This window comes from Actinomadura gamaensis, from assembly GCF_042652125.1.
In the GTDB taxonomy this organism is placed as follows: domain Bacteria; phylum Actinomycetota; class Actinomycetes; order Streptosporangiales; family Streptosporangiaceae; genus Spirillospora; species Spirillospora gamaensis.
Window position 1 is genome coordinate 281,858 of record NZ_JBHSIT010000004.1, and the last position, 57,671, is coordinate 339,528.

The 57,671-nt window shown below is 70.8% G+C and carries 45 protein-coding genes and 2 tRNA genes (2 of these 47 running past the window's edge); 21 read left to right on the plus strand and 26 right to left on the minus strand.

What is annotated here, in order from left to right:
- Positions 1–559 carry the 3' portion of an alpha/beta hydrolase gene (locus tag ACFPCY_RS15435; protein WP_378255622.1) on the plus strand. It extends 353 nt beyond the left edge of the window, so the window shows 559 of its 912 coding nt (coding positions 354–912); the start codon falls outside the window, past its left edge; it ends in the stop codon at positions 557–559.
- A gap of 33 nt (positions 560–592) precedes the next feature.
- Here ACFPCY_RS15435 and ACFPCY_RS15440 read toward each other — a convergent pair whose 3' ends face one another.
- Positions 593–1,366 carry a methyltransferase domain-containing protein gene (locus tag ACFPCY_RS15440; RefSeq protein ID WP_378255624.1) on the minus strand — a complete coding sequence of 258 codons (774 nt, stop codon included), beginning with the start codon at positions 1,364–1,366 and terminating at the stop codon, positions 593–595.
- A gap of 38 nt (positions 1,367–1,404) precedes the next feature.
- On the opposite strand from ACFPCY_RS15440, the gene ACFPCY_RS15445 reads away from it, so the two are divergent.
- Positions 1,405–1,842 carry a MerR family transcriptional regulator gene (locus ACFPCY_RS15445; RefSeq protein ID WP_378255626.1) on the plus strand — a complete coding sequence of 146 codons (438 nt, stop codon included), beginning with the start codon at positions 1,405–1,407 and terminating at the stop codon, positions 1,840–1,842.
- Positions 1,843–2,165: 323 nt separating this feature from the next.
- Here ACFPCY_RS15445 and ACFPCY_RS15450 read toward each other — a convergent pair.
- A tRNA-Ala gene (locus ACFPCY_RS15450) sits at positions 2,166–2,238 on the minus strand.
- A gap of 148 nt (positions 2,239–2,386) precedes the next feature.
- Positions 2,387–2,506 carry a DLW-39 family protein gene (locus ACFPCY_RS15455; protein ID WP_211245696.1) on the minus strand — a complete coding sequence of 40 codons (120 nt, stop codon included), beginning with the start codon at positions 2,504–2,506 and terminating at the stop codon, positions 2,387–2,389.
- A gap of 232 nt (positions 2,507–2,738) precedes the next feature.
- Here ACFPCY_RS15455 and ACFPCY_RS15460 point away from each other — a divergent pair, with 232 nt between their 5' ends.
- Positions 2,739–2,954, plus strand: coding sequence for a hypothetical protein (locus ACFPCY_RS15460; protein ID WP_378255628.1), 216 nt, complete (start codon positions 2,739–2,741; stop codon positions 2,952–2,954).
- Between the two features lie 924 nt (positions 2,955–3,878).
- Here the strand turns inward: ACFPCY_RS15460 and ACFPCY_RS15465 are convergent.
- On the minus strand, positions 3,879–4,361 hold the full coding sequence (locus ACFPCY_RS15465) for an adenylyltransferase/cytidyltransferase family protein (RefSeq protein WP_378255630.1): 483 nt from the start codon (positions 4,359–4,361) through the stop codon (positions 3,879–3,881).
- Positions 4,362–4,540: 179 nt separating this feature from the next.
- Here ACFPCY_RS15465 and ACFPCY_RS15470 point away from each other — a divergent pair, with 179 nt between their 5' ends.
- The gene (locus ACFPCY_RS15470) at positions 4,541–5,512 is read left to right on the plus strand and encodes an AurF N-oxygenase family protein (protein ID WP_378256436.1); all 972 of its coding nucleotides are present in this window, start codon (positions 4,541–4,543) and stop codon (positions 5,510–5,512) included.
- Between the two features lie 128 nt (positions 5,513–5,640).
- A complete protein-coding gene (locus ACFPCY_RS15475) occupies positions 5,641–6,237 on the plus strand; it encodes a TetR/AcrR family transcriptional regulator (protein ID WP_378255632.1) in 597 nt (198 codons plus the stop codon).
- A gap of 90 nt (positions 6,238–6,327) precedes the next feature.
- Here ACFPCY_RS15475 and ACFPCY_RS15480 read toward each other — a convergent pair whose 3' ends face one another.
- The 5 genes from ACFPCY_RS15480 to ACFPCY_RS15500 form a co-directional block, all read right to left on the minus strand.
- Positions 6,328–6,972 (minus strand): hypothetical protein, encoded by a 645-nt coding sequence (locus tag ACFPCY_RS15480; protein WP_378255634.1) that lies wholly within the window; start codon positions 6,970–6,972, stop codon positions 6,328–6,330.
- Between the two features lie 183 nt (positions 6,973–7,155).
- The gene (locus ACFPCY_RS15485) at positions 7,156–7,464 is read right to left on the minus strand and encodes a winged helix-turn-helix domain-containing protein (RefSeq protein WP_378255636.1); all 309 of its coding nucleotides are present in this window, start codon (positions 7,462–7,464) and stop codon (positions 7,156–7,158) included.
- A complete protein-coding gene (locus ACFPCY_RS15490; protein WP_378255638.1) occupies positions 7,461–7,922 on the minus strand; it encodes a hypothetical protein in 462 nt (153 codons plus the stop codon). The genes ACFPCY_RS15485 and ACFPCY_RS15490 overlap by 4 nt, the downstream gene beginning before the upstream one ends.
- Before the next feature lie 134 nt (positions 7,923–8,056).
- Entirely contained in the window at positions 8,057–8,707 is a 651-nt protein-coding gene (locus tag ACFPCY_RS15495) for a response regulator (protein WP_378255640.1), read from the minus strand.
- The gene (locus ACFPCY_RS15500) at positions 8,697–14,024 is read right to left on the minus strand and encodes a HAMP domain-containing protein (protein ID WP_378255642.1); all 5,328 of its coding nucleotides are present in this window, start codon (positions 14,022–14,024) and stop codon (positions 8,697–8,699) included. Before ACFPCY_RS15500 ends, ACFPCY_RS15495 begins: the two co-directional genes overlap by 11 nt.
- A 214-nt stretch (positions 14,025–14,238) precedes the next feature.
- On the opposite strand from ACFPCY_RS15500, the gene ACFPCY_RS15505 reads away from it, so the two are divergent.
- On the plus strand, positions 14,239–16,446 hold the full coding sequence (locus tag ACFPCY_RS15505; protein WP_378255644.1) for a SpoIIE family protein phosphatase: 2,208 nt from the start codon (positions 14,239–14,241) through the stop codon (positions 16,444–16,446).
- Here the strand turns inward: ACFPCY_RS15505 and ACFPCY_RS15510 are convergent.
- A complete protein-coding gene (locus ACFPCY_RS15510) occupies positions 16,443–17,087 on the minus strand; it encodes a transglycosylase SLT domain-containing protein (protein ID WP_378255646.1) in 645 nt (214 codons plus the stop codon). The genes ACFPCY_RS15505 and ACFPCY_RS15510 overlap by 4 nt on opposite strands.
- A 172-nt stretch (positions 17,088–17,259) precedes the next feature.
- Here ACFPCY_RS15510 and ACFPCY_RS15515 point away from each other — a divergent pair, with 172 nt between their 5' ends.
- The 3 genes from ACFPCY_RS15515 to ACFPCY_RS15525 all read left to right on the plus strand — a co-directional run bounded on the left by ACFPCY_RS15515 (position 17,260) and on the right by ACFPCY_RS15525 (position 21,664).
- A complete protein-coding gene (locus ACFPCY_RS15515) occupies positions 17,260–18,072 on the plus strand; it encodes a 3-hydroxybutyrate dehydrogenase (RefSeq protein WP_378255648.1) in 813 nt (270 codons plus the stop codon).
- 171 nt (positions 18,073–18,243) lie between these two features.
- Positions 18,244–19,608: an MFS transporter gene (locus ACFPCY_RS15520; protein ID WP_378255650.1), complete on the plus strand. Its 1,365-nt coding sequence runs from the start codon at positions 18,244–18,246 to the stop codon at positions 19,606–19,608.
- A 157-nt stretch (positions 19,609–19,765) separates the two neighbouring features.
- On the plus strand, positions 19,766–21,664 hold the full coding sequence (locus ACFPCY_RS15525; protein ID WP_378255652.1) for a helix-turn-helix domain-containing protein: 1,899 nt from the start codon (positions 19,766–19,768) through the stop codon (positions 21,662–21,664).
- A 17-nt stretch (positions 21,665–21,681) separates the two neighbouring features.
- On the opposite strand, the gene ACFPCY_RS15530 is transcribed toward ACFPCY_RS15525, so the two are convergent.
- Entirely contained in the window at positions 21,682–22,134 is a 453-nt protein-coding gene (locus ACFPCY_RS15530) for a ribonuclease domain-containing protein (protein WP_378255654.1), read from the minus strand.
- Positions 22,135–22,485: 351 nt separating this feature from the next.
- On the opposite strand from ACFPCY_RS15530, the gene ACFPCY_RS15535 reads away from it, so the two are divergent.
- On the plus strand, positions 22,486–23,955 hold the full coding sequence (locus tag ACFPCY_RS15535; RefSeq protein ID WP_378256438.1) for a beta-N-acetylhexosaminidase: 1,470 nt from the start codon (positions 22,486–22,488) through the stop codon (positions 23,953–23,955).
- Between the two features lie 23 nt (positions 23,956–23,978).
- On the opposite strand, the gene ACFPCY_RS15540 is transcribed toward ACFPCY_RS15535, so the two are convergent.
- A complete protein-coding gene (locus tag ACFPCY_RS15540) occupies positions 23,979–25,331 on the minus strand; it encodes a carboxypeptidase-like regulatory domain-containing protein (RefSeq protein WP_378255656.1) in 1,353 nt (450 codons plus the stop codon).
- Between the two features lie 356 nt (positions 25,332–25,687).
- Between ACFPCY_RS15540 and ACFPCY_RS15545 the strand changes: the two genes are divergently transcribed.
- Together ACFPCY_RS15545 and ACFPCY_RS15550 are read left to right on the plus strand one after the other, a co-directional pair.
- The gene (locus ACFPCY_RS15545; RefSeq protein ID WP_378255658.1) at positions 25,688–26,455 is read left to right on the plus strand and encodes a DUF6585 family protein; all 768 of its coding nucleotides are present in this window, start codon (positions 25,688–25,690) and stop codon (positions 26,453–26,455) included.
- Positions 26,456–26,607: 152 nt separating this feature from the next.
- Entirely contained in the window at positions 26,608–27,996 is a 1,389-nt protein-coding gene (locus tag ACFPCY_RS15550; RefSeq protein WP_378255660.1) for an APC family permease, read from the plus strand.
- A 42-nt stretch (positions 27,997–28,038) separates the two neighbouring features.
- Here the strand turns inward: ACFPCY_RS15550 and ACFPCY_RS15555 are convergent, their stop codons facing one another.
- Positions 28,039–28,686: a hypothetical protein gene (locus tag ACFPCY_RS15555; protein WP_378255662.1), complete on the minus strand. Its 648-nt coding sequence runs from the start codon at positions 28,684–28,686 to the stop codon at positions 28,039–28,041.
- Positions 28,687–28,819: 133 nt separating this feature from the next.
- Between ACFPCY_RS15555 and ACFPCY_RS15560 the strand changes: the two genes are divergently transcribed.
- Together ACFPCY_RS15560 and ACFPCY_RS15565 are read left to right on the plus strand one after the other, a co-directional pair.
- The gene (locus ACFPCY_RS15560) at positions 28,820–29,725 is read left to right on the plus strand and encodes a LysR family transcriptional regulator (RefSeq protein WP_378255664.1); all 906 of its coding nucleotides are present in this window, start codon (positions 28,820–28,822) and stop codon (positions 29,723–29,725) included.
- 205 nt (positions 29,726–29,930) lie between these two features.
- Positions 29,931–31,316 carry an MFS transporter gene (locus ACFPCY_RS15565; protein ID WP_378255666.1) on the plus strand — a complete coding sequence of 462 codons (1,386 nt, stop codon included), beginning with the start codon at positions 29,931–29,933 and terminating at the stop codon, positions 31,314–31,316.
- 734 nt (positions 31,317–32,050) lie between these two features.
- Here the strand turns inward: ACFPCY_RS15565 and ACFPCY_RS15570 are convergent.
- Positions 32,051–32,977 (minus strand): LysR family transcriptional regulator, encoded by a 927-nt coding sequence (locus ACFPCY_RS15570; protein WP_378255668.1) that lies wholly within the window; start codon positions 32,975–32,977, stop codon positions 32,051–32,053.
- An 89-nt stretch (positions 32,978–33,066) separates the two neighbouring features.
- On the opposite strand from ACFPCY_RS15570, the gene ACFPCY_RS15575 reads away from it, so the two are divergent.
- Positions 33,067–33,948, plus strand: coding sequence for an NmrA family NAD(P)-binding protein (locus tag ACFPCY_RS15575; protein WP_378255670.1), 882 nt, complete (start codon positions 33,067–33,069; stop codon positions 33,946–33,948).
- An 82-nt stretch (positions 33,949–34,030) separates the two neighbouring features.
- The gene (locus ACFPCY_RS15580) at positions 34,031–34,348 is read left to right on the plus strand and encodes a DUF6191 domain-containing protein (protein WP_378255672.1); all 318 of its coding nucleotides are present in this window, start codon (positions 34,031–34,033) and stop codon (positions 34,346–34,348) included.
- A 114-nt stretch (positions 34,349–34,462) separates the two neighbouring features.
- On the opposite strand, the gene ACFPCY_RS15585 is transcribed toward ACFPCY_RS15580, so the two are convergent.
- The 3 genes from ACFPCY_RS15585 to ACFPCY_RS15595 all read right to left on the minus strand — a co-directional run bounded on the left by ACFPCY_RS15585 (position 34,463) and on the right by ACFPCY_RS15595 (position 37,265).
- A complete protein-coding gene (locus tag ACFPCY_RS15585) occupies positions 34,463–35,788 on the minus strand; it encodes an RNA polymerase sigma factor (RefSeq protein WP_378255674.1) in 1,326 nt (441 codons plus the stop codon).
- 1 nt (position 35,789) lies between these two features.
- The gene (locus ACFPCY_RS15590) at positions 35,790–36,209 is read right to left on the minus strand and encodes a YciI family protein (protein WP_378255675.1); all 420 of its coding nucleotides are present in this window, start codon (positions 36,207–36,209) and stop codon (positions 35,790–35,792) included.
- A gap of 255 nt (positions 36,210–36,464) precedes the next feature.
- Positions 36,465–37,265, minus strand: a complete 801-nt coding sequence (locus tag ACFPCY_RS15595) for a TetR/AcrR family transcriptional regulator (RefSeq protein ID WP_378255677.1) — start codon at positions 37,263–37,265, stop codon at positions 36,465–36,467.
- A gap of 159 nt (positions 37,266–37,424) precedes the next feature.
- On the opposite strand from ACFPCY_RS15595, the gene ACFPCY_RS15600 reads away from it, so the two are divergent.
- The 4 genes from ACFPCY_RS15600 to ACFPCY_RS15615 all read left to right on the plus strand — a co-directional run bounded on the left by ACFPCY_RS15600 (position 37,425) and on the right by ACFPCY_RS15615 (position 44,149).
- A complete protein-coding gene (locus ACFPCY_RS15600) occupies positions 37,425–38,900 on the plus strand; it encodes an MFS transporter (RefSeq protein WP_378255679.1) in 1,476 nt (491 codons plus the stop codon).
- A gap of 332 nt (positions 38,901–39,232) precedes the next feature.
- Positions 39,233–39,754 carry a hypothetical protein gene (locus tag ACFPCY_RS15605; RefSeq protein ID WP_378255681.1) on the plus strand — a complete coding sequence of 174 codons (522 nt, stop codon included), beginning with the start codon at positions 39,233–39,235 and terminating at the stop codon, positions 39,752–39,754.
- Positions 39,755–40,623: 869 nt separating this feature from the next.
- Positions 40,624–42,114, plus strand: coding sequence for a DUF2201 family putative metallopeptidase (locus ACFPCY_RS15610; RefSeq protein WP_378255683.1), 1,491 nt, complete (start codon positions 40,624–40,626; stop codon positions 42,112–42,114).
- A gap of 145 nt (positions 42,115–42,259) precedes the next feature.
- Entirely contained in the window at positions 42,260–44,149 is a 1,890-nt protein-coding gene (locus ACFPCY_RS15615; RefSeq protein ID WP_378255685.1) for an AAA family ATPase, read from the plus strand.
- Here ACFPCY_RS15615 and ACFPCY_RS15620 read toward each other — a convergent pair.
- Together ACFPCY_RS15620 and ACFPCY_RS15625 are read right to left on the minus strand one after the other, a co-directional pair.
- Complete coding sequence (locus tag ACFPCY_RS15620; RefSeq protein ID WP_378255687.1) at positions 44,146–45,966, minus strand: hypothetical protein; 1,821 nt, start codon at positions 45,964–45,966, stop codon at positions 44,146–44,148. The two genes, ACFPCY_RS15615 and ACFPCY_RS15620, sit on opposite strands and share 4 nt — an antisense overlap.
- 185 nt (positions 45,967–46,151) lie before the next feature.
- Complete coding sequence (locus tag ACFPCY_RS15625) at positions 46,152–47,069, minus strand: leucine-rich repeat domain-containing protein (protein ID WP_378255689.1); 918 nt, start codon at positions 47,067–47,069, stop codon at positions 46,152–46,154.
- Between the two features lie 315 nt (positions 47,070–47,384).
- Here ACFPCY_RS15625 and ACFPCY_RS15630 point away from each other — a divergent pair, with 315 nt between their 5' ends.
- Complete coding sequence (locus ACFPCY_RS15630) at positions 47,385–49,199, plus strand: serine/threonine-protein kinase (protein ID WP_378255691.1); 1,815 nt, start codon at positions 47,385–47,387, stop codon at positions 49,197–49,199.
- Positions 49,200–49,401: 202 nt separating this feature from the next.
- On the opposite strand, the gene ACFPCY_RS15635 is transcribed toward ACFPCY_RS15630, so the two are convergent.
- The 7 genes from ACFPCY_RS15635 to gnd all read right to left on the minus strand — a co-directional run.
- A tRNA-Ile gene (locus tag ACFPCY_RS15635) sits at positions 49,402–49,478 on the minus strand.
- Between the two features lie 72 nt (positions 49,479–49,550).
- Positions 49,551–50,417 (minus strand): DUF3566 domain-containing protein, encoded by an 867-nt coding sequence (locus ACFPCY_RS15640; RefSeq protein WP_378255693.1) that lies wholly within the window; start codon positions 50,415–50,417, stop codon positions 49,551–49,553.
- Between the two features lie 46 nt (positions 50,418–50,463).
- On the minus strand, positions 50,464–52,980 hold the full coding sequence (gyrA, locus tag ACFPCY_RS15645; protein ID WP_378255695.1) for a DNA gyrase subunit A: 2,517 nt from the start codon (positions 52,978–52,980) through the stop codon (positions 50,464–50,466).
- Positions 52,981–53,018: 38 nt separating this feature from the next.
- Positions 53,019–54,962 carry a DNA topoisomerase (ATP-hydrolyzing) subunit B gene (gene gyrB / locus ACFPCY_RS15650; RefSeq protein ID WP_378255697.1) on the minus strand — a complete coding sequence of 648 codons (1,944 nt, stop codon included), beginning with the start codon at positions 54,960–54,962 and terminating at the stop codon, positions 53,019–53,021.
- 609 nt (positions 54,963–55,571) lie between these two features.
- Positions 55,572–56,117 (minus strand): DciA family protein, encoded by a 546-nt coding sequence (locus ACFPCY_RS15655; protein WP_378255699.1) that lies wholly within the window; start codon positions 56,115–56,117, stop codon positions 55,572–55,574.
- 40 nt (positions 56,118–56,157) lie between these two features.
- Positions 56,158–57,399 (minus strand): DNA replication/repair protein RecF, encoded by a 1,242-nt coding sequence (gene recF, locus ACFPCY_RS15660; RefSeq protein ID WP_378255701.1) that lies wholly within the window; start codon positions 57,397–57,399, stop codon positions 56,158–56,160.
- A 237-nt stretch (positions 57,400–57,636) separates the two neighbouring features.
- Positions 57,637–57,671, minus strand: partial view of a phosphogluconate dehydrogenase (NAD(+)-dependent, decarboxylating) gene (gnd, locus tag ACFPCY_RS15665; protein ID WP_378255703.1) — the final stretch only. The gene runs 886 nt beyond the window's last position; 35 of the gene's 921 nt are visible here — the last part of the coding sequence; the start codon falls outside the window, past its right edge; it ends in the stop codon at positions 57,637–57,639.

Genomic DNA, 57,671 nt, shown 5'->3' on the forward strand with positions numbered 1-57,671 from the left:
CGCGATCGAGGACGCGGTGAGTGCCTACCGCGCCCTGCTCAACGACGGCGTGGCCCCGTCGACCATCGCGTTCGCCGGCGACTCCGCAGGTGGCGGCCTCACCACCACGACCTGTCTCGCCGCCCGCGAGGCGGGCCTGCCGATGCCCGCCGCGATCGTCGCGTTCTCCCCGGGCCTCGACGTCACCCGAACCGGCGAGAGCATGGACGCCAAGGAGGGCATCGACCCGTTCTTCACTCGCGAATCCCTCGAACGCACCAGCGCCCTTTACCTTGCGGGCCAGGATCCCCGGCATCCCCTGCTCAGCCCAGCGGTCCTGGCCGACCTGACCGCTTTCCCACCGACGCTTCTGCAGGTGGGAACGAACGAGGTCCTGTTGGACGACTCCACGCGCCTGGCCGCGCGCGCGAGAGCCGCAGGGGTGGACGTCGTTCTGGACGTCACCGCCGACGTTCCGCACGTGTTCCAGGCATACGCCGGCGTCCTGGACGAAGCCGACCAGGCCCTAGACCGCGCGGCACTCTTCCTCACCCAACACGTCCAGTGGGCGAGCGAGTAAAGGCCACGCCAACCGCTTCGCGTTTCCCAGGGTTCACTGCCGAGTCGCTGCAGTGACAAAGAACGGGAGCGCGAGAAAGAGACGTCCGCGTTGACCCCGTTCACGCTGGTCGGATAGCCACGCCTCGTACTGCGCGTCGCTGATGGCCCCGGCCGAGCGCGCTCCTTTGGCGAGGTCGGCCAGGACGGGAATCATCGTCGCGTCGTTGGAAATCGCGGTGTGCACCTCGACGGTGACGTCGCCGAAGCCCGCGTCGAGAAGAAGGTTGCGGGAGCGCCGCACGACGCGCGGGCTTCGGACGAGGTCCGCCCGAGCATGCACAATCGTCCGGGTTAGGGCGGGATCGTCCGAGTCGATGATGAAGGTGTCCCAATCCTGGCCGATGAGCACGATTCGTCCGCCAGGGGCGAGGACGCGTCGCGCCTCCCGGACCGCTCGTCCGGGATCGTCCAGGACGTGGAACACCTTTTCGGCCCGGTATCCCTGCAACGCGCCGTCGGCAAAGGGCAGCTTGTAGGCGTCGGCCAGCCGAAACCCACCAGCGGGCCATCGCTGTCCAGCCACCGTGATCATTCGCTGGTCGGAATCGACGCCCACGGCCCGCGCGCCTCGCTCGGCCATCTCCGCCACCGCCCGACCGGATCCGCATCCGACATCGACCACCGCCGCGTCCGGCTCGATTCCGAGCAGCTGGTAGGAACGCGCGCGCAGTTCGCTCGCCCCGGGGAGGTTGTCCCCGATGTCGAGAAGCCGGATGAGCGCGTCGGTCTCGTCGCTGGTGCGACCCGTCGTCGTTTTCTGATCCATGCCGGGGATCCTGTGCCTTCAAGTACGCTTGAAGTCAAATGGATGAGCAGCTCACGATCGGCGAGTTGGCGCGCCGAACCGGCGTGGCCACGTCCGCGCTGCGGTACTGGGAAGACCTCGGCCTGCTACCGCCCCCGGCCCGCGTCTCGGGCCAGCGCCGCTATCCGCCGTCGGCGGTCGAGATGGTCGGCCTGGTCATCTTGCTGCGCAATGTCGGTTTCACCTTGCGAGAGATCAAGGCGTTCACCGCGTCCCGCTCGCTGACGGGCGACGGCTGGCGAGAGCTGTGCCAGCGCAAACTAGCGGAACTGGATCAGCAAATCGCCCAGGCCCAGGCCGCTCGCACCGCCATCACCCACGGCCTGGCCTGCCCGCACGAAGACCTCTTCGACTGCCCCAACTTCACCCGCGGAGTCACCGAACTCCTGGCCGGTTCCACTCTCGAAGAGGCCCACGCGACCGTCCATTCGGACTGACCTCGCGCCTCTCCCACGCCGAGCTGGGCCGCCAGTTCATCCCGCCGCGCCGCCTTCCATGCCCAAAGACGGGCGCGGAGCAGGCTCAAGGTCAGCACTCCCCAGAAGGTGCCGCCCACGCACCGACAATGCCAGCGCTCACTGGAATCTTTGTGGCGACCGTGGCAAGAAACCGCCGGTTCTGACAGGACGCCCAGGGTGGCCGATGGCCGCGTCTGTGGCCCAGCCGGACGTGCGTAGGCGAGCAAACGATATCCACCATTTCCCCACTGTCGGGGGCGGGGAGGAGGGTGGTCGGAGCCCGTTAGGGCTCTGACCTGGGGTGGAGCCTAGGGGATTCGAACCCCTGACACCCGGCTTGCAAAGCCGGTGCTCTACCAACTGAGCTAAGGCCCCTCGGCGGGTCAAAGCTTACCGGGGGTCGGGCGTCGAGCGCGCCGGGATTTCGGTGTGGCGCGCTCGGCCGTGTGCCGCCCTGGTCCCGGCGGGATCGGAACGGTGGTCCGTCCCGGTCACGCCGGGGCCATGCACGGCGAATATCGGTTCAGCTGTCGGTGGACGTGGCCTCGGTCCACAGGTCCAGCTCGGCGCGGTCCTGCTGCAGACGACGCCAGACGACGAACCCGCCGAGAGCTACAACGGCGAGAACAAGCAGCTTCTTCACGGTGGGGACCCCTTCACCTCGACTATGAAGCCAAGCCCGAGGGACACAGGTATCCAGAGACTCTTCCCCCAGGCTCTCCGCAGCCTAGCAACCCGGGCGAAGCGATCCGCACCCCCTGTGCCGTTATCGGACCGCGTGTCCAAAGGTGGTGCGGGTGCTGTGGCGGACGCGCCATCTCGTTTCGGGCGACGATCGGTCGGATAATCCGGGCAACGACGTCAGGGGAGTCCCGATGGGCGCACAGGACGACTTCGGTCTCTGGGAGCGGGAGTTGCGGTCCGGGCCGTCCGACCGCCCGGAATCCTCGGGCCTGCGCGGACTGCTGCTGGTCGCGGCCGCGACGGCCGCGGGATGCACCGTGCTGATCACTTTGGGGGCCGCGCCGCTGGGCGCGGCGGGCCTGGTTCTGTCGTCGGTGATCCTGCTCTTGTGGCGGGCCGGAATGTGAGGCCGGACGAGGTCCTTGATCGCTTTCAGCGAACCGTGCGGCGTGCTGGAAGGTGGCGGTCGGCACGTCCGCAATCAGGGGGTCGGGCCGGCGAGCCGGCTGCCCGGGCGTGACCGTGGACGGAACGTCCAACAGGGCCGTTCATCCACAGCCTGGAGACGGCGATTTGCACAGCCTCTCAGCTGCGCCGGCGGTGCTTTCGGGCGTCTTTCTCCACACGAGAATCCCCAGTTGGCCGGGGCTTTGCGTGCCAGGCGCCGCCTCTGGACAACGGTGGGGACGAGCTGTGCGCGACACTCGCCGCGATCCACACTTTCCACAACCTGTGGATAACTTCGGTGCACAACCTGTGGGGAGTCGGCGGACTCGGATGTCCACCTCGCGTCCCCAGGTCACCCCCAGGCGGGCATTCGGTTATCCACGTGGTGGATAACGTCCTGACCAGCGCTGAAAGCGTGATGGGGACGGGCAGGCACGGACTCGTGCACAGGCTGTGGGCGCCGGGCCTCCACAGTGTGCCGCATCCGGTGGAAACCGTCCGCCCACCGGAAATCCCCAGCCGGGTCCCCAGATCATCTTCCTGTGCACCACACTCTGCGCGGCATCCACAGGCCACTCCATCCGACACGCGGTGGCCGCACAACGTGAGCGAACCCAGACCATGTCGTCGCTTTAGGCTGAGCTAGCGGTGCGTAGGCAGAAGGCTCCTGTCCGCAAGTTATCCACAGTCTGTGGACGCGCTTTGACGGTGCGCACACTGCGAGGAGACTGAAGGACGGAAGCGGGGCGGACGTCCCGTCCCCAGGTGGGAGCGGTGATCAACGGCGCTCTGCCGCATTCCGCGGCGAGCTCAGCCGTCCAAGGGGGGCGGCGCCTCGATGGACGGTGAGAACGGGCAGCGCGAAGGGCGTCGCTGCGTAGTGATCAGCCGAGGGAGGTGATGGCCTCCAGCATGGCGCTGGTGGAATGGGCTTCGGTGAGGCCGAATTCCCATGCCTGCGCGCCCATGGCCTCCGCGCCGACGCGCTTGGCCTCGGTGTGCGGGTCGCCCGCCGTGTAGGCCAGTGCCACCGGCTCCAGGGACGCGAGCAGTTCCGAATAGTCCTGCCAGTCGGACACCTCGGGCGGCCCGGAGATGACGAAGACGCCCGCCACCGAGCGCAGCGCGGCCAGCACTTCGGCCCGTTCGGCGGCGGGGTTGACCGGACGGCCCGGACCTTTCCACGCGCGCACCCGGTCGTCGTCCTCGACGCCGACCACCAGCGGGAACCCGCGCTCCGCCGCGTCCCGAAGGAAGCGGACGTGCCCGATGTGCAGGACATCGAACACGCCTGTGACGACGACGGGCCGTCCGTCCGGACGCGGGCCCGCCCAGGCCGCCGTCAGCCGCTGACCTCCCACAGCCATCCGTCCTCCGCAGGTCGTTTCCTCTGCAACACAAGTGAACACGACGCGAGAGCCGGTCCCGTCACGCACCCCACCTTCGGACCGGCGACGCGACGCACGTCACACCTCCGCGGCCCTTGCGGCGCACATAAAAGTAATGCCTACTATTTTTCACGGCCCACCCCCCAGGAGGCGTGACGATGATGGCGACGACGCTGGTGCGATGCGCGGACGGCGACCACACGGTGGAACTCCGCGACCGGGAACGGGTGGCGGAACGGCTGATCAAGGCGTCCGCCAAGAAGTCCTACAACCCCGAGGTGGACGTGGACTGGGACGCGCCGCTCGATCCGGACCTCTTCTACCTCCCGCCCGAGACGCTCTCGCTCTACGAGACGCCGCTGTGGGACCGGATGAGCCATGCGGAACGTGTCGATCTGTCGCGGCATGAGCTGGCGAGCATGCTGTCGTTCGGCATCTGGTCGGAGATCATGCTGATGAAGGGCCTGCTCAGCCACGTCTACCGGGGCGACCCGACCTCTCGGCACATCGCGTACGCGCTCACCGAGACCGCCGACGAGTGCCGGCACTCCGCCATGTTCGGGCGCTTCATCGGGAAGATCGGCCTGCGTCCGTACCGGATGGCATGGCCCGAGTTCCAGCTCGGCAAGCTCGCCGGGCTCCTCGACCCGCCGATGGCGATGTTCGCCGCCGTACTCCTCGTCGAGGAGGTCACCGACGCCTTCCAGCGCGCGGCCATGTCGGACGACCGGGTGCAGCCACTCGTCCGGACGATCAGCCGGATCCATGTCACCGAGGAGGCCCGGCACATCTCGTACGCGCGCGAGGAGCTCAAGCACCAGGTCGCACGGACGCCGCGTCCGCTGCGGCGCGTCCAGGCGTCCGGCGTCGCGGGCGTCGCGATCCGGATGGCGCCGCGCCTCACCCGTCCCGCCGTCTACCGGTCGGTCGGCCTCGATCCGCGGGTCGCTTACCGGACCACGAAGGCCAGCCCGCACCGGCAGGCCACCCTCCGGTGGGCGTTCCGCCGCGCCACCGGCTTCCTCACCGAGATCGGCATGATCGAAGGTCCGAGCGCCCGCGTCTGGAACCGCACCGGCATGCTCTCCACTCCGGAATCCCCTTTGCCCGCCGGTCTTCCGCGCCGCTGATCAGGCTGCCGGGAGTGCTCGCACCGGTCGGCCCATCCGCGCCGCTCGGCCGACGCGAGCGGCTTCTACCGGGCCAGGCTGCTCGAACGCTCCGCGTCAACGGCGCGTGGGCGCTTTAGGGTGAGGGCATGGGGAGAGTGGCTGGGCTGACGAGCGAGGAGGCGCGCCAGCGGTTGCTGGCAGCGGCTGCCGAGGTGTTCGTCGAGCGCGGTTACGCGGGGACGGCCACCAGCGAGATCGCTCGGCGGGCCGGGTTGTCCACAGGGGCGATCTACTCGCGGTACGCGTCCAAGGCCGAGCTGCTCGCGGACGCCATCAAGGCGCACATGCCCGCTGAGCTGGCGCGACTGCTCAGCGGCGGAGCATGGGGCGTGCCGGTGCCGGATGTCGTCCAGCACCTGGGCGAGGAGCTTCCGCATCGTCCTCCGCAGATCAGCGCCATGCTGGTCGAGGGGGCGGCCGCGGCGCGGCGCGATCCGCGGGTGGCCGAGGTCTTCGCGGCTGAGCTGGCGGCTCATCTGGAGAGCGTGGAGAGCCTGGTCACGGCGGCTCAGGAGGAGGGATCGGTGGATTCGTCCCTGCCATCCGGGGCGCTGGCCCGGTTTCTGCTCGCGGTCGCGCTGGGCACGCTGTTCACCAACATGCTGGACGTCGCCCCGGTGGACGATTCGGACTGGTCAACGGTCATCAACCGCTTCATCACCGCTGCGTCCCCCAGGGAGTAGCTTCCGCTGTGGCTCGTCCTTCGGGCGGGGACTTCGCCGGGGAGCGCGCGGTGCGTCGGCCGGTTTGTTGTCGGCCATCTGGGCCGCGGGTTATGACGTCAAACGGGACGCCAAAGCTTTTCGTCCTTGCTGGATCAGTCGGTCGGGGGCCGTGGGGTCGTAGTAGGCGGCGAACGGGTGGCGTGCCGCCGCCAACTCGGACAGGACGAAGAGCGGGCAGAGGGCTCGGGACAGGTCTCGGCAGGATGAGCTGATGCTTCGCACGGCCAGGGCGGCCTTGAATTTGGCCTCGGCTTCCGTCACTTGGGACGCGATGTACGACGGGTTGTCCGCCAGGCCCGGGTCGTCGAGGACGGCAGCGGTGTTCGGAGACGCGAAGGTCGTCACCGAGGGCGCGTCAGAGTTCGGGGCTGTTCGGTCGTCCGGGGCGAACCGATCGGGCTGGGAGGGCCGGGCGCGCTGGATGCGGGCCTGGAGAGCGTGCATCGCGACGACCGGGGACCAGACGTTGTAGTCGCCGCTCGATCTGGGAATCGCGGTGGTGATCGAGTCCAGGATGTCGAGGGCTTCCGGTTCGCGGTCCAGGGCCCAGAGGTAGGTCGCCAGGTCGAGTTCCTGGTAGAGCTCGCGCATCCGCGTGTGAGACCAGCGCTTGACCAGCGACGCCTTGAAACCGATCAGGTACGGGTTCGTCTCGGCGGTCGGCTGCGCCGCCGCCGGAGGACTGAGGGGCATAGCGGCATCAAACCGTAAAGCGGCGTGCGGACGGCCGTGGGCGTGCAGACGGCAGTGGGCGTGCACACGTCCTGCGTCCTGCTGGTGGCACGAGCGACCGGGGCCACGCGGACGTTGGTCGCGGCGGTCGGCGAGGTAAGGGCGTTCGGCTGCGGCGCTTGGGCTGTGGGGTGGGGCTCTGGGTCAGCTGGCCTCCTGGGTGGTGTCGGTCAGGGGTTGGCCGACGATCCGTTGGAGCGTCGCGACGTACTCGGCGAAGGCGGTGCGGCCCTGGTCGGTGAGTTTCAGCCAGGTGCGGGGGCGCTTGCCGACGTGGCCCTTCCGGATTTCGACGTATCCGGCGGTCTCCAGCGCGCCGGCCTGCTTCGACAGGACCGAGTCGCTGATCTCCACGCTGTCGCGGACGAACGAGAACTCGGCCTCGGTCGAGGCGGCGAGCAGGGACACGATCTGGAGGCGCACCGGGGCGTGGATCACCGGGTCGAGGTTCACGAGGCGACCTTCCCCTGCGTGTCGAGCATGATGTGGCGTTCGGCCCAGCGGACCGACATCGCACCGTAGAGCGCGACGACGACGCCGGAGATGATCCTCGGCCAGATCGCCGAGTCGGTGAAGAGCCAGACGATCGGCGGGGTGACGCCGAACAGGACGAAGACGGGAAGGATCCAGGCGATCGTCCAGGCGGCGGCGCGGGGCGTCCAGGGCTGGCGCCTGCGCTTGACCCGCACCCGATGGGCGAGCGCGGCTGTCATCGCGGCCAGGCCGATCGCGGTCGCGACGAGCAGGACGGCCCGCGTCGTGCCGTGGAGTTCGAAGGCGATCGACAAGACCGTGATCAGCGCGACCACGCCCGGCATCCACCAGAGCGGCAGCCGCTGCCCGGCGTACGCCTTCCGCTGGGCGCGTTCGATCTCGGCCAACGCCTCGGCGGGGCTCGGCATCCGGTCCATGGCAGCTCCCTGTCCGACCCATGAAGTACTTTCCAATAAAGAAAGTACTTTCCACTTGCCGGATCGTCAAGTACTTTCCGAGGTGTGGACGGAACGAAGCTGCCAGGACGTCCCGAGAGAGGTCCCGGCGGTGATCAGTCAGTGGATGGGGAGGAGGTGAAGAGCGCGTCATGAGCGGCGCGAAGGGCGGCGATCTCGCGGTCCAGCTGGACGACGGCCTGCTTGGCGGCCGTGTCCGTGACCGTGCCCACCGTCGAGGCGACCGACGCCTCCACGGCTTCGAGCCTGGCCGCGAGCGTTCTGACGAGGACGGACGCGGTGGACGGGTCGTCCGGAAGGCCGGCCAGCCCCGGCAGCAGCCGGGCCAACGCGGACGACCGGGCGTCCAGCCGGCGGCGCTCGCGGTGCAGGTCCAGCAGCGCCTCGACCTTGGACCGGAGCACCCACGGGTCGAACGGCTTGACGAGGTAGTCGACCGCGCCGACGGCGAAGCCGCGGAAGGCGAGCTCCGGCTCGCCGCGCGCCGCGGTCAGGAAGATGATCGGAATGTCGCGTGTCCGGTCCTTGCGCTTGATGTGATACGCGGTCTCGAACCCGTCCATACCGGGCATCAGGACGTCCATGAGGATGACCGCGTAATGGTCGGCCATCAGCGCCCGCAGCGCGTCCTCGCCCGAGCGCGCCGTCGCGACGCTCGCGTCCACGCTCTTCAGGACGGCCGCCAGCGCGAGCAGGTTCTCCTGCTGGTCGTCCACCACGAGGATGTTCGGCGTCTCACTGCCCATCGCCCGACTCCCTCACCTCCGCCGAGCGACCGTCTTCGGCCTTCCCCAGCTTCTTCGACTCCCCCGACTCCGCCGACTCCGCCGACTCCGGCGCCCCCGAGCCGCTCGCCGGCTTCGCTCCGGGCGGCGTGTCGAGCTTCATGGTTCGGCGTCTGGGTGGCTTCGGGGTCCTTCGGGGGCGTGCCGCCGTAGCCGACTGCGCATCGGTCGGTCTGGGGGCCTTTGCGGGCCGCGGTGAGGGGAGCGGAGGCGCTCCAGATGCGCCTGGCGAAGCAGTCGGTGAGGGGAGCGTCGTTGCAGATGTCGCCGGGCGTGGTGACGGGTCGGTTGACGAGGGAGGCTTGGCTGATGGCTCCGGATCAGAGGGTGAAAGGTCGGTGGGAGGGGGTGGGGCTTCGAGCCAGCGGCGCATGACCATGAAGAGGTGCTCGATCTCGACCGGCTTGGTGACGTAGTCGGACATGCCGGCGACCAGGCTCTTCTCCTGGTCGCCCTTCATGGCCTTGGCGGTGAGGGCGACGATGGGGAGGTCGGCGAAGCGGGGCATGGCGCGGATGGCGCGGGTGGTGGCGTAACCGTCCATCTCCGGCATCATCACGTCCATGAACACCAGGCAGATGTCGTCCTCGTGCTCCAGGGCCTCGATGCCGCGGCGGCCGTCGGCGGCGTAGCAGACCTTGAGGCCCGAGCGTTCCAGCACGGTGCTGAGCGCGAACACGTTGCGGATGTCGTCGTCCACGATCAGCACCTTGCGGCCGGCGAAGGCCGCGTCGCGCGCGACGACCGGGCCCGGTTCGGTCGGTTCCGGCAGGCCGGTGCGCGGGCGCCGTTCGGCGGCCGGGGTGAGCGCTTCGAGGCCCGGTGTGGACGCCGGCGACGGCGCGGGCAGGGCGGCGAGGGCGGCCGGTCCGGCCAGTTCCGGTTTGACGGTGCCGTCGGTGCCGACGGCGCCGACGGTGACCGCGTCCGGCTCGTCGCCCGAGATGTCGGCCGAGATGTCGTCCGAGCGTGTCCGGTACGGCGAGCATTCCGGCAGGTAGAGCGAGAACGTCGAGCCCTGGCCGGGGTCGCTGACCGCCCGGATCTCGCCGCCGAGGAGTTCGGCGATCTCCCGGCAGATGGACAGGCCGAGGCCGGTGCCGCCGTACTTGCGGCTGGTCGTGCCGTCCGCCTGCTGGAAGGCGTCGAAGATGACGGTGAGCTTCTCGTACGGGATGCCGACGCCGGTGTCGGTGACGGCGAAGCTGAGCACCCGCCCGGGCGAGTTCAGCGCGTTGTTCGCGAACACGACGTCCTCGGCGAGCGAGACGCGCAGCAGCACCGATCCCTGGCCGGTGAACTTCAGCGCGTTGGACAGCAGGTTCCGGACGATCTGCTGGAGCCGCTGCTCGTCGGTGCACAGCGTCTCCGGCACGTCCGGCGCGACCTCGACCTCGAAGCCGAGGCCCTGCTCGATCGCGATGTGCCGGAAGGTGACGTTGACGTAGTCGACGAGCTTGGCGAGCGGGATGTGCTCCGGGTGGATCTCCATCTTGCCCGCCTCGATCTTCGACAGGTCGAGGATGTCGTCGATGAGCTGGAGCAGGTCGTGCCCGGCGCCGTAGATCGTGCGGGCGAACCGGACCTGCTCGGGCGTGAGGTTGCCGTCCGGGTTGGCCCACAGCAGCTTGGCGAGCAGCAGCAGGCTGTTCAGCGGCGTGCGCAGCTCGTGCGACATGTTCGCCAGGAAGTTGGACTTGTACCGGGACGAGAGCGCGAGCTGCTCGGCGCGTTCCTCCAGCGCGCGCCGGGCCTGCTCGATCTCGGCGTTCTGCACCTCGATCTCGCGGTTCTGCTGGGCCAGCAGCGCGGCCTTCTCCTCCAACTCGGCGTTGGAGCGGCGCAGTTCCTCCTGCTGCCGCTGGAGTTCGGCGGAGCGTTCCTGGAGCTCGCGGGTGAGCCGCTGCGACTCGCCGAGCAACGACTCGGTCCGCGCGTTCGCGATGATCGTGTTGATCGCGACCCCGATCGTATGGACGAACTGGTCGAAGAACGCGAGATGGACGTCGGAGAAGGGGGAGAACGCGGCCAGCTCGATCACGCCGAGGACGGCGTCCTCGAACACGATCGGCAGCACGACCACGCAGGCCGGGGACGCCTCGCCCAGCCCGGAGGAGATCTTGATGTACTGCGGCGGCGCGTCCAGGATGATCAGCCGCTTGCGCTCGACGGCGGCCTGTCCGACCAGCCCGACGCCGAACGCGATCTCCTCGTTCAGCCGGTTGCCGCCCCGGTAGCCGTAGCCGGCGATCAGCTTCAGCGCCGGGTCGCTCTCGCCGTCCTCGCGCTGGGCGAGGAAGAACGCGCCGTAGTGCGCGGCGACCAGCGGGGTCAGCTCGGACAGGATCAGGCTCGCGACCTCGACCAGGTCGCGGTGGCCCTGCATCAGCCCGGCGATGCGGGCGAGGTTGGACTCCAGCCAGTCCTTCGCGCGGGTCGTCTCGCGCAGGTTCGCGACCATCAGGTTGACGTTGTCGGACAGCTCGGCGACCTCGCCGCGCGCCTCGACCGAGATCGCGCGGGTCAGGTCGCCGCGGGCGACCGCGCTGGCCACCTCGCCGATGGCGCGCACCTGCGTGGTCAGGTTGCTGGCCAGCAGGTTCACGTTGTCGGTGAGGTCCTTCCAGACGCCGGACGCGCCGGGCACCTGCGCCTGACCGCCGAGCTCGCCGCGGCTGCCGACCTCGCGCGCCACGCGGGTCACCTCGGAGGAGAACGCCGACAGCGTGTCCACCATCGTGTTGATCGTGGTCTTCAGTTCGAGGATCTCGCCCTGCGCGTCCACGTCGATCTTCTTGGTCAGGTCGCCGTTCGCGACGGCGGTGGTGACCTGCGCGATGTTCCGCACCTGGTAGGTGAGGTTGTTGGCCATCGCGTTGACGTTGTCGGTGAGGTCCTTCCAGACGCCGGACGCGCCGCGCACGCGCGCCTGACCGCCGAGCTCGCCCTCCGTGCCGACCTCGCGCGCCACCCGCGTCACCTCGTCGGCGAACGCGGAGAGCGTGTCGACCATCGTGTTGATCGTGGTCTTGAGCTGGAAGATCTCGCCGCGCGCGTCCACGGTGATCTTCTTGGTCAGGTCGCCGCCCGCGACGGCCGTCGCCACCTGGGCTATGTTCCGCACCTGGTTGGTGAGGTTGTTGGCCATCGAATTCACATTGTCGGTCAGGTCCTTCCACAGGCCCGACGCGCCGCGCACCTGGGCCTGGCCGCCGAGCCGTCCCTCCGTGCCGACCTCACGCGCGACCCGGGTGACCTCGGACGCGAAGCCGGAGAGCTGGTCGACCATCGTGTTGATGGTGTCCTTGAGCTCCAGGATCTCGCCCTGCGCATCGACCGTGATCTTCTTCGACAGGTCACCGTCGGCGACCGCCTTGGTGATCTGCGCGATGTTCCGCACCTGACTGGTCAGGTTGTTCGCCATCGAATTGACGTTGTCGGTCAGGTCCTTCCAGACTCCGGAGACACCGCGGACCTGCGCCTGACCGCCGAGTTCGCCTTCCGTGCCGACTTCTCGCGCTACTCGCGTCACCTCGTCGGCGAAGCCGGAGAGCTGGTCGACCATGGTGTTCAAGGTGTCCTTGAGCTCCAGGATCTCGCCTTGGGCGTCCACCGTGATCTTCTTCGACAGGTCGCCGTCGGCGACCGCCTTGGTGATCTGCGCGATGTTCCGCACCTGGCTGGTGAGGTTGTTCGCCATCGAATTGACGTTGTCGGTCAGGTCCTTCCAGACTCCGGAGACACCGCGGACCTGCGCCTGGCCGCCGAGGCGTCCTTGGGTGCCGACTTCTCGCGCTACTCGCGTCACCTCCCCGGCGAACGCGGAGAGCTGGTCGACCATCGTGTTGATGGTGTCTTTGAGCTCCAGGATCTCGCCTTGGGCGTCCACCGTGATCTTCTTCGACAGGTCACCGTCCGCGACCGCCTTGGTGATCTGCGCGATGTTCCGCACCTGACTGGTCAGGTTGTTGGCCATCGAATTGACGTTGTCGGTCAGGTCCTTCCAGGTGCCGCTCACACCGCGGACCTCGGCGCGTCCGCCCAGGTTGCCCTCGGTGCCGACCTCGCGGGCGACCCGGTTCACCTCACCGGCGAAGCCGGAGAGCTGGTCCACCATCGTGTTCATGGTGTCCTTGAGCTCCAGCAGCTCGCCCTTGACGTCCACGGTGATCTTCTGTCCCAGGTCGCCGCGCGCCACGGCCGTCGCGACCTGCGCGATGTTGCGCACCTGGTAGGTCAGGTTGGACGCCATGACGTTGACCGACTCGGTGAGGTCCTTCCAGGTGCCGCTGACGCCGCGGACCTGGGCCTGCCCGCCGAGCCGCCCCTCCGTGCCGACCTCGCGGGCGACGCGCGTGACCTCGTCGGCGAACGCGGAGAGCTGGTCGACCATCGTGTTGACGGTCAGCTTCAGCTCCAGCATCTCGCCGGTCGCCTCCACGCTGACCTTGCGGGTCAGGTCGCCGCGCGCGACCGCCGTGGTCACCGCCGCGATGTCGCGGACCTGGTAGGTCAGCCGCCCGGCCATGTCGTTGACGGCCTCGGTGACCTGCGCCCAGCGGCCGGTGAGGCCGCGCACCTTGGAGTGCCCGCCGAGCCGTCCCTCGGTGCCGAGCTCGCGCGCCACCCGCGTCACCTCGCTGGTGAACAGGGTGAGCTGGTCGATCATCCGGTTCGCGGCCAGGCCGGGACGGCGCAGGTCGCCGTGCAGCGGCCGGTTGCCGACCTCCAGGACGGCGCGCTGCGACAGGTCGCCCGCCGCGACCGCCTCCAGCACCCGCGCGGTGCCGGACAGCGGTGTGGTGATCAGGTCGAGCAGCGTGTTGACCTGCTCGACCGTGCTCGTCCAGCGGCCCTGGCCGGGGCTGGCGGCGAGCCGCTCGTCGAGCCGTCCCTCCCGGTTGACCTGCTGGCAGACGCGGTGCACCTCGTCGGCGAGGTGCCGGTTGCGGTCGGAGATCTGGCCGAGCACCTCGGCGATCTCGGCCATCGTGCCGCCGTCCGGGGCGGTGAAGCGGGGCCGGAAGTCGCCGTCCCGCATCGCGCGCAGCGCCTCCAGCAGCGACCGCAGCCCGGCCTCCTGGTCGGCCGCGCCGGGCACCGGACGCGATTCAGGCGAGTCGGAGAATTCCGGCACGCCCGGCGGGTCCGAGGTGCCGGCCCCGCCGGGCGTGCCGGGCGCGGCGGGCGTGCCGGGCGCGGCGGGCGTGCCGGGCGCGGCGGGGCGCTCCGGCCCGGGGTCGTCGGAAGGTGAGGTCAGAGGCGCTCTTGGAGTCATGGCGACGACCTTGCGAACTTGGCGTGTCTGAGCGTCTGCAGTCTGTCACCATGTCAGGAGCCTCACCCGTAAATCCGAGGGTTTGGTTTTGGGTGCCTGGTTCGCTGAAAGACCCAGGCCACCAGGGGGACAACGCATGCTCTCTCGGTCGTCGAGCATCGCCCTGGCGCCGGGAAGCGCCTCGGTGAGCGCCGCACGCCAGCATCTCCGTACCGTGCTCCTCGAATGGGGGCTGCCGCCCGCGGACGCGCACGAGGCGCTCCTCGCCGCGGACGAACTGGTGGCCGACGCCGTCCTGCGGAAGGCGGGCGACGTCGAGCTGACCTGCCGTCTCGACGGTGCGGGCGAGCGGCTCCGCGTCGAGGTCGGCGGCCCCGCGGGCGCCAGGCCCGCCGCGTCGGAGCCGGCCTCGTCCGAACGTCTCGGGCTGCGCCTCACGCACACCCTGGCCGAGCAGTGGGGCGTGACGTACACGCGCGAGAGCACGACGGCGTGGTTCGAGCTGGTCCTGCCGAACGTCGGCCGATCGCAGGCGTCGTCCGAACGGCTCGGCGGGGCGGACGCGTCGTCCGGTGACGTTCCGGAGGGGGCCAGGGTGCTCGACGGGGCGCTCGTGCTGGACGGCGTGCGCGAGCCGTCGCCGGGTTTCCCGCCCGCGCCGATGCCGCTGCCGTGGCCGTCCGGGCTGTCCACCGAGGCGATGTTCGACCAGGTCGTCCAGTGGACGCGGGCGATCACCCAGGCGGACGCGGCGTACGTGCTGGTCGGCGCGGCGGGTGAGGATCTGCGGGTGCGGTCCTCGACCGGCTTCGCGCAGCCGGCCGGCTCCCCGGACGAAACCGACGAAGCAGACGCCTGGATCGAGCAGGCCGCGCGGCTCCTCGCCGAGGCCCAGGACGACGGGCGCGAGCCGCCGCGGCTGCCGGACGGCGGCTGCCTGTCGGTGATCAGCGCGCCGATCCGGCGGGACGGCGAGCGGCTCGGCATGGTCGTCGCGGTCGCGGTCCCGGCGGACCGGTTCGGCACGCTGGACGTCACGCGCCTGCGCTTCGCCGCGGACGCGCTCACCCCGGTCGTCGCGGACGAGCGGCGGGCGCGTGCGCACCGCGACTACCGCACCTGGATCGGCTTCCTCGCCGAGGCGGGCGAGCTGCTCGCGGGGACGCTGGACGCGAACCTGGTGGTCGCGCTCGGCGCGCAGCTGATCGTGCCGAGGATCGGCGGGTGGTGCGCGGTGTACCTGGACGCGCCGGGCGAGAGCGGCGAACTGGCGCACGTCTGGCACGCCGACGAGCAGCGGATCGGCGCGCTGCGGGCGGCGCTCGGCATGGCCGACGTTCCGTCCGGCGGGCCGGCGAGGCGCGTGCGCGCGTGGCCCGGGCTGGACCGGCTGCCCGTGCCGGCGCGCCTCTCCTGCGGGCCCGAGGTGCTGGAGGTTCCGCTGGCCACGCGTGACCAGCGGGTCGGAACGGTCCTGCTCGGGGGCCCGGGCGCCGGCGGGTTCCACTCCGACCTCGTCCAGCTCGCCGAGGACCTGTGCGCGCGCATCGCGGCGGCGCTGCTGACCGCGCGCAGCTACACCGAGCAGGCCGCCGCGAGCCTCACGCTGCAACGCGGGCTGCTGCCGTCGCGGCTGCCGCCGATCCCGGGCCTGGACTACGACATCGTGTACGCGCCCGCCGGGCAGGACGCGGCGGCGGGAGGCGACTTCTACGACGTGTTCTCCGCGGCTCCGGGCCGCTGGCGGTTCACGCTCGGGGACGTCTGCGGCACGGGACCGGAGGCCGCGACCGTCACCGGCCTCGCCCGGCACACCCTCCGGGCGCTGTGCCGCGAGGGCCATGATCCCGCTTCGGCCCTGGAGCGCCTGAACGAGGCGATGCTCGACGACGGCGTGGAACGGCTGCTCACGGCCATGCACGGCGAACTCCGGCCGGACGGACGGGGCGTCGCGCTCTCCGTCGTCCTGGCGGGGCACATCCCGCCGCTGCTGCTTCGTCCGGACGGGGCCGTCCGGACGGTCGGGGAGTCGCAGATCCTGCTCGGCGCGATGCGGTCGCCGGGCTACGAGGCCGAGACCGCGCGGCTGGCTCCCGGCGAACTTCTCCTCTGCGTGACGGACGGCGTGACCGAGCGCCGCCGCGACGGACTTCTCCTGGACGACGGCGACGGCCTGGCCGAACTGCTGTCCACCTGCACGGGCCTCACCGCGCGGGCCGTCACGCGCCGCCTCCACACCGCCGTCCGCCAGTGGGGCGACGGTCCGCTGGACGACGACGTCGCGATCTTCGCGCTCCGCGCCATTCCGCTGGCGGACCTGAACATGGACGCGGACATGGACGCGGACATGGACGCGGACATGAACCTGAACACGGACCTGAACACGGACCTGAACATGGACGCCGAAAAGCGTGAGGGCTAGGCGCCCAAGGCCTTCTGGGCTTTGGGCCAGTTCTTGTGGATGCGCGCCAGATAGGAACTGGCCATCGCGCCCGGCCTGGTGCCCGTGGCGAACAGGCGCATGTTGCCCGCGCCCGCGTTGTAGCCGAGCGCCAGCAGGTCGGACTTGCTGAAGTCGGACGTCCGGTCGGACGGCAGTTGCCGCGCGAGGTCGTGCAGGAACCAGGCCGCCGCGCGGACGGCGAGCGCCGGGTCGTCGGGAAGCTCCTCCCAGCGGCGGTTCTCGAAGGGGCGCTCGTCCTTGGTGTCGTTGAACGCGGCCTTGTGCATGTTCGCGATCCCGAACGCGGCGTCCGGCTTGAAGCGCTGCCAGGCCCGTTCGAGCTCGGGATCGTGCGGTTTGTCGGACTCGTTGTAGAGGATCGCCATCAGCAGCACCGGATCGACGTGCGCCTCGCGCGCGTACTGCCGGACCTGCGACGCGAAGTGGTCGGGCGAGCGTTCCTTCGCCGACCGATCGTCCGCGCTGGTGGCGGACGGTTTGGCGGCCGGTCTCTCCGAGGCGTCCGGCTTGGTGGAGTGCCCGCCCCTGACGGTGAGCAGCGCGGCGACGACGGCCAGCGGCAGCACCAGCCAGATGAGGTTCCCGCGCCTGTTCTTCACTCGCGCCCCCGTCGCTCACGAGTCCGGCCTCCACACTGCCATATAGCAGGACAAGATGGCGCAGCCAGCTCCGCTGCGGGCTGCTCGCTGGTTCACATCACCACTCGGAACGGACAGAGTGTGTGGGTCGGCACCATGGGCAGCGCGTGTGACCCAACTTACAGTCCTGGCCATGACGAACTCTTGGCCTGGGGGAACGGGCCCGGACAGCGGCCCGCCGGCACAGGCGGGTGGCCAGCCCGCGCAGCTCGGCGGGCGGACGGCGCTGGTGACCGGTGGCGGGAGCGGGATCGGCCGGGCCTGCGCGGTCGCCCTCGCCGCCGCCGGGGCCGAGGTGCACGTGGTGGACGTGGACGGCGAGGCGGCGAAGGCGGTCGCCGAGCGGGTCGGCGGACGGCCGCACGTCGCCGACCTCGCCGATCCGTCCGCCGTGGACGGGCTGCCCGCCGACGCCGACATCCTCGTCAACAGCGCCGGGCTCCAGCACGTCGCGCCGATCCCCGAGTTCCCGGTCGAGCGGTTCGTCCGCATCCAGCAGGTGATGGTGACCGCGCCGTTCCTGCTGATGCGGCGGACTCTCCCCCACATGTACGCGCGCGGCTGGGGACGGATCGTCAACATCTCCAGCGTCCACGGCCTGCGCGCCAGCGCCTACAAGTCGGCCTACGTCGCGGCGAAGCACGGCCTGGAGGGGCTCAGCAAGGTCGCCGCGCTGGAGGGCGCGCCGCACGGCGTGACCAGCAACTGCGTCGATCCGGGTTACGTCCGGACGCCGCTCGTGGAGGGGCAGATCCGCGACCAGGCGGCCGTCCACGGCGTCCCGCCGGACGAGGTCGTCGACGACGTGCTGCTCGCCCGCACCCCCGTGAAGCGCCTGATCGAGCCGGACGAGGTCGCCGCCGCAGTGCTCTGGCTCTGCGGACCGCACGCGAGCTTCGTCACCGGCGCGTCCCTCTCCATGGACGGCGGCTGGACCGCCCAGTAAGCCCCGCACGCCAACCCCCGCACGCCAACCCCCGCACGCCCCCCGTACGCCCACCCCCGCACGCAGTCCCCGCCGGCGGCACCACCCCGGCAGCACCCGCCCGGCAGGTCCCGGCCGGTCACGCATCGCGAGTTTCCGAACCCCCATCCGCAGCCCAGGACGGAGCCCCCCATGTCCCACCCCGATACAGCCATGCCCGAAAGCGGGAGAGAGCGCTCGAAGGGCATCGCGCGGATCGTCGGCGCGAGCCTCATCGGCACCACGATCGAGTGGTACGACTTCTTCCTCTACGGCAGCGCCGCCGCGCTGGTGTTCAACAAGCTGTTCTTCCCCAAGGCGGACCCGCTGACCGGGACGCTCATCGCGTTCCTCACCTACGCCATCGGGTTCGCGGCGCGTCCGCTCGGCGGCGTCGTCTTCGGCCACTTCGGCGACCGCATCGGACGCAAGAGGCTGCTCGTCATCAGCCTGCTGATGATGGGCGGCGCGACGTTCGCGATGGGCCTGCTGCCGACGTACGCGACGCTCGGCGTCGGAGCGCCGCTGCTGCTGACCGCGCTCCGGCTCGTCCAGGGGTTCGCGCTCGGCGGCGAGTGGGGCGGCGCGGTGCTGATCGTGTCCGAGCACGGCGGCGACCGGAAGCGGGGGTTCTGGGCGTCGTGGCCGCAGTCCGGCGCGCCCGGCGGCAACCTGCTGGCGACCGGGGTGCTGGCGCTGCTGGCGTCCGTCCAGTCGGACGAGACGTTCCGCGCGTGGGGCTGGCGGGTGCCGTTCCTGCTGTCCGGCGTGCTGGTCGTGATCGGCCTGTGGATCCGCGTGTCGGTGAGCGAGTCGCCGCTGTTCCTGGAGGCGAAGCGGCGCAGGGGCGAGGACGCGCGCGTCCCGGTCGTCGAGGTCTTCCGGACGAGCTGGAAGCAGGTGCTCGTCGCGATCGGCGCGCGGTTCGGCGAGAACATCTCCTACTACATCCTCACCTCGTTCCTGCTGGTGTACGTGACCGAGCACCTGAAGCTGCCGAAGAGCACCGCGCTGGACGCCGTGCTGATCGGCTCGGCCGTGCACTTCCTGGTGATCCCCGCGTGGGGCGCGCTGTCGGACCGGATCGGCCGGCGGCCGGTGATGCTGCTCGGCGCGGGCGGGATGGCCCTGTGGACGATCCTGTTCTTCACGCTCGTCGACACCAGGTCGTTCGGGACGATCACGGTGACGGTGACGGTCGGGCTCGTCCTGCACGGCGCGATGTACGGGCCGCAGGCCGCGTACGTGTCCGAGCTGTTCGACACGCACGTCCGGTACTCGGGTGCGTCGATGGGGTCGCAGCTGTCCTCGATCATCGCCGGGGCGCTCGCGCCGATCATCGCGGTGGAGCTGCTGAAGGACTACGACTCGTCCGTCCCGATCGCGATCTACATGGGGCTCGCGGCCGTCGTCACCGCGCTCACGGTCGCGGTGGCCCGCGAGACGCGCGGCCGCGACCTCGCCCGCGTCGAGGCGGACGCCGCGACGTCCGCCGCCGTGACCGTCCGCACGACCTGACCCCGCCGGTCGAACGTCACCGGAGGAACCTCACCGGACGAACCTCGCCGGATGAACTCGCCGGAGGAACACCATCAGAGGAACACCGTCGGATGAACGTCGCCGGGCCGTCCGCGGAGGCGGGTGGCCCGGCGGGAAGGCTGCGACCATAACCCGCATGGACCATCCCGCCCTGTCCGCGCTGCGTGAGCTGCTCGGACTGCTCGTGGACGGCGCGCCCGCCGAGGACTTCGCGCGTCCGGCCGCCGGGACGCGCGCGGCCGGGGTCGTCCCGGACGAGCAGGCGCTCGTGGACGAGGCGACCCGCATGGCGCTCGACATCCGCCGGACGCTGGAGAAGCACCGCCGCCGCGAACGCGAGCTCGCGGCGCTGTTCGACAGCGCGGGCGACCTCGCCGCGCTCCGCGACCTGGACGCCGTGTTGCGCGCGATCGTGCATCGCGCGCGGACGCTGCTCGGCACCGACACCGCGTACCTGACGATGAACGATCCGGTCGCGGGCGACACGTTCATGCGCGTGACGGACGGCTCGGTCTCGGCGAAGTTCCAGCAGTTGCGGCTGGGCATGGGCGAGGGGCTCGGCGGGCTCGTCGCGCAGACCGCGCTTCCCTACGCGAGCCGCGACTACCGTGCCGACACGCGCTTCAACCACACGCATCCGATCGACGACGCGGTCGGCGAGGAGGGGCTGCGCGGGATCCTCGGCGTGCCGATGCGCGTCGGGACGCGGGTGATCGGCGTGCTGTACGCGGCGGACCGGCGCCCGCGCGACTTCGATCCGGACGCGGTGACGCTGCTGTCGTCGCTCGCCGACCACGCCGCCGTCGCGATCGACAACGCGCGGCTGCTGGAGGAGACGCGCGCGACGCTCACCGAACTCAACGCGGCCAACGACGAGCTGAACGCGGCGAACGCCACGGCCCGCGCGCACAGCGAGGAGATGCGCCGCGCCGCCGCGATCCACGACCGGCTGACCGGGCTCGTGCTGCGCGGCGGGGCCGCGACGGACGTCGCGCGCGAGATCGTCGCGCTGCTCGGCGGCGGCCTCGTCGTGCACGACGCGGACGGCGTGGAGGTCGCGCGCGTGGGCGCCGAACCGTTCGTCCCGCCGCTGGAGGGTGTGGCGTCGTCGCGCGCGAGCGGCCGGGCCGTCCTGGTGGACGGCACGTGGGTCTACGCGGTGCTCGCGGGCGCGGAGCCGCTCGGCACGATGGCGCTGCTCGGCCGTCCTGAGCTGTCCGAGGGCGACCGCCGTCTCTTCGAACGTGCGGGCATCGTCACTGCGCTGCTGTTGCTGCTGCGGCGGTCGGTCGCCGAGGCCGAGGACCGCGTGCGCGGCGATTTGCTCGGCGACCTGCTGACCGGAGGCAACGCCGACAGCCTGATGTTGCGCGCGCGCAAGCTCGGCGTGGTCTTCACTCGTGCGCACGCAGTGCTGGTTCTTCAGTGCGACGCGTCCAAGCGGGAGCGGTTGTTGGCGGAAGCATCACGTCGTGCGCGCGCGCTGGGAGGGCTCGCCGGAACGCACAACGGGAACGTCGTCCTGCTCGCTGCGACGGAAACGCCCGGCGCGCTCGCGCAGACGTTGTCAGCGGAGTTGCGGGACGCGTTGGGAGGCAATGTCCCCGTGACGACCGGCGCGTCCGATCCGGTGACGGGGCTCGGGCGTTTGCCCGCCGCCTACGAAGAGGCGCTGCGCTGCGTCCGCGCTCTGCACACGCTCGGCCGGACGGGGGACGGCGCGGACCCGTCCGCGCTCGGATTCCTCGGCGTCCTGCTGGGCGACCGCGCGGACGTCCAGGGCTACGTGCGCGACGTCCTCGGGCCGGTCATCGACTACGACCGGCGGCGCGGGACGGACCTGGTCCGGACGCTGGACGCCTACTACCGGAGCGGCGCCAGCCTGACCGAGGCCAGGCAGGCCCTCCACGTCCACGTGAACACGGTCGTGCAGCGGCTCGACCGCGTGCGGCGGCTCCTCGGCGACGACTGGAACAGCCCGTCCCGCGCGCTGGAACTCCAACTGGCGCTCAGGCTCCACCTGCTGAGCGGCTAGCGGACGCTCCCCGGTCGTCAGTTGGGGAGAAGGTAGAAGTTCGAGTAGTGGTCGGGCGAGAAGTACACCTTGCCGGTGCTCGCGTGGATGATCCGGTAGGCGTCCCGGTGCGCGCCCTTGGCCCGCGAGTACACGTCGTACTCGTGGTAGGACACGCCGCTCGCCAGCTGGCCCTCGCGGTTCTGGAACACGCCGCCGGTGTAGTTGTAGAGACCGTCCGGCCACGAGTACCAGCCGCTGCTCGACGGCCAGCCCTTGGACGCCCAGATCTTCGCCGCGCTGCTGCCGTCCGCGCAGGTGGACAGCGTGCACGACTGGTACACCGACGCGCTGGCCGGGACGTTCACCGCGACACCGGTCACCGACGCGGCCGCGACGGCGGTGACGACGACGCGCCTGGCCCACGACGTCCGGGCCGGGCGGGTGCGGCGGGCGCGACGGGGGCGCTTCTCGATCGTGCTCTGCTTCACGGGGCCTCCTTGGCGAGGGGACGAACACCGCCCATGTTCACCAAGAAGGACACGTCCGAAATATGGCAACAGTGGCCAAAATCCGAGCCGCCGCGCAACGGCCACCCACTCGTCTCCGTCCGGCAATCCGCGCGTCCCGCAGTCGCCCGTGGCGCGGTTTCGGACGGCCCGGATCGACCACCGGGCGCGAAACGGCCCCGAGGCCGGGACGGACACGGAAGACGTGTGCGGGCGATCCAGGCACAAAGATCGCACCCCGGCCAGCGCGCGATAAGTTCCGTTTGGACCGATACAGACGGGGAGAGGAACGACTCCGTGACGATCTTGAACCTGGTCCCCCGGCCCGCCCGGATCTCCGCGCCGGAAGACGCGGCGCGCGTGCCCTTCGACGGGATGGTCCGGACCCGCGTCGACCCAGCGCTGCCGTCCGAGGGCTACCGCCTCACCGTCGGCGCGGACGGTGTCGAGATCGTCGGCGGCGACGAGGCGGGCGTGTTCTGGGGACGCCAGACCCTCCGCCAGCTCCTCGGCCCGGACGCCTTCCGGCGAGCCGGTTCCGCAACGGGCGAACTCCCGCAGGTCGTCGTGGAGGACGCGCCGCGCTTCAGGTGGCGGGGATTCATGCTGGACGTGGCGCGCCACTTCACGCCCAAGAGCGGCGTCCTGCGGTACATCGACCTGATCGCCGCGCACAAGCTGAACGTCCTGCATCTGCACCTGACCGACGACCAGGGCTGGCGCGTCGAGATCAAGCGGTATCCGAGGCTGACCGAGGTCGGCTCGTCCCGGCGGAGGACGAAGCTGGGCCACGGTCGGCCGGAGCGGTGGGACGAGCGTCCGCACGGCGGTTTCTTCACGCAGGACGACCTCCGCGAGATCGTCGCGTACGCGGCGGAACGGCACATCACGGTCGTCCCGGAGATCGACCTGCCCGGGCACATGCAGGCCGCGATCGCCGCGTATCCGGAACTGGGCAACACCGACGTCATCGACACCGCCGCTCTGGAGGTGAAGACGGACTGGGGCGTCAACCCGCACGTCCTCAACGCCGAAGAAGCGACGTTGCGGTTCCTTGAAGGCGTCCTCGAAGAGGTCCTCGACATCTTCCCGAGCCGTTTCGTCCACGTCGGCGGCGACGAGTGCCCCAAGGACGAGTGGAAGGCGTCGCCGTCCGCGCAGGCCCGGATCCGGGAGCTGGGCGTCGGCGACGAGGACGGCCTCCAGTCGTGGATCATCCGGCACTTCGACCGCTGGCTCGCCGAGCGCGGCCGGCGGCTCGTCGGCTGGGACGAGATCCTGGAGGGCGGGCTCGCCGAGGGCGCGACCGTCATGAGCTGGCGCGGCCGGGACGGCGGCGTCACGGCCGCCGAAGCCGGCCACGACGTCGTCATGTGCCCGATGCAGGAGGTCTACCTGGACCACCGGCAGAGCGATCATCCGGACGAACCGGTCCCGTTCGGCTGGATCGAGACGCTCCGTGACGTCTACGCGTTCGACCCCGTCCCGCCGAAGCTCGCCGGGACCGGGCACGCGGCGCGCGTGCTCGGCGCGCAGGCCAACATGTGGACCGAGCAGACCGAGAACCAGCAGCGCATCGACTACATGGTCTTCCCGCGCCTCGCCGCGTTCGCCGAGGCGGTCTGGTCGCCGTCCGAGGGACGCGACTACGACGACTTCGAGCGCCGCATGCGCGCCGAGCACTACGCCCGGCTGGACGCCATGGGCGTGGACTACCGCCGGCCGGACGGGCCGCTGCCGTACCAGCAGCGGCCCGGAATCCTCGGCCGTCCCTACACCTCTCCGAAGTACGGGGAGAGCTGAACGTCAGCCGGTCGGGGTGAGGCTCACTCGCCGCGCCAGGGCAGGACGGTGGTGACCGGTGCGGGGCCCGAACGCTCTCCCGGGGACGGGATCGCGTAGGTGTTCACGTACCGGTCGTTCGGCGTCCCGGCCGCCCACGTGTCGCTCGTGCCCGCGAAGACCGCCGCGAAGTAGCCGTCACCGTACGCGCGGACCTTCGCGCTGAAGCGGCCCTTCTTGTCCGTCTTCACCCACTTGACGTGGTACCAGGTCTTCTTGCCCTTGAAGCGGAAGATGATCCGGACGCTCTGCCCGCCGAACGCCCCGTAACCGCCCTTGGACACGTACCAGCGGCTCAGCGTCCCGGACACGGTGATGTACTGGTTCTTGCGCACCGACGTCCTGGACGCGCTCAGCTTCGACATCTTCGTCGACCAGCGCCACAGCTTCCGGACGGGCGAGACCGACGGCGCGTAGGTCGCGTCGCCGAGGAACCGCGAGCGCCAGTAGCCCGAGTAGTACACGCGCAGCGAGGTCTTGTACCCGCTGTTCCACGGCGAGAAGGTCTTCATGGTCTTCCAGCCGGTCGTGCCGTTGCTGGAGTACTCCAGGACGACCTTCCGGTTGTAGACCTGCCCGCCGCCGGACGGCGAGTACAGGTTCGTCCAGGCGGTCACCTGGCCGTAGGCGTCCATCGTGGTGGAGAAGGCGAGCCGTCCGGCGTACCGGACGGACGTGTGGCCGAGGGTGACCCGTCCGCCCTTGTAGAGGCCGGCGGGGGTGGAGTCGACGTAGAACGTTCCGGCGCAGGACGGCTTGACGCTCGTGCTGAACTTGCCGTCCGCGCCGATCGTGAGCGTCTGCGGCGTGAACGGGGGCGCGATGCAGCTCGCGTCCGGCGTCTGGCCGATGACGGCCTTCCCGCCGGGGACGGCCGTCCCCTTGTAGGTGACCGCGCCGCTGAGCGTCAGCGCCTGGCCCTCGTTCAGGGTGGACCGGTCGGCGGTCAGCACCGTGTCGGTCTGGCCGCGGACGATCTGGACGGTCACCGGCTCGGACTTCAGGCCGAGCGACGGCACGTTCGCCGCCACCACGACCGAGTCGGACGTGCCGTTGGGCGAGAGCGTCGCGGTGTAGTTGCCGGCCTCGTCGGTGGTTCCGGACGTGACGGAACCCTCGTCGGCGGGGGCGGACAGCTCGACGGGCGCGCCCGCGACCGGCGCGCCGTCCGCGCCGGTGACCTTGCCGGTGATGGTCGCGGTCGGGTGCTCGGGGTCCACCGAGGTGGGCGCGGCGGCGATGGTGACCGAGGCCGTTCCGTCGGCGAACGCCGGAACGGCGGTGAGCGTGCCGAGCAGCAGGGTGCTCGTGACACCGACCGTGGCGATGCGAAGCAAGTGTTCCCTCCGGGTGTGAAGGAAGTCGGGGGTGGTTGTGGGTCGGGGGTGTGGATCAGGTGGGTGTGGATCAGGTGGGTGTGGATGGGGGGCGTGGGCGGTGGGGCGGTACGAGGCGGGTGATGAGGCGACGCGCGAGCGGGCGGCCCGGTTGCCCGAAGTCGCGCAATCGTGATCTATCGGGCTTTCTGTCCGCGCTTCTTGTCAGACACTCTCGTCTGTTAGAGACTCGCGGTCGGCCCACTCCGAGCAGAACGGACCACGGACCCGTCCGCGACCGCCGGAATGGCGATGGATCGTTCCGCTGGGACGGGTGGGCCGTTCTCCGGGAAAGCCGAAGCCAAGGGGGCGGCAAGGTGACCGAGCAGCAGATCGGCGAACTCGCCGCGCGCACGGATCTCGGCGCGCACCGCGCCGCCTACCCGTCGATCGCGGACGCCCAGGCACGGCACGCCAACCGCGTCGGCATCGCCGCGATCGTCCTGCTGGTGCTGTGCCTGCTGTCCCTGGCCACGGGGTACCCGGCGCTCGTGGCCATCCTCGGCGTCCCGTTCCTGATGTGCCTGTACGCCTACTTCCGCTACTCGCAGATGGCCGGACGCAACCGCGACGCGCGCCTCGACCTCTTCGAGCGCGGCCTGACGACGGCGTTCGGCGGACAGTTCCGGGCCGTCCGGTACGACAGCACGAGCGTGCTCCAGGACATCGTCCGGTACACGCGTTACGGACAGACCACGCGCATCACCTACGCCTACACGCTGACCGACGTCGGCGGCGAGCAGGTCACGCTGCGCGGCGGCTTCGCGAATCCCGAGCAGTGGGGCCCCGCGATCCAGCAGGCCGTGACGGACGCCCAGCTCCCGCAGGCCGTGGCCCGCCTCCAGGCCGGGCAGCGGCTGGAGTTCGGCCCGCTCTGGCTGACCCCGGACGAGGTCGGCTCCGGCACCAAGTCCGTCCCCTGGCACCAGGTGGACGAGGTCAAGGTCAGCAACGGCCTGGTCTCGCTGCGCGTCACCGGCAAGTGGCTGTCGCTGTCGACGACGTCCGTCAGCCGCATCCCGAACTTCTTCGTCTTCATCGCGGTGGCGAACTACCTGCGCACCAACTCCCAGACCCGCCGCTGACCCGCCCGTCCCGTCCCTTGCCCCGGCCGTCCTTTCCCTTCGGCGCCTGCCACGAGCCACCCGCGCGTCACGACAACGACGCGAACGCGTGATACGTGTTCAGAGCAGCGACCGGACCGCACAGGCGGTCCGGCTACCGGAAAGGGACCCCAGTGCCGCAGCCCGACGGCAGAAGACCCCCTTCCGCCCCCGACGAGCAGGCCGAGTGGGAACGGCGGCTCGCGTTTGACCAGCGCAGCGCCCCGGGCGACTCGGATCAGCGGGAGGGGCAGGACGAGCGGGGTGGGGGGCTCGCGCGACGGCTCGGGACCGGGGACGCGGTGGTGGTCGGGCTCGGGTCGATGATCGGGGCGGGAGTCTTCGCCGCGTTCGGACCGGCCGCGCGCGCCGCGGGAACGGGCCTGCTGATCGGCCTGGTCGTCGCGGCCGTGATCGCGTACTGCAACGCGGTCGCGTCGGCGCAGCTCGCGGCGGCGTACCCGGTCTCCGGCGGGACGTACATCTACGGGCGCGAGCGCCTGGGCCACTGGTGGGGCTTCATCGCCGGATGGGGCTTCGTTGTCGGTAAGACCGCCTCGTGTGCGGCGATGGCGCTCACCTTCGCGTCGTACGCGGTGCCCGGGCCGTGGTGGGCGCAGCGGATCGTCGCGGTCGCGGGCGTCCTGGCGCTGGCGGCGCTCAACTACCGGGGCGTCACCAAGACCGTCCTGCTCACGCGCGTCCTCGTCGCGACGAGCCTGACCGCGCTGGCCGTCGTCGTCATCGGGATCGCGGCGGGCGGGGGCGCGAGCACCGCGCACCTCGACGGCTGGACGACCGGCGGCGCGTACGGGATTCTCCAGTCGGCCGGTCTGCTGTTCTTCGCGTTCGCCGGATACGCCCGGATCGCGACCATGGGCGAGGAGGTCCGCGACCCGCGCCGCGTCATTCCGCGCGCGATCCCGATCGCGCTGTTCCTCGCCGTGGCCGTCTATATGGTCGTCGGCGTCGCGGCGCTGCTGGCCGCCGGTCCGGACGGGCTCGGCGACGCGTCCGCGCCCCTGACCGCCGCGGTCGACGCAGCCGGCTCTTCGGCACTGGCACCGGTCGTGCGCATCGGCGGCGCGATGGCCGCGCTGGGCGCGCTCCTCGCGCTGATCGCCGGAATCGGACGGACCGGTCTCGCCATGGCCCGCCACCGCGACCTGCCCGGCTGGCTGGCCGCCGTCCATCCCCGCTATCGGGTTCCGCACCACGCCGAGGTGGCGCTGGCCGTGGTGGTCGGCGTCCTGGTCGCCACCGTCGATCTGCGGGGTGTGATCGGTTTCTCATCCTTCGGCGTCCTCGTCTACTACGCGATCGCGAACGCGTCCGCGCTGACGCAGCCCGCGTCCGACCGTCGTTGGCCCCGCTCGCTCAACGTCCTCGGCCTGGCCGGATGCGTGACCCTCGTCGTCACCTTGCCCTGGCAGTCCGTCCTGGCGGGAGTCATCATGTTCACCCTCGGCCTGGCCGGCCGATGGCTCGTCCTACACCGCCGGCAAGCAGAAGCACTCTCGTGAGGGAGAGGGCTCGCGTGAGAGCGGTCCGGCGGTGTCAGGGCATCAGTCGACGCCGCAGGGCGGGACGATGGCGCCGGTGAGGACTCCCGCGACGACCGCACCGACCTCGGCCGCCGTCTCGTGGGACGGCGCGGGCGTGACGATGCGAGTGCCGTCGCCGATGAAGTAGTCGCCCGGCGTGCGGGTGGTCAGGTGCCACATCCACGGCCCCGGACGGTACGGACCCAGGTATCCGCTCCCCGAGCCCATGATCATCTGCGCCGCCGCCTCGTCCGGCCTTCCGAGCGTCACCAGCAGGGGAGCGGCGCCCGCGCGCGGCAGCTTCACGTAACCGACCTCGGCGCGGCAGTCGGCCATGACCGGGCCCTCGACCGGCACCAGCTCCGAGCCCAGATGCTCGGACGCCTGCCAGACCACGGTGTCCAGGAGCTTGACCGGTTCGACCACCTCGTCCACGTAGAAGCACTCGCGGGTGAACCGCTCCTCGCAGGCCCGCAGTACGCGTTCCGGCAGCGGCCCCGACCAGCGCGTGTACGGGTCGTAGACGCCGTGCTCGAACAGCACCTCCTCCATGTCGTGCAGCGCGTGCGCGGCGGCGGCGACCACCGAGTCCGCGTAGAGCGCGATGCGGTCGCCGCGGGCGACATCGAGAATCTCGTCCCGGGCGGGGCTCTCCGTCTCGTCGTACATGGCGACTCCTCCTCCGAGCCGGTCACAAAAGCATCGTCTCGGACACCGGCCCGGCGCGGTCGGCCGCGGTGGCAGAGCGTCGCGCTCCGCAACGCAAGTGTGGCGGCGGGGTACGCAATACCCTGATCCCGCCATGGAACTTCGCCAGCTCAGGTACTTCGTGACGGTCGCCGAGGAACTGCATTTCGGACGGGCCGCCGAGCGCCTCACGATCGTCCAGTCCGCGGTGAGCCAGCAGATCGGACGGCTGGAGCGCGAGCTGGGCGTGGAGCTGTTCGACCGCTCGCCCCGGCACGTGCGGCTGACCGAGGCGGGCGCGGTGTTCCTGCCCGCGGCGCGCGCGATCCTGGACGCCGAACGACGGGCGCTGGACACGATCGCGGAGCACGTGGCTTCACGTGAAACCATCCTCCGGATAGGGACGAGCCGGGGCATGGGGGACAGGCTGACCAGCGTCCTGGAGTCCCTCGCCGCGTCCGGATACCGGGTGGAACTGACTTCGACGTCGCCGGGAGAACGCATCCGTCGCGTCGCGGATCGCGAACTGGACGGCGCCTTCATCCGCGGCGAGCCCGGCGGACCCGGCGAACCCGGCGAACCCGGCGAAGCGTCCGACGCCGACGTCCGGTTCGTCCCCGTCTGGCAGGACGAGCTCCTGGTCGCCCTCCCCGCCCGCCACCCGCTGGCCGCCGAGGATCCCGTTCCCCTGCCCCGGCTCGCCGACCTCCCCCTGATCATCACCGACCGCCGCGCCAACCCCGCCCTGGTCGACCTGGTGACCCGCGAATGCCAGGACGCCGGCTTCACCCCCGTCCCCGGGCCGCCCCACAGCACCCTTCAGGACACCCTCGCGTCCCTCGGCGCCGGCACCGAAGGCTGGACGGTCGTCTACACCACCGCCGCCGCCCAGGTCCGCACGACCCGCGTCGCCTTCCGCCGGGTCACCCCGCCTCTCTCGCTGCCCGCCGTCCTGGTGGTCCCCCGAACTCCGTCCCCACGCACCACGGCCCTGCTGACCGCCTGCCGCCCCGTTCCCTGACGAGACGATCGCCGACGTTCGCGCCGGTTCACATCCGCCCAAGCACGCTCCCAAGGTGGGCGACACGTGCCCGGGAGGGGGCGGCCGGCGGCGCGAGCGATCTCGATTCGTGATCGCTGCGGGCGCGGAGTGCTTCTGGTTCCCGGCGCCCAGAAGGAGTGAGGTGGAGACCGTTCCCCTCCCCCTCACCAGGAGCTTCGCGGTCATGTCCCTGAGTACCGAGATATCCGAACCGGTCGCCGTCGCGGCGGGACGGCAGCGCACCGGGCTGCGGTTCGCCGGGATCACGGCGGGTAACTTCATGATCGCCCTCGACGCGACGATCCTGAACGTGGCGCTGCCGGACATGCGGTCCGACCTGAACGCCTCGGCGGCGGCACTGCCATGGGCCGTGGACGCGTACACGGTCGTCCTCGCCGGACTGATGCTGGCGTCCGGCTCGATCGCGGACCGTTGGGGCCCGCGCCTGGTCTACCGCGTGGCGCTCGCGGGCTTCGCGCTGTTCTCCCTGCTCTGCGCGCTCGCGCCGAACGCGGCCGTCCTGATCGCCGGGCGCGCGCTGCTCGGAGTACCCGCGGCCGGGCTCGTGCCCGCCTCGATGGCGCTGCTCGCCGCACTCTTCCCCGATCCGGACCAGCGATCGCGGCGCATCGGCGCGACCGTGGCGATCACCGGAATCGGCGTCGTCGGGGGACCGGTGGTGGGCGGCGCGCTGGTCGCGCTCGGCGGCTGGCGGCTGGTGTTCCTGGTGAACATCCCGGTCGCGCTGCTCACCCTCGCCACCTCGCGCGGACTCAGCGGGCATCGCGGCGGCACGTCCAAGCCGATCGACCGCACCGGAATCCTGCTGTCGGTCGCCGGGCTCGTCGCGCTGACCTTCAGCCTCGTGGACGGCGGAACGAGCGGCTGGCTCAGGACGCGTCCGCTCGCGGGTCTGCTGGTCGCCGCGGTCATCATCGCCGTCCTGCCCCTGTCGCAACGGCGTGCCGCGTCACCGGTGCTGCCGCCCGCGCTGCTCGCGCTGAGCCGCGTCCGCATCGACCTGGTCGTCGGGGTGATGTCGCAGTTCGTCTACTACGGCCTCCTGTTCGCGCTGACGCAGTGGATGGTCTCCGGCAAGGGTCTGTCGCCGCTCCAGGCAGGCGCGGCCTTCCTGCCGATGACCGTGCCGGTGCTCTTCGTCCCGATCCTGACCGGCCGGGCCGTGGTCCGGTTCGGCGCCCGCCGGGTGATGCTGCTCGGGCTGGCCCTCGACCTCGCGGGCGGCATCGTCCTCGCCGCAGGCGACTCCTCTCTCTGGACGGTCTTCACGGTCCAGATCCTGGTCGGCGTCGGTAGCCCCCTCGCGATCCCGTCCTGCATCGCCGACATGTCCGCCGCCGTCCCGCTCCACCTCGCCGCCACAGGCCAAGGCGCCCTGAACGCCGCCCGCCAGACCGGCACCGCCCTGGGCGTCGCCGTCTTCGGCACCGTCGCCACCCTGCCCTCCGCAGGCACCGTCCTGGTGGTCGCCGCCCTCCTCACCCTCATCGTCCTGACCACGCGAATCCGCAGCGTCCGGACACCGGAACGCGCGGGCACAGGAACCTGAGCCCTTCGCGCCCTGCCTACCCCAAACCTGTTCCACCGGCCTGGAACCCACTGGCCTGGGACCGCTGGCCCCGGACCACCGGACCGGGACCACCGGACCGGGACCACCGGACCGGGACCACCGGACCGAGACCACCGGACCACCGGACCTGGACTACCGGTCCGGGACTACCGGTCCGGGACTACCGGTCCGGGACTACCGGTCCGGGACTACCGGTCCGGGACTACCGGTCCGGGACTACCGGACGGCGTGCGTGCCCAGGCGGGGACCTGGAGTGGCGAGCGGCGGGATCGAGCCGGGTCCGCCCGGCTTCTTCTCGCGCTTCCGCTTTCCGTTGCATTGGCCTCACGCTCCTGGTGGACGTCCACAACCCAAGGCGGTCTGCCTTGGCGCACTGTCGACGCTACGCCGGAGCGGTACGCCAACGCATCGTTCTCCACAGCCTGTGGATAACTTCGGTGCACAAGCGGTGACCTCGCCAAAAGCTTGGCTGTCACCAGGCTCTCCCCACGCTGATCCCCAGGTTTTCCACCTGGTGACCCGGTGGTCAATCACCACCGCGTCGGGAAGCTTGAGCAGAAGCTGCACGCTGGTCAGCGCGCCGAGCAGCGGGCCGACCAGCGGACTCTCACACGCTCATCGCAGGCCGGTGGGCGCGATGCGTCCACTGCCGGTTGACAGGTTCGGGGCGCCGGGCGCGTTGTCGCATGTCGTCGCGCGTCCGGTGTCGTGGGTCAGCTGACGTGCTGGGCGGGGGTTTCGGGGGACTCGAAGGCGCGGACGGCGGCGCGGACGAAGGCGGCGGTCGCCGGAGAGCGGGCGTCGCGGGGCCAGGCCACCGACAGGACGGCGGGTTCGGCGTCCTCGACGGGGATGTGGGCGAGTTCGGCGCGCGGATAGGCGCGGGTCACCCAGGCCGGGAGCAGGCACACGACGCAGCCGAGTTCGACGAGCCGGAAGACCTGCGAGAGGTCGGCCACGGGCGGGCGCGGCTCCGCGATCAGGCCGCGCCGGGCCGCCTGGAACTGCCGGTCGGCGAGGGGCGGCACCGGCGAGCCCGGGACGACGGGAGTGCCGTCCGGGAGCAGGCGTCCTTCCAGGTCGGCGAGCTTCAGGCTGCTGCGCGCCGCCAGCGGGTCGTCCGCCGCGAGGACGGCGATGCGCGGTTCGGTGCGCAGCGGCTCGGCGTCCAGTCCGCGGTCGTCGAAGGGGCTGAGGACGAGCGCGACGTCGGCGCGGCCGTCCCGCAGCGCCTGCGGCTGCTCGCCGCGTCCGCCCCAGATCAGCTCCACCGGCAGCGACGCCGGTTCACGCTGGTAGGCGGCCAGGATCTCGGGCAGCATCCCGCCGTCGTTGTCGGCCTTGAGCGCCAGCCGCAGCCGGGCCTCGGGCCGTCCGGCGTGGCGCGCTCGCCGGTCGGCGGCCTCCACCGCTTCGAGCGCGGTCCGGGCGTCCCGGAGCAGGACCTCACCGGCGGGCGTGAGCGAGACGTTCCGCGTGGTGCGCTCCAGCAGCCGGACGCCCAGGTGCCGTTCGAGCTCGCGGATCGCCCGTGACAGCGGAGGCTGCGCCATCCCGAGGCGCGCGGCGGCGCGGCCGAAGTGGAGTTCCTCCGCGACCGCCACGAAGTACCGCAGTTGCCGCACCTCCAGACCACTCATATCCGGAGGGTATCAATCGCGATCGAAGCGGTCCTTCAGGTTCGGCGGCGGGACGGGTTGGCTGACCGTGCATCCCCACGGAGGTAACAATGATCGTCGTCACGACCCCCACCGGCCAGATCGGCCGTCAGATCATCGACCTGCTGCTGGACGCCGGCGCGCCCGTCCGCGTCATCGTCCGCGATGCGGCCCGCCTCCCCGCGCGCGTGCGCGAGAGCGTGGACGTCGTCGAGGGCTCGCACAACGACAGGGAGCTCCTGACCAAGGCGCTCGCCGATGCGGACAGCGTCTTCTGGCTCGTCCCGCCGGCCATGACCGCGCCGAGCGTCGTGGGCCACTTCAACGAGTTCACGCGTCCGTTCTGCGAGGCCGTGACCGAGACCGGTGTCGCGCGGGTCGTCGCCGTCTCGACGCTCGGACGGGGCGCGACCCGGAACGCGGGCCAGATCTCCGCGTCCCTCGCCATGGACGAGATGATCGAGGCGACCGGCGTCCACTACCGGACGCTCGAACTGCCCGGATTCATGGAGAACATGCTCCGCAACATCCCGTCGCTCAAGGCCGCGGGCGTGTTCAGCTCCCCCGTCACTCCGGACCGCGCGCAGCCCGCCGTGGCCGTCCGCGACATCGCCGCGGTCGCCGCCCGCCTGCTGCTCGACGACACCTGGGAAGGGCAGGAAGGCGTCCAGGTCCTCGGCCCCGAGGACCTCTCCGCGAACGACATGGCCGAGATCATGTCGGAGGTCCTGGACCGCCCGATCCGCTTCCAGCAGATCTCTCCCGAGGAGCAGAAGGCCCTCCTGATCAGCTACGGGGCCAGCGAGGACGCGGCTCAGGGCCTCATCGACATGATGACCGCCATCGACCGGGACGGCATCTACCACGCCCAGCCCCGGACGCCCGGCTCGCGCACCGGCACGTCCTTCCGCCAGTGGTGCGAGGACGTCCTCAAGCCCGCCTTCGCCGAGTAAGCCGGACCGAACGGCCGGTCCCTTTTCGGCCACGCCCGTTCGAGAACCGAAACCTCCCAAGTGCCGCGCTCGTTGACCGGGCGTGGCACTTGTCGCGTTCATGTCGATCCCCGGGCTCGTCCTCGGACTGGTCGCGTTCGCCGTCCTCGACCATCTGGGCTGGTGGGCGCACCGCCGGTTCCGCCTGCCCTGGCGGCGCGACGAGGTCGGACGGCCCGTCTCGGCGATCGCGGTCGGCGAGCTCGACGTGTTCTTCCACGGCACGCACCGCAACCAGCAGGACCAGCGCGCCTCCTCGCTCATGATGCGCGACGACGAATCCGACGGCGCGCCCCCACGCACCCGCATCGACCTCGACTCCGGCACCGCCATCGTCCGACGCACCCCGGACGACGCCTGACCCGCCGAAGCCGCCCCACCAAGAATCACTCGCCGAAGGCCGCGACACCCGATACGTCGCATCAGCCAAGCACGCACGTCAACCAAGCACGCCACCTCAGCCGAGCGCGTCGCGTCAGCCAAGCACATCGCGTTGGCCGAGGGCGTCGCGTTTGCCTGCGAGGAGCGCTCGGTCGCGGTCGTTGCCGCAGAGGCTCATGGCCTTCTCGAACTCGGTGCGCGCTTCGTCGCCGCGTCCCAAGCGGGCGAGGAGTTCGCCGCGGACGCTCGGCAGCAGGTGCGAGTTCGCCAGCGAACCGCCGGAGACCAGGGCGTCCACGATCGGGAGCGCGGCGGCCGGGCCGCGCGCCATCGAGACCGCGACCGCGCGGTTGAGATCGACCACCGGGGACGGCGCGAGCCGGCCGAGCGCCTCGTAGATCAGGACGATCCGGTCCCAGTTCGTCGCCTCCACGGACGGCGCGACCGCGTGGCATTCGGCGATCGCGGCCTGCAGCCCGTACGCGCCGAGGCCGCGACCGGCCTTTTCGGCGCGGGCGAGGGCGGCGCGTCCGCGGCGGATCGCGGCCCGGTCCCAGCGGCGGCGGTCCTGGTGTTCGAGGAGGACGGGTTCGCCGTCCGGTCCGGTGCGCGCGGGGAAGCGGGCGGCCGTGAGTTCCAGCAGGGCCAGCAGTCCGTGGACTTCCGGCTCGTCCGGAACCAGGCGGCTCAGCACCCGCGCGAGCCGCTGCGCCTCCCCGGCGAGATCGAACCTGATCACCTCGCCGCCCGAGCTGGCCGACGACCCCTCGGTGAAGATCACGTAGATGACGCTGAGCACCGAGCCGAGGCGCTCGGCGCGCTCCCCGGCCGCCGGCGGCGCGAACGGCACGCGCGCCGCCGCCAGCGTCTTCTTCGCGCGGGTGATCCGCGCCTGCGCCGTCGCGGTCGGAACGAGCAGCGCCCGCGCGATCTCGTCGCTGGTCAGGCCGCCGACCACGCGCAACGTCAGCGCCACCCGCGCCTCCCGCGACAGGACGGGATGGCACGAGATGAACATCAGCGTCAGGACGTCGTCGTCGATCCGGTCCGGGTCCCAGAGCATCTCCTCGGCCTCCCGCGCGGGATCGGCGGGCGCCGCGCCGGACGCGACGCCGCCCTCGCCCAGCTCATGGGCCAGGGCGGCGTACCTGTCGTCCAGCGCGGACCGCCGCCTGAACGCGTCGATCGCACGCCGCCGTCCGACCGTGAGCAGCCATCCGGCGGGGTTGTGCGGCACTCCGTCGCGCGGCCAGCTCACCAGCGCCTCGGCGAGCGCCTCCTGCGCGAGGTCCTCGGCGAGCGCGAAGTCGCCGGTGTAGCGGGCGAGGGCCCCGACGATCCGTGCGGACTCGATCCGCCAGACCGCCGCGACCGCCTCGCGCCCGCCACCGGACCCGGCCACCGAAAGCGAATCGGACATGTCAGAGCTGTCCGTTGGCCTCGCGCCAGGCCCGCTCCTTCTTGATCCACTCGTTGTCCTGCGGGAACTCGTCGATCGTGGTCACGCGGCGGATCTCGGTCTTGAACCCGGGGCCGGTCAGCGGGCTGCGCTTGGCCCACTCCACGGCCTCCTCCTTGGACGCGACGTTCAGGATGTAGAAACCGCCGAACAGCTCCTTGGTCTCGCCGTACGGACCGTCGGTGACGACGGGCGTCTCGGAGGAGTGGTCGACGACGACGCCCTCCTCGGGGTCGGCCAGGCCCTCGGCGGCGAGCAGCACGCCCGCCCTGATCAGCTCCTCGTTGTACCGGCCGACGGTCTCCAGCATCTCGCCGAAGTCGACGTCCGCCATCGACGCGTAGCCCTCGTCGGTGGCGCGCATGATCATCATGTACTTCACGGCCGTGTCTCCCTGGCTCGTCCGGGCCGCCGTCCGGCCCTTTCACCCGTAGGTCGAACGGCCGGCGGCGGGGATCGACACGAGGGCCGAACTTTTTCCCGGAAATTTTCGCCAGCGTACGCGGCGGTGATCAGACGCGCGCGCTCCTCGGCTCACGCGGCGGTGATCGGACGGCGCGCGCCTGACCTAACGCGGCGGTGATCAGACGCGCGCCCCTCGGCTCACGCGGCGGTGATCGGACGGCGCGCGCCTCGGCTAACGCTCCTGGTAGGACTCCAGGCCGCGCAGGATCATCTCGAGACCGAACTCGAACCGGTCCTCACCGTCCTCGGCCCCGGCCGACAGCAGCGGACCGATGTGCCGGACGGTGGCGGGAAACCGGTCCTCGGGCAGGGCTTCGAAGAACTCCCGCACCTGGGCGAGGAACCGGTCCATGTACTCCTGCTCGGACAGGCCGCTCGCGCGCTGCCGCGACAGGTGGAGGGACCCCTCGTACGCGTCCGCGTTGATGTAGAGGTACAGGCGCTCGACGCCCCACACCGCGGCGTGCGGCGGGATCTTCCCGGCCAGCATGATCGACAGCAGCCGCTCGTTGACGAGCAGGGAGTTCACACCGGTGGGGATGTTGCCGAGCGGCACGCGCGCGATGTCGGCGTGCGCGGACATCACCCGGTGGATCGAGTACGCGATCTGCTTGATCTGCTCGCGCCAGCGGGCCGGATCGGGTTCGGGAAGCTCGATCTCACCGCAGATCCGGTCGAACATGACGTCGAGCAGTTCCTCCTTGTTGGAGACGTGCGCGTAGAGCGACGCCGGACCGGTGTCGAGCTCCTGCGCGACGCGGCGCATGCTGACGCCGTCCAGGCCCTCGGCGTCCAGGATCCGGATCGCGGTCTCGACGATCAGTTCCCGGCTGAGCGGCTGCTTCTGCGGCCCCCCTCCGGCCTTGCGCGCCTTGCGCCACGCGGGCACCGGGAGGGACGCGTCGACGCCGTTGCCGCCCGCCGCCGCAGCCCTGGCCCTGGGCCGGTGGCCGGAGCCCTCCTGAGTCGCCATGCGCGTCCTCCCGTCGTTCGTCGTCCCGGGCGGCGCCTCAACCGCCTACGAACATCGTACTTCATGACGAATGCCGTACTTGACACGAACGCCGATCGGTCATAGAACGGTGTTTGCGATGAACGAACGGCGTTCGTCCTCCCTCGAAGAAGGACCACGATGACCACCACCACCGACACATCCGGCGGGCTCGCCACCGCCACCGTCCCCGAGACGCTCTACCGATGGCGCTGGGTCGCCCTGCTGGTGATCCTCGCGGGCGAGATCCTCGACATGCTGGACGCGCTGATCACGACGATCGCCGCCCCGAGCATCCGCGCCGACCTCGGCGGCTCGGCGGGCACCATGCAGTGGCTCGCCGCCGGCTACACCCTCGCGCTCGGCGTCGGCCTGATCACCGGCGGACGGCTCGGCGACCTCTACGGACGCAAGCGGATGTTCCTTCTCGGCGCCGCCGGGTTCACGGTCGGCTCGCTGCTCAGCGGCCTCGCCGTCTCACCCGGCATGCTGGTGGGCTCCCGCGTGCTCCAGGGCCTGTTCGGCGCGCTGATGCTGCCGCAGGGGCTCGGCCTGATCAAGGAGATGTTCCCGCCGAAGGAGGTGGGCGCCGCGTTCGGCCTGTTCGGACCGGTCATGGGCCTGTCCTCGGTCGGCGGCCCCGTGCTCGCGGGCTGGCTGATCGACGCCGACCTGTTCGGCACCGGCTGGCGGATGATCTTCATGATCAACGTCCCGCTGGGCGTCGCCGCCGTCGCCGCCGGGCTGCGCTTCCTGCCCGAGGCGCGGGCCGCGCGCGCCAGCCGGCTCGACCTCGTCGGCGCCCTGCTCGCCGCGCTCGGCGCCGCACTGATCGTCTACCCGCTCGTCCAGGGCCGCGAGCACGGCTGGCCCGCCTGGACGTTCGCGATGATGGCCGCCTCCGCCGCGGTGTTCGCCCTGTTCGTCCGGTACGAGACGCGCATGCGGCGCGCGGGCGGCGACCCGCTCATCACGCCGAGCCTGTTCCGCAAGCGCGGCTTCAGCGGCGGACTGATCGTCGGCCTCGTGTTCTTCTCCGGGATGACCGGATTCGCCCTGGTCTTCGGCCTCTACACCCAGCTGGGCCTCGGCTACTCGCCGCTCAAGGCGGGCCTCGCGCAGATCCCCTGGTCGGTGGGCATGATCGCCGGATTCGGCGTCGCCCAGGCCGTGTCCCGCTTCGGCCGCCGCGTCATCCACGCCGGGACGGCCGTCATGGCCGGCGGCGTCGCCGGGATCGCCCTCACCCTCCACCTCGCCGAGACGGGCGTCGGCCCCTGGCAGCTCACCCCCGCCCTGATCGTCACCGGACTCGGCATGGGCCTGCTGATGGCCCCCTTCTTCGACATCGTCCTGGCGGGCGTCGAGCCGCACGAGACCGGCGCCGCGGGCGGCACGCTCACCGCCGTCCAGCAGCTCGGCAGCGCCCTCGGCGCAGCCGTCCTCGGCACCGTCTTCTTCGACGGCCTCGGCAACCACCTCACCGCCGACGGCCCCACCTTCCACCACGCGATGAACGCGACCCTCCTGACCGTCATCGCCCTTCTGGGGGCCAGCTTCATCGCCACCTTCCTGCTCCCGAAGCAGACCCGCCCCGACCAGGAACCCACCCACTGACCCGCCCAGTCCACCTCCGGCATCCGCCCGAACACCTCAGCCCGACACCCTCGACCCCTCGCAATTGCCACCCCGACCTTCGCGGCGACGGCCACCAGGCCCTCGCCGCGACGATCGCATCAGCCCAGGCAGCGCCGCCGTCCGCCCCAGCGGGGCGCCGCGCCCAAGGGACGATCCGTCCGCGGCCCGGCTCGTCCCGTATCGGAGGGAACGACGCGAACGCCACCGTAAACAGTTGGCCAAGCGCGCAAACAATCCGCCGAACCCGCGAACCCGTGATCACGAGTGGGCATCTCATTGTCCGCAGGAGTCCATCGAGAACGGGGATACACATGCGACTCAGCACGATCACCCGCCCGGCCGTCATCGCGCTCGGCGCCGGACTGGCCATCGCCGCGGGGACGACGGCCGCGAGCGCCGCCGAGCCCGCGCCGCAGGCCGCGGCCAAGCTCCACCTCACGTCCTTCGGCTACGGCAAGCTGCGGATCGGGGAGTCCGCCAAGGCCGCGCTCCGCTCGGGCGCCGTCGTGGTCAAGCACCGCGACCGCGTCTGCATCGGCTACGACCTCAAGGGCCACCCGACCGGACGCGACAACGTCGGCGGCTACATCTCGCACAAGTACGGCGTCGCGATGATCAGCGCGCCCAAGGGCGTCTCGACCAGCCGCGGAATCCACTACGGCTCCACCTACGCGCAGCTCAAGCACGCCTACCCGGGCGTCCACCGCACCATCCACGGCTACTACGACGTCACCGCGCCGGGCAACCGCAAGGCCATCTACTCCTTCGAGCTCCGCCACGGCAAGGTCGTCGGCGTCTTCCTGGAACTGAAGCAGCAGGACTGCTTCAACTAGCACCCCACACCCCGCCATCGTCGAGGTGACCGCACCGCCGGCCGCAGCTCCCGAACGACCTCTTCGGCTCCCGCACCTCACCACCTCGACATCCCGGCAGGACCTCCCTGCCAAGAACGACGGCCGGGCCCCACTCCGCCAGCAGGACGACGGAGCAGCCTGTCGGCAGCCCGCCAGGCCACCGCTCAGCCCCAACGCCGAGCGCACCTGACGCGCAACCGCCCAAGGGCAAGGCCCGCCCTCGAAGCGGACGGCCAGGACACCAACCTCCTGGCCGTCCCACGGGACGCGTCCCAGCAGCCCGGACGGCACTCGAAAACGTCTCGGTTACTCGGACGGGGTCGCGGTTAGGCGACGGTTCCGGAGGCTTGGAGGGAACTCGACCGGGGCGCGGCTTGGCTTTTTTGTGCGCCGCCACTGGTCGAGGGAGGGGAAGGGGTTCCACGCGACCGGAGCGGAGGCCGCTCGGCCGCGTGGGATTCCCCCCTCGTCCGCCAATGCTCGGCGGCACCTCGGGCGCCCCTCACCCCCCAGATTGGGACGCCGGTGCCAGAGAGCCCCCCGGCGGACGTGTTCCAAGCTAGCGGGTCCCTCCGAGGTGGTTGTCAGTTCCGATCGCGGGTGCGGCGAACGGCGCCCATCGGGCGACGAACGGTCACGGAGATCCTCTCGCCGTGTCCGCGCCTACGGAGGACGAATCGTTCGGCCGACGAATCGGGCACGACGATCGCGGGCCCCGGGTCAGCCAAGTCCATGGCCCCACCGCCGGACTTCGCGCGTGATCGCCACCATCAGCCCGCGCAGAACTGTCGGAACGTCTCGCTAGGGTTTCTGCGGTCGGTACAGGACGACTCACTTCGGGACACCACATGGCGGACGGCGAGACGACCGGGACGCTCGCCCAGATCACGGGACGGCCCGGCCCACGCCTGTCCGATCTGCGCCGTCTCATGGCAGAGGAACCGGCGGATCCGGACATCGTGGAGGAGGCTCGCAGGCGCAAGGAGTCCGCGCTGCTCGACTTCGGGATCGGGCAGAGCGCCGTCGCGTCCTGGCTCTATGCCAAATGCCATCACCACATCCCGACGACGGCCGTCCCCACGGCCGCGGTCATCGCGACCGGTGACGGCAGTTGCGCCCTGCTCTACAACCCGCACTTCTTCCTGCGGCTCGACCAGGAAGGCATCAAGTTCGTCCTGTTCCACGAGGCCAGGCACCTGATGCACCGCCATCTGTACGTGGACGAGGAGTTGCGCGCCGATCCGAGGTTCACGCTCGCCGCCGAGGTGGCGATCAACCATGTCGCGCTGCTGAGGCTCCGCCGCGACGGCCTGCCCACGGTTCCTCAAGAGAACGGCGGCCCGCCGGAGCCGGTCGGTGTGGATCCCCGCGAGGTCTACGCGCTGTACAAGGCGGACCTCCGGCAGCAAGGCCTGAAGCCTCTGCCCTACGGCGAGTTCATCTACACCGACCTCACGGTCTACGGCGAGCTGCGCCGCATGAAATCGCTGGCACTGCGCCCTTCGTCCTACTGCGTTCATGGGAGCCTTCCCCACGGCAGCGCATCCGGGCAGAGCGTTCCGCTCGACGCCGAGACGGTCGAGCGGGTGGGCGACGCGGTGCTGCGCGAGGTCGTCCAGGCCGCGCTGCGCGGCAACCAGTCCGCCCGTGACGAACTCCTGAACCTGGCCGATCGCTCCGCCGACGCCGGCGAGCGGATCGACCGCATGTGGGGCGATCTCGGCCTCGACAAGCTGCGCGGCGTGACGCCCGTGACCCGGCGAGTGGAGTGGTGGCAGCGCTGGCTGGTGGACGTCCTCGCCTCGAAGCTGGAGGACGCCGAGCGGCTCGTCTACCCGAAGAAGCACGGCGCGATCATGCTCGCCCTCGGCCACGACCCGATGCTGACCCGGCGCGGGCCGGAGCGGAAGAAGGTGGTGCTCATCGCGTTCGACACCTCGGCGTCGATGCCGGACGCGGTGGTCGAGTGGCTGACCACCCTCGTCGGCCAGACCGACGGTGTGAGCAGCCACTGGCTCAGCTTCGACGGCGTCGTCACGCCGTTCGTCCCCGGCGAGCGCGTGCGCGGCGGAGGCGGGACGAACTTCCAGAACGTCGTCGACTACGCGGAGGGCCGGCTCGCGGTCGACGGCAAGCGGCTGGACATCGAACCCGACGCGATCATCATGGTGACCGACGGGTACGCCGCGCACGTCACCCCGGCCGTCCCCGACCGGTGGATCTGGCTGATCACCGACGACGGCGACGACTGGCCGGACCGGCATCGTCCCCCGATGGCCTGCCACCGCGTCGCGTCCCCCGGAACAGCTCCCGGAACGCCCCCACGGACGTCGCAATGATCACCTGGATCGCCGTGATCGCCGTGATCGTCCCATCGGCGTCTCCGTGATCGGCGCCACGGAGGCCGCCGTGATCGATGCCAGGAACGTCCCGATGAGCGCGCCGCCGACGAACGTCCGCGCAACGACGGAGGAGAACACACCCGTGCCCACCGCACCGACGCAGAGCCACCGCCCGCCAGGCGATCGGGGCGAGCGCCAGTGGAGAGCCACCGCCACCTACCCGGACCCGCCGGAGGACGGCCCCACCACCAGGCTCGAGACGTTCATCGACGCGATGATCGCGACCGGTCAGACCGGGCAGATCTTCGGCGAGCACGGCATCGGCAAGACGTCCACGTTCGTCTCCTACATCCCGAAGCGGTATCCCGGCACCGAACTGGTGGTCGTCCCCGCGGCGAACCTCACCCCGGACGACCTGCTGGTCAACGCGCCGGTCCGCGACGAGCGCACGGGTGAGCTGGCGCTGCGCCAGCTCGTCATGCGGCAGCTCGTGCCGGGCAGGCCGTTCGTCCTGCTCATCGACGACTCGCTGCAGGCGGGCAGCACCGTCCAGTCGCAGCTCATGCAGATCGCGTGCGACTGGCACCTGGGCGAGTACGATTTGCGCGAGCTGGGCTGCGTCGGGGTCTTCCTCACCGACAACGAATCGCTGGCCGAGACCAGCGTGCGCCGCTCCGACCTGGCGATCCTCGACCGGATGGTCACGCTCAAGCTCACCGCGAACGACACCGCCTGGCGGCTGGCGCTCGCCGAGCGCTATCCCGACTGGGACCTGCGCGAGGTGTTCCGGCAGTGGGCCTCGCTCAGCCCGCACCTGCGGCAACTGCTCTCGCCGCGCACCCTGCAGCACGTCCTCGACTGCGCGCGCGCCGGATTCCCGCTCGCCTGGGGCCTGCCGCTGCTGAACGGAAGCCGGCTGGCGCTCGTCGAGCAGCGTCCGGACGGCGAGCCGGGCCGCGATCAGACGGCCGAGGTCCTCGACGACATCGCGAGGACGGTCGGGGCGAGCAACCCGTCCACGGTGGCCGATCCGGTCCGCCGGATCCTGCGCGCCGCGATGACGCACCGCTGGGCCGTCCTCCTCCAGGGGCCGCCCGGATGCGGCAAGACCGAGATCACCAAGCAGATCGCGCGCGAGGAGACCGGCCGGGAACCGGTGTACTTCTCGCTGCCGGTGACGAACGTCGAGGACCTGTGCGTCCCCGTCCCCACCCCGGACGGCACCCTCGACGCGATGCTGGCGCGCACGCTGCTCGATCCGGAACCGAAGGTCCTGGTCTGGGACGAGTACAACCGGCCGAAGGACAAGGCGGCCTTCGCCAAGCTGATGGAGATCACCCAGGAGTGGACGCTGGCCGGGCGCGCGATCCCGAACCTGCGCGCGCAGGTGGCGTTGCAGAACCCCCCGTACCATCTCGGCCGGAAGATGCTGGTCAGCAGCAACAACGTGGCGCAGGCCAGCCGGTTCACGGTCAGCTACGAGGTGCGGCCGGAGGACATCCCGGCCAACGAGTGGCTGATCTCCACCTACGGCGAGACGGCCGAGACCGTGCTCGACTGGTGGAAGAACGACATCGACGACGAAGGCCGCGACTGGGTCACCAAGCGCACCCTGGAACGGCTGATCAAGCTGCACCGGGCCGGCCTGCCGCTCCAGTCCGGGCTGATCTACCTCGGGGACGGCGAGTTCGCCCCGGTCCCGCTCACCGCGCTGGAGGCCCGCCTGGCCGGACGGCGCGGCACCGGCCTCGCCGAGATCGCCGCCGACCTGCCCGCCTGGGAGGCGCGGCTGGCGGCCGCCGCCGAGGCGTCCTCGGAGGGCACCGACGACACCGACCTCGTCCACCAGGTGTTCTCCAACGCCGAGGTCTCGCAGCTCGAACGGCACCTCGACGTGGTGGCCCGCCTGCTCCGGCACCTTCCGCCGAAGCTGCGGGCCACCTACCTCGTCGGGCAGACGCCGGAGCGGCAGCGCTTCTGGGTGTCCGCGCTGGCCCGGATGTCCGAGCTCAGCGCGGCGACGCGGCCCTAGTCCTCGTCCTCGTCCTCGTCGTCTCCGTCCGCTTCCTCGTCCTGTTCTTCGTCCTCCTCGTCCTCTTCTTCTTCGTCGTCCTCGTACTCGTCCCAGTAGTCGTCGTAGTCGAAGTCCTCTTCCCGCGCCTGGCGGATCATGGGGATCTCCACGGAGGACTGCTCGTGGCCGACCGTCCAGGAGTTGCGGAAGAAGTCGAACCGCAGGTGGAAGTGGTCGGCGGTCTCGGCGAACAGGATCGGCGGGACGAGGAAGTTCACCGCGCCGACGGTGGCAGCGGTGCCGACGAAGAACTTCGGGTCGATGTCCGGGCCCTGGCAGGCCGCGAAGTTCACCGGGGTGAGCGCGTCCTTGCCGAGGACGTGGATGAGGTTGCCCTCGACGACGAAGCGGTCGGGCGCGAGGACGACCTCCTCGCCGAGCAGCAGGATCGGCGCGGGCATGACCTCCTTCTTCGCCTTCGCCTGGACCCGGCGGAAGTGGTCGATCACGTCGGCGTTGCGTGACATCTCATAGTTCATGAGGCCGACCATGTGGAAGGCGCAGCACGGCGTGTCGGTGCCGTCGGGCTCCTCGGCCTCCGGGAACAGGACGGACTTGTCGAACGGCAGGACGGCCGAGGCGCTGCGCCGCTCCGCCAGGAACGCGGGAATCCAGCTCGCGTCCTCGGCCTCGACGACCTCCGACTCGCAGAGTTCGCGGAACGCCCTGTCGCCGATCTTGCAGTTGAAGTAGTCGAGCAGGGTGATCGCGGCGCATTCGGCGACGGTGAGCCCGTCCCCCTTCGCGAACCAGAAGTCGTAGCCGTTCGCCACGAATTCCACACCCCGGAACTTCTTGTGGACGAACGGCTCGCCGGCGGCGCTCGTGCCGGCGGCAGCGAGGCCGTTCCAGTGCGCGGAAGCGACCCGGTTGTAGTAGTCGTCGGCGTGCCGCGCGAGTTCGGGAGCGAAAACGCTTTCACCGGTCAGGTAGCAAGCCTTGCTGAACAGCGCGCCGATCTCCGGGTCGTCCCCGACCCGCTCCTCGGTGAACACCAGCTCGGTGCGCAGGAAGACCTTGCGTCCGTCGCGGTAGGGCGCGCCCTCGTGCTCGTACCGCTGGTCGAAGACGACGCAGGTGAGCGGAGGGATCTCGGTGAGCGCCCCGGCCCCGGACAGGTCGAGAACCGGCTGGCCCTCGCCCGTCCCACCGGTCAGGTAGAGCAGGACGGTGTAGCGGGACACCTGCTTGCGCGCGGCGTCGCGGTACGGCGTGTCGCGATGCCGATGGAAATTGGCGTCGCCGGGCTCGAACCGGTTGCACCGGAACACCGGGTTGACGTGCGAGAAGCCGTCGAGCAGCGGCTCGGGCATCGCCTTGGCGACCGCCTCGGTGAGAGCCTCCGCGAGCAGCGCCGAATGGAAGATGAAGCGCTCGCCGCCGCGCGATCCGGCGTTCAGCGGCGGGACGTACAGGTCGAGCGAGTCGAGTCTCTCCAGGCCGGAACGGGTCGCGTCCGGTACGCGCATCGCGAAGGAGAAGGCGTTCTCGGCGAACTCGTCGAGGTCGCCGAGTTCGAACTCCAGCGGGACGTCCGCGAAGAAGCGGTCCAGCGGCAGGATGTTCTCGAACGTCCGGAACGACAGCTCGTGCGGGTCGGCGAACACGGCCGCGAGGTACTGCGCGTCCTCGATCGGACGGGCGAACGACTCGCGCACCGCCTCGTCGAGAAGCTCCGCGTCGACGAACCGCACCGCCTTGAACCGCGCGGTCGGATGCCAGGTCACGGCCAGCCCGTCGATGGTCGCCACGGGTTCGGCGACGGTCGCGTCCACCTCCGCCCGGTACCGTCCGATCTCGTCCGCCGAGGCGTTTCCGGACGAGAGCGCGAAGAATCGGTCGCGAAGTTCGATGCATCGATCGCGGAGTTCCGTGCATCGGTCGCGGAGTTCCGTGCATCGGTCGCGGAGTTCCGTGGATCGGTCGCGGAGTTCCGTGGATCGGTCGCGGAGTTCAGTGCTCACAGGCACCTCCAGAGAACGCGTAGCGCGGGTGGGAGCTGGGGGGCGCGCGCGAGCAGGGCCGCGCCGTCGTCGCCGACGTCGGCGCGGTGCAGCAGCAGCAGCACGAGCGAGCCGGCGAAGGGGGCGTCGAGCAGCGTCCGCACCCCCTCCGCGCCGATCTCGTTGTAGCGGAGGTCGAGTTCGACCAGGTGCTCGAAGCGGTGCAGGGCGGGGACGCCCTTGGCGCTGATCCGGTTGCGCTGCAGGCGCAGCCGCCGGACGCCGCCGAAGCTCGGCGACTCGGCGAGCGCTTGGAGCCCTGAGTCGCCGACGGCGCAGTAGCGCAGGTCCAGCGTCGTGATCCGGCCCGGGGACGCGTCGCCGCGCAGGTAGGACGAGACGGCGAGCGTGCGCGCGCCCAGCGCGCCGATGCGCAGGTACGACAGGTCGAGCTCGGTGAGCCGCCCGAGGTTCAGGGTCGCGAGCGCGCCGGTGTCGACGTCCGAGGACGGCAGCGGCTCCCCGCCGTTGTCGAGGTCGTCGCCCTCCTCGTCCCAGTAGTCGCGCGAACCTTCCGGGGGCTTGATCCGCAGCGCCGTCACGAACGGCGACCGCAGCACCCGTTCGATCTCCACGGGTGCGTCGTCCGACCACTCGACCGCGACGCCGGTGGCGAACCCGTACCGCCGCGCCACCACGGTCGCGCCTTGGGGGAGCTCCGCGTCCCAGGTGGCCTTGTGTTCCTTGACCAGCGCGGCGATCTCGCGGGTCAGCGGATCGCGCCGTGCCGGGCTTGTCCGGGCGCGGTGCCGCTCCAGCCGGATCATCTCGCCGCGGGTGTCGCCCCGCTCCCTGAGCCGGCCTCCGTATTCGTCCCACAAGGCCAGATCGTCGGGATTCTCCCGCAGCCTCTCCTCAACCGCCTCGATTTCCACCCACGGCATCGTAGGTTCTTCGACTGACAAAAACCCCGCCACTAGCAGAATGACCCGAAGAAGCCTCTCCGGTCGGACTCCACCCCAGTCCGACCCGCTATCACGAGCGACTCCGGCCCCTTAAGTCCGAAATGCACCAAATGCCCAGCGACCGCGGAGGGCGCGGAGGGTGAATTCCCCTTCCGCGAATCGCCGGCGAAGCGACGAACCGCCTGGCCACAGTCGGCCCCTACCGCGCCGCGGCCCCTCACCGGCCCGGACCCGTCAGTACGATCAGCCGGTTCCGTCCGGTCAGCAAGGGAGCCCGCTCACCCCGTGTCCACACCGTCCGATGGCGCCGCCTCCGCCGCACTGCCGCTGCGCACCTCCGACCCACGGACGATCGGCGGCTACACGCTCTCGGGACGGCTCGGTTCCGGCGGCCAGGGCGTGGTCTACCTCGGCCACGGCGAGGACGGCTCCCCCGTCGCGGTCAAACTGCTGCACTCGCACGGCGACCTGAGCGCCCAGCGCGCGATGGCCAAGGAGCTGGCCGCCGCGCAACGCGTCGCCGCGTTCTGCACCGCGCGCGTGCTGGCCAGCGGCGTCGAGGGCGACGACTGCTACCTGGTCACCGAGTACGTCGAAGGCCCGAGCCTGCTGCGGACCGTCCGGGACAGCGGCCCCCTCACCGGCACCGACCTCGACCGGCTCGCGGTCGGGACGGCCACGGCGCTGGTGGCCATCCACGACGCCGCGATCGTGCACCGGGACCTCAAGCCGGCCAACGTCCTGCTGGCCGCGGACGGCCCGCGCGTGATCGACTTCGGCATCTCCCGCGCCCTGGACGCCGCGACCGGCCTCACCAGCGACGTCGTCGGCACTCCCGCCTACATGGCCCCCGAGCAGCTCGCCGGACGGCCCGGCGGCGCGGCGGCCGACGTGTTCGCCTGGGCCGATCTGATCGTCTTCGCCGCGACCGGCCGTCCGCCCTTCGGGGAGGACTCCATCCCGGCCGTGATCACGCGCGTCCTGCACGAGCCGCCCCGCCTGGACGGCGTCCCCGACCACCTCCGGGACGTCCTCACCGCCTGCCTCGCCAAGAGCCCCGACCGCCGTCCGACCGCCGCCACGCTCCTCCGGACCCTGCTGGACCGCACGGGTCTGGCCTCTCCTCCCGCGGCTCCGCCCGTCGCCGCGGACCTACCGCCCACGGCACTCGCCCGCGCGCCGCGCGACGCCACGCTGATCCTTTCCGAAGGAGCCGCAGTGGCCGCCGCCATGGGACCGCCGCCTCCGCCGCTCCCGGTCGCGCCGGGATTCCGGCGAGCCGTCCTCGCCCTCGGGGCCGCCCTCCTGGTGGCGGCGGTGATCGGGGGAGCGTTCTGGGTCCGCGGCCTCCGCTCACACGATCAGGCCGTCCCCATCCCGCAAGGACGCCTGGCCGGAACCGCCGGGGCCGGCCCGACAGCCGGCCCGACAGCCGGGACGACCGGCACGGACGGCGAGGAGTCCCCGCAAACGGTCCTCGCCGCGACGCTCCACGCCATGTCCAGCGCCCGGACCGCGTCCTTCGAGCTGACGAACCAGCAGAGCGAGGGGGAGTACGAGCTGCGCGCGACCGGCGACCTGTCCTTCGACGGCAGCGGCTCCACCGGCTACCGGCTGACCCTCGACAAGGGCTGCGCTCTCGCACCGGTCGGCGCCACCCTGATCGGCAACACCGCCTACAGCTCGCTCTACGGCTCCCCGGACACCTTCGACATCTCCCCCGGAACGTCCTATCCGGGCGACGACGGCTGCCTCGCGGGGCTCGCGCAGTCGCGCTGGGCCAGCACGCCCTACAACATCGCGACGCTGCTGCGGCTCGGACGCGACATCGGCCAGACGCACGGGCCCGACGGCCTCGTCCTTCGCGGATCCGTCCCGACGAGTGCCCTGACCAGCGGCAACCCGTCCGCGCCGCTCTTCTCCGCGTACGCCAACGCGCCGTTCGTCGTCTTTCGCATCGAGCTCACCGCCGACCACCTCCCCCGCCAGGTCGAGTTCCACTTCGCCATGTCGGTGGGCGACGGCGCGCGCCTGGACGCCGCCTTCACCACCACCTACACCCAATGGGGCATGGCGCCCCCTGTCGAGCGCCCTTCCTGATACGGCACCGCGCCGGGAGGCCGCCGGGATGACGCCTGCTTTTCAGCCGCCGGACGACTCCTGCGGCCAGATCTGCAGCACGCACCGCCAGAAGATCCCGGCCGGGGCCGCGCTTAAAGATCCCTCGCCGGGCGCGGAAGAATGATCGCCACCATTTCCCCACCAAATGCGAAAACCCGCCGGTGATCCGGCGGGTTTCGGCTGGTGGGCGTACCAGGACTTGAACCTGGGGCCTCATCCTTATCAGGGATGCGCTCTAACCGACTGAGCTATACGCCCTCAGCTGCGTCGCCGTCTCGCGGCGACGCATGTGAGATTACCGCATCGGAGAGGGTGGGCGGTAATCAGTTGTCACTCGGCCTCCTTGAGGGTGACCTCGACGCCTCCGACCAGGTCGGCGGCCAGGTTGTAGATGACCGCGCCGACGGTGGACAGGGCCGTGATCAGCATGACGTTCAGGGCTCCGACCAGGACGGTGTAGCCGAGGACGCGGACGAAGGAGAACCAGCTTCCGGCGTCGACGCCGCCGCTGTCGTCGCCCTGCTTGGAGGTCAGGTCGTGGACGGTGTTGGCGATGGCGTCGAAGACGCCGAGGCCGGACAGGATCATCCACAGCACGACGACCGCGACCAGGAGCACGACGAAGCAGACCAGCGACATCACGAAGCTGAACTTCATCACCGACCACGGCTCCAGCCTGGCGAGCTGGAGCTGGGCCTTGCGGGCCGTCTTGCCCGACGCGGCCGGACCCGGCCGGGACGCGGCGGACGGCGACGGCGCGGGCCGGGACGGCGGGGGCGTGGCCGGGCGGTCCTTCAGGACGGTGCCCGCGAAACCTCCGCCACCCGGCGCGGGCGCCGCCGCGGCGGCGGCCGACGGCGACTCGGCGCGGGCGAAGCGCTTCTCCGTGCGATCGGTGGAGACCGAGTCGGCCGGTTCGGCGGGCTCGTTCCAGGCCGACTTGCCCTTTCCCGGGGACTTCCCCTGGCTCGCCGCCTGGGACTTCGCCGGCGCCGGCTTCTTGGCGGCGGCCGACGACACCGACGGCTTGTCCTCGACCTTGGGCAGGTCGTGCTTGGTCTCGTCGGCGGTGATCTCCACCGTCGCCTCGTCGCGGCCGGGCCTGGACGTGGCGGGCACGGCCTTCCCGCGCGCGGGCGGCTTGCCGGACGTGCCCTTCTCCGCCCCGGGCTTGTCCTTACCGGGCTCGCTGCTCACGTGACCTCCTGGCCTGGCGGCGCGGGCGCGGCGACGGGCGGCAGGGTCACTCGCCCTCGCCTCCCTCGGCCGTGTCGTCCTCGCCGGTGTCCTCCATGGACTCTACGTTCCTCGCGATCGCCACGACGCTGTCGCCGTTCGCGAGGTTCATCAGCCGGACCCCCATGGTCTGCCGACCGGACTGCTTGATCTCCGCCGCGGTCGTCCGGATGACCCCACCGGAGGCGGTCATCGCGAAGACCTCGTCGTCCGGGCCGACCATCAACGCCCCTACCAACCTGCCGCGAGATTCCACGATCTTAGCGGTGAGGACGCCCTTACCCCCACGACCCTGGCGCGGATATTGGTCGATCGGGGTGCGCTTGGCGTAGCCACCTTCGGTCGCTACCAGGACATCCTGGGACGGATCGGACGCGACCAGCATGTTCAGCAGCTGCTGGTCCTCCTCGAACCGCATGCCGATCACGCCGGACGTGGCGCGGCCCATCGGGCGCAGCGAGTCGTCGTCCGCCGAGAACCGGATCGACTGCGCGTTGGTCGACACCATGAGCAGGTCGTCGTCCGGGGACACCAGGCGCGCCGCGATGACCTCGTCGTCGTCACCGAGGTTGATCGCGATGATGCCGCCCGAGCGCGGCGAGTCGAAGTCGCGCAGCGCGGTCTTCTTGACCTTGCCCTTGCTGGTGGCGAGCACCAGGTACGGGGCGACGTCGTAGTCGCGCAGGTCCATGACCTGGGCGATGTGCTCGTCCGGCTGGAAGGCGAGCAGGTTCGCCACGTGCTGGCCGCGCGAGTCGCGGCCGGCGTCGGGCAGCTCGTACGCCTTCGCCCGGTAGACCCGGCCCTTGTTGGTGAAGAACAGGATCCAGTGGTGCGTCGTGGTGACGAAGAACTGGTCGACGATGTCGTCCTGCTTGAGCTGCGCGCCGCGCACGCCCTTGCCGCCGCGCCGCTGCGCGCGGTACAGGTCGGTCTTGGTGCGCTTGGCGTAGCCGCCGCGGGTGATCGTGACGACCACGTCCTCCTCGGCGATGAGGTCCTCGTAGGAGACGTCGCCGTCGAAGGGGATGATCTCGGTGCGGCGCTCGTCGCCGAACTTGTCCACGATCGGGGCGAGCTCGTCGCCGACGATCTTCCGCTGCCGCTCCGGCGAGGCCAGGATCTCGTTGTAGTCGGCGATCTCGGCCATCAGCTTGTCGTATTCGTCGATGATGGCCTGGCGCTCCAGGGCGGCCAGCTTGCGCAGCTGCATGTCGAGGATGGCCTGCGCCTGGATCTCGTCGATCTCCAGCAGCGCCATCAGGCCCTGCTGGGCCTCCTGCGCGGACGGCGACCGGCGGATCAGCGCGATGACCTCTTCGATCCGGTCCAGCGCCTTGAGCAGCGCGCGCAGGATGTGGGCGCGCTCCTCGGCCTTGCGCAGCAGGTACCGGGTGCGCCGGACGATCACTTCGATCTGGTGCTCGACCCAGTGCCGGATGAACTGGTCGATGCGCAGCGTGCGCGGCACGCCGTCCACCAGCGCGAGCATGTTCGCGCCGAAGGTCTCCTGCAGCTGCGTGTGCTTGTACAGGTTGTTCAGGACGACCTTGGCGACCGCGTCCCGCTTGAGGACGATCACCAGCCGCTGGCCGGTGCGGCCGGAGGTCTCGTCGCGGACGTCGGCGATGCCCTCCAGCTTGCCGTCCTTCACCAGCTCGGCGATCTTGAGGGCGAGGTTGTCCGGGTTGACCTGGTACGGCAGCTCGGTGACCACCAGGCAGGTGCGGTTCTGGATCTCCTCGACCTCGACCACCGCGCGCATCGTGATCGAGCCGCGGCCGGTGCGGTAGGCCTCCTCGATGCCCTTGCGGCCGACGATCAGCCCGGCGGTCGGGAAGTCCGGCCCCTTGATCCGCTCGAGCAGGGCCTCGAGCAGCTCGTCGTCATCGGCGCCGTAGTTCTCCAGGTACCACTGGACGCCGTCGGCGACCTCGCGCAGGTTGTGCGGAGGGATGTTGGTCGCCATCCCGACCGCGATCCCGGCCGAGCCGTTGACCAGCAGGTTCGGGTAGCGGGACGGCAGGACGGTCGGCTCCGCCGAACGACCGTCGTAGTTCGGCGTGAAGTCGACGGTCTCCTTGTCGATGTCGCGCAGCAGCTCCATCGCCAGCGGAGCCATGCGGCACTCGGTGTAGCGCATGGCCGCGGCCGGGTCGTTGCCGCGCGAACCGAAGTTGCCGTTGCCGTCGACCAGCGGGTACCGCATCGCCCACGGCTGGGCCAGCCGGACGAGCGCGTCGTAGATCGCCGAGTCACCGTGCGGGTGGTAGTTGCCCATCACGTCGCCGACGACGCGGGCGCACTTGAAGTAGCCGCGGTCCGGACGGTAGCCGCCGTCGTACATCGCGTACAGGACGCGGCGGTGCACGGGCTTCAGGCCGTCGCGCACCTCGGGAAGGGCGCGCGCGACGATGACCGACATCGCGTAGTCGAGGTAGCTGGTCTGCATCCGCTGCTGGATGTCGACCGGCTCGATCCGCCCGCCGCCGTTGCCCCCGCCATCGGTGGTCGTTTCAGTCACTTGCGTCAGACCTCTGCTCTAGGTGGTTTCGGGCGGACTCAGATGTCCAGGAAGCGGACGTCCTTGGCGTTGCGCTGGATGAACTCGCGGCGCGGCTCGACCTCCTCGCCCATCAGGACGCTGAACAGCTCGTCGGCCTGCGCGGCGTCGTCGAGCTGGATCTGCATCAGGACGCGGCGGGCCGGGTCCATCGTGGTGTCCCAGAGCTCGTCGGCGTTCATCTCGCCGAGGCCCTTGAACCGCTGCACCTGGTCGCGCGGGCGCGGGTCGCGCTTGCCGGCCGCGATGCCCGCCTCGATGACCTGATCGCGCTCGGCGTCGGAGTAGGCGTAGTCGGCCTCGTTCCCCCGGGCGTCCCACTTGATCTTGTACAGCGGTGGCTTGGCCAGGTAGACGTGGCCGGCCTCGATCAGCGGCCGCATGAACCGGAACAGCAGGGTCAGCAGCAGCGTGTTGATGTGGTGGCCGTCCACGTCGGCGTCCGACATCAGGATGATCTTGTGGTAGCGCAGCTTGGTGATGTCGAACTCGTCGTGCACCCCGGTGCCGAGGGCGGTGATGATCGCCTGCACCTCGTTGTTCTTGAGGATCTTGTCGATGCGCGCCTTCTCGACGTTCAGGATCTTGCCGCGGATCGGCAGGATGGCCTGGTACATCGGGTTGCGGCCGCCCTTGGCCGAGCCGCCGGCGCTGTCGCCCTCGACGATGTAGACCTCCGACATCGCCGGGTCGGTGGACTGGCAGTCCGACAGCTTGCCGGGCAGCGAGGTCGACTCCAGCAGGCTCTTGCGCCGGGTCAGGTCGCGCGCCTGGCGGGCCGCGACCCGGGCGCGCGCCGCCTGGGTCGCCTTGTTGATGATCTCCTTGGCCTCGCCCGGGTTCTCCTCGAACCAGTCGCGCAGGTGCTCGTTACAGGCCTTCTGGACGAACGACTTGGCCTCGGTGTTGCCGAGCTTGGTCTTGGTCTGGCCCTCGAACTGCGGGTCGGCCAGCTTGATCGAGATGATCGCGGTGAGGCCCTCGCGGACGTCCTCGCCGGTGAGGTTGTCGTCCTTCTCGCGGAGCAGGCCCTTGTCGCGCGCGTACCGGTTGACGATCGTGGTCAGCGCGGCGCGGAAGCCCTCCTCGTGGGTTCCGCCCTCGGCCGTGTTGATCGTGTTCGCGAAGGTGTGCACGGACTCGGCGTACGACGCGTTCCACTGCATCGCGATCTCCACCGACATGCCCTCGGTGTCGTCGCTGAAGTAGATGACCGAGTCGTGGACCTGCTCCTTCTTCGCGTTGATGTAGCGAACGAAGTCCTCGATGCCGCCCTCGTAGTGGAAGGTGACCTCGCGCGCGCCGCCCTCGGCCTCGGCGTGGTCGGGCCGCTCGTCCCGCAGGGTGATCGACAGGCCCCGGTTCAGGAACGCCATCTCCTGCATGCGGCGCGACAGCGTCTCGAACGACCACTCGGTCGTCTCGAAGACGTCCGGGTCGGCCCAGAAGGTGATCGTCGTGCCGGTCTCGTCGGTCGGCTCGCCCTTCTCCAGCGGGCCGAGGGGGCCCTTCCAGTTGTAGGACTGCCGCCAGTAGTGGCCGTCGGTGCGGATCTCGGCGTCCAGGCGGGTGGACAGCGCGTTCACCACCGCCGAGCCGACGCCGTGCAGGCCGCCGGAGACCGCGTAGGACTTGCCGTCGAACTTGCCGCCCGCGTGCAGCGTGGTCAGCACGAGCTCGACCGCCGGCTTCTTCTCGACCGGGTGCAGCCCCACCGGGATGCCGCGCCCGTTGTCGGTGACCCTGACCCCGTTGTCGGCCAGCAGCGTGACCATGATCGTGTCGGCGTACCCGGCGAGCGCCTCGTCGACCGAGTTGTCGACGATCTCGTACACCAGGTGGTGCAGCCCGCGCTCCCCGGTCGAGCCGATGTACATGCCGGGGCGCTTGCGCACCGCCTCGAGGCCCTCAAGGACAGTGATCGAACTAGCGTCGTACGCCAAAGGAGATCCTCCTGCCGGGGACGCTCGCCGTCCCGCGATTGACGCGGTGTGCCCCGTAACACACGTAAGGGACGCCCACTACTCCTCGTCGGTGTCGGACGGAGCCTGGGCGACCCACGGCGGCGCAACATCCTGAACCGCTCCCATCCTACCCGCTCAGAACCCGAAAAGAGGCACTGACGGCCGCTGTGTGCGCGTGTGCCGCTCGAACGGCCCTGGAGATGCATCCCCCCATGGATCCGGGGGTGTTCTCCGCCCTATGGCACGCTCGCGCCGCGCCGCACCAGATCGCTCCGAACGCATGTTCCCATGCGCCACTGACACTCCCTTCCGCTCGGCTGACCTGCGCTTCCGCGGCCTCTTCCGGCCCCGGAGCGCTGTCTCCAGCCTTCCGCCTCTCCACCCGCCTTTCACAACCCGATCCCGAACTGTGGATAACTCTCCGCAGCCCTTACGCGCCGCCATCGCGCGAGCGCATGAGGACACCTGCAGAGGTCGTTGGCTAGGGATGAGCGCGCGCTTAGACGCGTTTCACGGTGGGCGCAGAGAGGCGGAGCAGCGGACGCCCCAGGCGCTCGCGGATCAGCGGACGCGCCAGGCGCTCGCGGATCAGCGGACGCGCCAGGCGCCGGTGCGGCGCGGGCCCGAGGACGGTCCGACGACCTTGACGCGCTTGACGGTGCCGTGGCCGAGCTGCTCGTTCAGGCGGCGGACGAGCGTGGACGACAGCAGGCGCAGCTGCGTCGCCCAGGTGGTGGAGTCGGCGACGACGGTGAGCTCGCCGTCGTCGAACTTCTCCGGACGGGTGTGCTCGGCCAGTTCGGGACCGACGAGCCCCGCCCAGTTGCCGAAGACGCCGCCGACCGCGGCACGCTGCTCCCAGCCGCGCGTGGCTAGCAGATCGCGGATCGCGCTGCCGAAGGGCTTGGGATCGCCGCCGCGTCCGGGCTCGCGGACCCGTCCGGTACCGGTCGGCCCCTTCCGCTTGCGTCCCTGCCCGGGAAGCGTGCCGCGCTTCAACGCGTCCGCGCGCGCCTGCGCCAGCGCCTCCCGCGCGAGTTCGATGCCGGACTTGGCCGGAACTCCGGAAGACTCGGAAACCCCGGAATCCACCGTTCCCGAGGAGTTATCCACATCCCGTGGATCTTCGTTCACCCTTCCTCCCCTGTCCGGACCCCACTGCTTCGCCCGGGGATCACCCGAACGTCACTCCGCCATCATCCGCCGCCTCCCCCGCAGCGGCAGGCGTAGGTGGGAGGTCGCCGTCCGCGGGGGTTCGGCCCGGGGGAGTGCCGGGGGTCACTTCGCCAGTGCCTGGGGTCACTTCGCCTTCCGCGACGGTGAAGGTGTTCCCGGTGAGTTCGACCGGGACGTCCGCGGGGACGGCGGCGGTGATCAGGACCTGTTCGGCCGGGGCGACCATCTCCGCGAGGCGGCTGCGGCGGCCCGCGTCCAGCTCGGCGAACACGTCGTCCAGGATGAGGACGGGGTCGTCGCCGTCCGCGCGCAGGAGGTCGAAGGCGGCGAGGCGCAGGGCGAGCGCGAACGACCAGGACTCGCCGTGGGACGCGTATCCGCGCGCAGGCAGCTCCCCCAGCCGCAGGACGAGCTCGTCCCGGTGCGGGCCGACCAGGCTGACGCCGCGCTCCAGCTCCTGCTTGCGCGCCTCGGCCACACCTCCCAGCAGCTGTTCCGCAAGTTGTGCACGGTCTGTGGACAACTCGACGCCTTCGCCGAGAGAGCTGCGGTACGTCAGATCGGCCGCGCCGCTGTGCGGGGCGAGTTCCGCGTACGCGCGCGCGACGAGCGGACGCAGAGCAGCGACGAGTTCCAGCCGGGCGGCGAGCAGCTCCGCCCCCGTGCGCGCGAGGTGCGTGTCCCAGACGTCCAGCGTGGCCAGGACCTCGGGACCGGGCGAACGCCGATGCGCCGCCGCCGACTTCAACAGGGCGTTGCGCTGCTTGAGGACGCGCTCGTAATCGGATCGCACGCCCGCGAAACGCGGCGCGCGCGCCGTCAGCAGCTCGTCCATGTAGCGGCGACGCTCGCCGGGGTCGCCCTTGACGAGCGCCAGGTCCTCAGGCGCGAACAGGACGGTCCGGAGCATCCCCAGGATCTCGCGCGGCCTGGGGACGGGGGAGCGGTTCAGCCGCGCGCGGTTGGCCCGGCCCGGATTGATCTCCAGCTCGATGAGGGCCTTGCGGTCGTCCTTCACCACGCCCGCGCGCACGATGGCGCGCGGCGTCCCCTGCCGGACGAGCGGCGCGTCCGTGGCGGCCCGGTGGCTGCCGTGCGTCGCGACGTACCCGATCGCCTCGACCAGGTTCGTCTTGCCCTGCCCGTTCGGCCCCACGAACGCCGTGACGCCCGGCGCCAACGGCACTTCGGCCGTCGCGTACGAGCGGAAGTCCTGGAGCGAGAGGTGGGCGACATGCACGAGACACGAGGGTAGGCCCTCGCACCGGCCGCCCGGCACGCCACCAGCTCAGCCCGTGTGTCCCCGCGCCAAGGCCGCGGACGTTTCACAGCCTGTGGAAAACTCCCGGACGGCCGAGCCCCGGCATCCCCGAGGTGGGGATGCCGGGGCTCGGCCGTCCGGGCGACGCGGCCCGCGAACCGCACCGCCTCAACCCGCGATGCTTCCGCGCCGCGGTGTCTCCACGGCGCCGGCGGGTCAGAGCTTGGGCGGGGTGACGTCCGCGCCGGGGG

Excerpts from the sequence above, each read along its gene's own strand:
- ACFPCY_RS15440 (WP_378255624.1), bottom strand. The coding sequence starts at position 1,366 with ATGGATCAGAAAACGACGACGGGTCGCACCAGCGACGAGACCGACGCG.
- ACFPCY_RS15445 (WP_378255626.1), top strand. The coding sequence starts at position 1,405 with ATGGATGAGCAGCTCACGATCGGCGAGTTGGCGCGCCGAACCGGCGTG.
- ACFPCY_RS15460 (WP_378255628.1), top strand. The coding sequence starts at position 2,739 with ATGGGCGCACAGGACGACTTCGGTCTCTGGGAGCGGGAGTTGCGGTCC.
- ACFPCY_RS15465 (WP_378255630.1), bottom strand. The coding sequence starts at position 4,361 with ATGGCTGTGGGAGGTCAGCGGCTGACGGCGGCCTGGGCGGGCCCGCGT.
- ACFPCY_RS15470 (WP_378256436.1), top strand. The coding sequence starts at position 4,541 with ATGATGGCGACGACGCTGGTGCGATGCGCGGACGGCGACCACACGGTG.
- ACFPCY_RS15475 (WP_378255632.1), top strand. The coding sequence starts at position 5,641 with ATGGGGAGAGTGGCTGGGCTGACGAGCGAGGAGGCGCGCCAGCGGTTG.
- ACFPCY_RS15480 (WP_378255634.1), bottom strand. The coding sequence starts at position 6,972 with ATGCCCCTCAGTCCTCCGGCGGCGGCGCAGCCGACCGCCGAGACGAAC.
- ACFPCY_RS15490 (WP_378255638.1), bottom strand. The coding sequence starts at position 7,922 with ATGGACCGGATGCCGAGCCCCGCCGAGGCGTTGGCCGAGATCGAACGC.
- ACFPCY_RS15495 (WP_378255640.1), bottom strand. The coding sequence starts at position 8,707 with ATGGGCAGTGAGACGCCGAACATCCTCGTGGTGGACGACCAGCAGGAG.
- ACFPCY_RS15500 (WP_378255642.1), bottom strand. The coding sequence starts at position 14,024 with ATGACTCCAAGAGCGCCTCTGACCTCACCTTCCGACGACCCCGGGCCG.
- ACFPCY_RS15515 (WP_378255648.1), top strand. The coding sequence starts at position 17,260 with ATGACGAACTCTTGGCCTGGGGGAACGGGCCCGGACAGCGGCCCGCCG.
- ACFPCY_RS15520 (WP_378255650.1), top strand. The coding sequence starts at position 18,244 with ATGTCCCACCCCGATACAGCCATGCCCGAAAGCGGGAGAGAGCGCTCG.
- ACFPCY_RS15525 (WP_378255652.1), top strand. The coding sequence starts at position 19,766 with ATGGACCATCCCGCCCTGTCCGCGCTGCGTGAGCTGCTCGGACTGCTC.
- ACFPCY_RS15555 (WP_378255662.1), bottom strand. The coding sequence starts at position 28,686 with ATGTACGACGAGACGGAGAGCCCCGCCCGGGACGAGATTCTCGATGTC.
- ACFPCY_RS15560 (WP_378255664.1), top strand. The coding sequence starts at position 28,820 with ATGGAACTTCGCCAGCTCAGGTACTTCGTGACGGTCGCCGAGGAACTG.
- ACFPCY_RS15565 (WP_378255666.1), top strand. The coding sequence starts at position 29,931 with ATGTCCCTGAGTACCGAGATATCCGAACCGGTCGCCGTCGCGGCGGGA.
- ACFPCY_RS15570 (WP_378255668.1), bottom strand. The coding sequence starts at position 32,977 with ATGAGTGGTCTGGAGGTGCGGCAACTGCGGTACTTCGTGGCGGTCGCG.
- ACFPCY_RS15575 (WP_378255670.1), top strand. The coding sequence starts at position 33,067 with ATGATCGTCGTCACGACCCCCACCGGCCAGATCGGCCGTCAGATCATC.
- ACFPCY_RS15585 (WP_378255674.1), bottom strand. The coding sequence starts at position 35,788 with ATGTCCGATTCGCTTTCGGTGGCCGGGTCCGGTGGCGGGCGCGAGGCG.
- ACFPCY_RS15595 (WP_378255677.1), bottom strand. The coding sequence starts at position 37,265 with ATGGCGACTCAGGAGGGCTCCGGCCACCGGCCCAGGGCCAGGGCTGCG.
- ACFPCY_RS15600 (WP_378255679.1), top strand. The coding sequence starts at position 37,425 with ATGACCACCACCACCGACACATCCGGCGGGCTCGCCACCGCCACCGTC.
- ACFPCY_RS15605 (WP_378255681.1), top strand. The coding sequence starts at position 39,233 with ATGCGACTCAGCACGATCACCCGCCCGGCCGTCATCGCGCTCGGCGCC.
- ACFPCY_RS15610 (WP_378255683.1), top strand. The coding sequence starts at position 40,624 with ATGGCGGACGGCGAGACGACCGGGACGCTCGCCCAGATCACGGGACGG.